A 41,962-nucleotide genomic window follows, 5' to 3' on the forward strand; every position below is an offset into this window, starting at 1 on the left:
AGGAAACGATATGAAATAGTGATGAAAAAGATGGAGGAAATATTACAAAATCCCCATCATCTCACTTTCCGCAGGTATCTGAAATTTTTTAATAATTTTTACTGATAGTGGTTTTACATATCTCTAAAATATTATATTTATATTGTAAACTTATAGAAGACATGTTTTGAATATAGGATTTGCCAATTTCGGCAGAAAAATACATGCATCTTTTCGAACCATTTTTTCAAAAATTTAGAAAACCAGAATCATCCGACATAATTCAATGTTTTTAAAAAAGATTTGTTTTCAAAATATACCTGCGGAATATAAGATCATTATAAGCCTCTAGCCCATGATATGAAACATTTACTACGAGTTCATATCGATAGTTCGTTTGTATTAGTCTTTTCTATTAATGAAAATGATGAGATGGTTTTATTCGTAGATATTGATTATCATGATAAGATTTATGGATATTTAAAGGATTGAGTAGAGTACTATTCATCTGTCTTGATCCCTAAATCATTAAAATGCGAAATTTAATTTTCTACAGAGAGCTGGTGCTCAGCCGCAATCGCCCGGGCTGTATCATAATCCCGGGAAAGTGGACTGGAATAGACGGCATCGACTGTCTTTTCAGAAGTATTGACTGCCAGTTCCTGCGCCTCAATAACACCAGTTGAATCAAGAGGAACATCAGCATTACCCTGCAAAATCCCTAATACATTCCAGGAAGTTTGGCCATGGCGGACAAGAATTATCTTTGTTGGGACTGAACATTGGGAATCATCCCAATTTTCATTGCCATCATCAGCAACATTGGAATTGCTTTTGATCAAACCTGGGGCGACAAAGATTGTAATGAATAGAACAAAAATTAATAGTAATGCTATTATTATTTTATTCATATATTTTCGGCACAGTTCCAAAATCCAGTTATTCCAACGAATATATCAGATGCAGATGCGATTACAAATCCGTGTAAATCCGCGAAATCCGTGTCTTTTTATTTTTTCAGACGCGGATTAACACTGATTTACACCAATTTCACCTAAAGTCGGTGTCTGAAAAATAACTGAAAAATGGGAAAGTGCCATATTTTCGCTCCCGTAATTTATTGGTCAAATCTTACATAAATATTTCATTCGATGTTTTTTTACACGTTTTGCCTTTGCTATCAGGAAAAACGTCATATATGCGCTAAACATTAGAACCAATTGCCGGTGGTGATATTATTAGCCGGGGTACACAAAATATTTAACCGCCTATAGCATCGGTGCCAGAATTAAAATCCATACCTGGCAGTTGATGGTTCAACAGGGAGTTTCACCCGTATGGTGAACCTGTATACTACCTTGCCGTCCTGCAATCTGAGATATTTTGTACTCTCTTTCTTGCTTCCTCCCAGTACTTTCATGATCTTGGAAGAAATATGCCTGCCACTGTTCATGCTTGAAATGTATAGGTCAATCCCTTTTTTTACATCCAGGAATTCACAATCAGCATGACCGCTGTAGCGCTCAATGATGTTATATATCGACCTTGTCTCACTGTCCGTGATCTCCCTATCGGCTCGTATCTGCAGGATGGCATCGTGTCCCATTGCCTTTTCAAATACAGGGAACGACCAAATCAGTTTCGCTTACCCTTCGTAATAGATCCTGTAGATCCTGCCTGCATTATCATCACTGACCAGCAGCGAACCGTCCCCTGCAATTATAATATCCACCGGCCTGCCCAGCACATTACCGTCCTGAAGCCATCCCGTTGCGAAATCATGTACTGAAAGGTCGTCCATATCTATCCTGACGATCTTGTAACCTGTAGGTACATTGCGGTTCCATGAACCGTGATATGCAACGAACAGATCGCCCCTGTATTCTTCCGGAAAATTGGAGCCATAATAGAATGCCAGTCCCAGCGGAGCAGAATGGGCCTGCAGATCCACCAAACTGGGAATCTCAAAAGGTTCCATGCATGGGTTTCTGATATACACATTCTTATCAAAATCCGTATCATGGATATTCCTGCCGTAGCAAATGGGCCAGCCGTAGTTCTTGCCCTCTTCCACCAGGTTGATCTCGTCCGGGGGCAGGTCATCTCCAAGCCAGTCGCGGCCGTTCTCAGTAGCATACATCTTACCAGTCAGGGGATGGAATACAAATCCCACCGCATTCCTGAGTCCCCTGGCAAAGACCTGACACTCTGTGCCGTCAAGATTGCATCGTGTAATGGCTGAGCGTCTTTCATCCTTTTCAATGCAGACATTACAGGACGAACCTGCACTCAAATACAGACTGTCATTATGGATCTTTACGGTCCTGGTAAAATGACCCCCTGCCGGCAGATCGTCAATAAGGATCTCCATAGTATCTCTATCAGCGACAAGATCACCATTTATGTCCAGTACCCTGACCACCCGTTGCTCCTCAGCAATATAGAACCAGCCTTCATGGAAATCCAATCCATGCGGGTTGTTAAGATCATCGATGAATACTGCGGTTTCATCAGCCCGTTTATCACCGTTAGTATCACGAAGGGCCAGAATCATGCCCTGCCTGGTAAGTGAAACAAAGAGCACGTCATCCTTGAGCATCATCATCCTTGTTGCAGCATTTGGCCCCGGATATGAGAGCAGACTGCTGCCAAGATCATCTGCATAAATTTCTATTTCGAAGCCAGGAGGTAAATCAATAACAGCGAGAGATGCGGAATCGATTGACGGCCTGATACCCACAACGAGATATAGTGCTGCCAGGATTATTAATACTACTCCAATCGCACTGATAACTATCCATAATTTTTTTCTCAATCCCACCTTTATCATTTCGATAAACTCCCCCTATGTATTATGAGTTGATATATTCAAGGTGTAATATCTATTGGTTTTTTCTTTCCCCACACTAATGCCACCAGTTCCTCCATCTCCCACTACAGATTGAAATTGTCAGCCTGATCAAATCCCTTTTCAAGATCCTCAAGCTTCATATAATGTGCAGCTCTCTGATCTACCCATGTATGGAACACCTGGAACTTTATTTTTTTCAGCAATGACTTCTGCTGCACCACATCCATTACCACGATATCGCCTCCCGGTTTAAGGGTCCTGAACATCTCGGCCAGCACGAACATGGCATCTGTTTTGTGCCTGGCACGGTTCAACATCTCAACGGTAATATCGGTGCAAACCACATCAGCAGGCTTTAATATCTCTGCCACATAACCGGTACCCGAAGCTATATCCAGTATACGCATTCCTTCCTTGATATCGATCTTTTCCCTCACCTGGCGTCTCATATGGTAATAGTATCCGAATAATACCATACGTGCACTGGCATCATAGGCCGGCGCCAGGTTCCTGAAAAACCTGCGCCTCATCTTTGCCCTTTTAATTCTATCCAATTCCACACTCTCCTTATCATCTTTATCGTCTATCTACCAAACGTTTCGGACGCCCCTTCAACTTATACATTTCCAGCCCTTTGGGACCTGTGAAATTGAATATGATCTTGAACGTCTCTTCGTCATGGATCTGAGCGAAGCCCGGTTTGAACCGGAAAAAGGCTTTCAGAAAATTCTCTTCTATTGCATTGTTATCACTTTGAACCGGGTCCAGACATTCCATACTTACCCGTAACGTAGTCTCACCTTCATCATCTCCCCCATAAAGGAAAGCCTCATATTCTCCGGTCAGGTACTCCATATTCTCCCTCTGGAAAACACCCCGTTCCACATCTACCTTATTGAATGGAAAACCTGAGACCCAGACTGTTTCTGCTTCCCTCTGCGGATTTTCGATCTTCATATGCGTTCTTCCGCAGGCACATTGTTTTCTGGATAATACCACAGTAGTATCCTCAGTGTCATAATTGAGGAGTAATGTCCCGCACTTTGCCCCTACAGGTAAAAGTGTGGTTAGCACTGCCCTGCCGCAGTCCCCATCTTGCACGAAACCACCCATCTGCGGATCATAAATATCCAGGTGCACCATATCTTCTGGCACGTGAAGACCGCTCAGGTCGGTACACTCACCGCACATCGTCCCTTCGGTGCTTCCATAGGTATTGTACACATCGCATCCCCAGATTTCTGCCAGGTACTGCCGCGACTCTTCTGCAAAGCTCTCTCCTCCAACAACAAGGCGTTCAATGCTGGATTCTTTTGGTGACATATGCTGTGCCTGCATCCTCCCTGCCAGTCTCAGCAGTTTGAACACACTCCCCACGATAGCAGTGGGATGGTATGAAGTAATAACACGCACCGGGAAGGTACACTTGCCTTCAGGTATGATGGTCATGCCCAGCTCATGGGCCGAAGTGGTCATGGTGTTGGCACCCACATTCATCCCATATGATGCGCAGACCACGACTCTATCACCCTTGCCAAAGCCCTGCGAAGTAAATATTCTGGCATATTTTTCTGCATATCGCTGCCAATCATCCCAGGTTAGAAAAAAAGACTTCGGGGTCCCGCTGGTGCCAGATGTTTCATGGATCGTGTAGATATCCATCCAATCAGTACTCTTGAACTCAAAGTCCCGTGTTTCAGGCGGCTGATGCTCTCGAATGGTCTTACCCGATATGATGGGCAGTTCCAATAGATCCTCATGTGTCCGAATATCGGCCGCATGTATTCCATGCCTGCGAAACCAGCCTCTGTAGAACTCAGAATGTTCGGCTGCATAATCAACAGTATAGTCTATCCGCTCATCGACGAGAACATCCAGGTCCCCACGTTCCATTGTTTCTAATTCTTCGTCCAGATACAATCTCATATTGTTCATTTCCCCACAATATAATTTGTTAACTTTATCTATAAATAGATGTATACTATAAACAATTGGAGGTGAAATTGGCTTCATTCAGAAATAGTTATTATTAATATAAATAAAAACAGAACAGATATTTGGAGTTGATTTTACAACCTAATACAATCCGAGGGTATATTATGGAAGATAAGAACATACGTAACATTAGTCTGGGTATAATCGTAATATCTTTATTGATTTTAATAGCATTGCTTGCCTCACCTCTTTTTGGTATTGGCCCATTTAACAAATCTCCTGCTTGTGACATTGGATTCCTGCATATAAAGATCATTGATGATAATGAAACTGATACCTTGAGTATGGTGGCCAGTGGAACCACGTCAAAGGTGGGTATGAAATTCTACGTAAACGATATTATGGTGGCAGAAAGAACTGTTGATCCAAAAGATGTGATAAAGATTCAGGGTGATTTCGGTGCTGTTGGTGAAACTGCTGATGTGGAAGTCATCACAAAATTTGATGTTTCTCTATATAAAGGGACAGTTACCATCCAATCATCGTGAATTAACAATGTACTATCTCATCCCACAACCTTAAGGCCTGACACCTTTATGGTCGGGATTATGATAGTACCCAGTACTTTCACATCCCTTCCCGCACCATTTATGTTTTGCAGCAACTGAAACACGTTTCCAGTCAGCATCGCTGACTTTATCGGACTTCCAACTTCCCCGTCCTTTATCAAAAATGAATTTCTGGCCTCCACACTAAAATCCCCTGAAATAGGATTTGCAGTATGAGCACCTATTACTGAACCCACAAGTAAACCCTTTGGAGTTTCAGCAATCACATCACTGGGCGGGAATTCCAGTTTCATGTTGCGAATATTAATGGATGTGGTCTGTGCATAACTGTTCCTTACGGCATTACCAGTTGATTCCACTCCACCTTTACCTGCAGTATATGTATCGTACAGGTACGTGCAAAGCTCACCATTGCGAATAATATGGTTCTTTCTTGACGGCGTTCCTTCATAATCGGATTTGGCTGAACCGATACCTCCTTCCAGCATTCCATCATCCACGATGTCCAGCCCCTCAACAGTCAATTGACCTCCCATTTTGCCTGTTAGTGCTGAACGCCCTTTTTGGACATTATCAGCACTCAGGGAGGGTAATAAAGTACTCTCAAGTATATCTGCTATAGCACTGGGTTTTAAGAGCACCTCGGTCTCGCAGGTTTCTATCCCCACACCATTAACTGAAGCTGCCGCCTGTCTGGCCGCTTCCTCCCCGATATGATAAAAATCAATATCCAGATTTCGTGAAATATCAAATTCGTAAGCGTTCGCCAGTCCATTACCCTCTCCGGACCTGCATTCCATATACCCGTCGATCCTGGTGGTCTTTTCTTTAACTTCCACACAACTGGTATTTAGTATGAGGTAATCAGAACTTGAACAGGTGAACTTTCCAGTGGTCGGAATGGCTTCTTCTGCAGAGACTGCCCCCTCTATCATACTGGTGGAAAGTTCGATACAGGTATCAATATCCACACTCTCGATCCTGGGATCAAATATCCTGGCAACCTTTTTGTATGTGGAACCCCTGGCCAGTCCGGTCCATTCAGGGTCACTTGCCCGCACCTTTGCCGAGCTTACTGCAGCCCGGGCAGCATTCTCGATATGTAGGGGCATATTAGTTGAGGAAAAACCAATGGCACCACCTACAATGGCCTTGATACCCAAACCTCTGCTGTGGGTTTCCCTGGCGAGGTCGATCTTATCAAGCTGGATATCCACATGGATGCTCCTGGCTGATAGTCCGAATACCTCAACCTCATCGGCACCTGCCTGCCGGGCCGCTTTCAGCGCTTTTTCGGCCATATTATAGATTAGATTAATATCGCTCATCCGCTGCCCCCTACCGTGGCTTCAGATATCAGAATGTGAGGCGATCCATCAGAAACGGATACTATCTGCCCGCCTTTTCCACATTGCCCTGAATTCATTTTCTTATCACCGGCAGCCAGCTTAACGTGCATCAGTATGTCAAGAATATGTCCTGACAATGAAACATCTCTGAGTGGCGCGGCCAGTTCACCGCTTTTTACCATAAATCCACGTTCCGCATTGAACTGGAACACACCCTCACCTGGATTTACCTGGCCCCCTCTGCTGCCAATCAGATAGATTCCGTCCTGCATTTCTTCAAGCATTTCCTCAAAATTCGAATCTCCGTTCTCGATATATGTATTACTCATCCTGATAATTGGCCTGGACAATCCCTGGGACCTGGCATGTCCCGGCAGTCCGGTCCCTGGTATTTGGGCTGCTGTTTCCCTGGAATGCAGATATGATGTCAATATCCCATCCCTGATCAATGTAGTAGGAACTGATTCCACCCCTTCGTCGTCCACAGGGTAATAACCGAAACCGTGCATTGAAGGATCGTCTATTACCGTCACACAGGGTGCTGCGATCTGGCTGCCAACCTTATCTGCCAGTATGGAATTGCCCTCGATCACGTGATCTGCTTCAACTGCATGACCCACAGCCTCGTGAATGAACACACCTGCCAGTTCCTGGTCGAGTATTACAGGCATTCTGCCCCCTTTTGGTACATTTGCTGACAACAGGTCCCTTGCTGTATTGCCTGCCTTCTCAGCCAGCATCAGGGCATCATATCTGTCAAATAGTTCATAGCCACACACACCAAACCTGCTCTCCCTTCCTATCTGAAAAATTCCGTTTTGCGATGCTACAGCATTTACTGCAAAACCGGTCCTGACCAGGTTGTATTCAGTTTCGATACCTTCAGAATTGATATATTCCACATTTGTAAAGCTTTCAGAATAGACCACACTGGTACTGGTAATATCTTGTAACTTGGCCCTTTTATGAATCTCAAGTAACAGGCCAACCTTTTCCTCAATGGAAATATCACCTGGATTTTTTTCCACTTTTGGAAGGTCATGTACTACCGAAGGCTCCACTGATGCCAGTTCAATATTTGCTCGTGGAGATTTCAGATGGGTGCGGCTGGCAAGCGTTACTGCTGATTCCAATATTTTACCGGCATCCTTCGGGTTATCTGAAGTAACAAGTGCCCATGATCCCCCAACCAGGGCCCTGGAGGCAGCACCCTGGTGAAAACTTTCTGAGATTTCATGGATCTCCCCGTTATCAATAAGTATTGAGAGTCCTGTGGTTCTTAGTATCCTGGTATCATAAAAATCAGTGTGCTGCGTCAATTCTATCCCGCCCGATTAAGGTACTGGTGTGGGCGTGCTCGAAATATTATCCGAAAGGTTCAGACTCAGTAAAGGCACCTGGGCTGTTTTTTTGATCCTTTCGATCAGTTTTTTCTTTTCATCTCCAACTAGACTATTATCCAGCACTTCGGTGATATTGGAAACCGGGATAATTCTGATCTTATCCTTATATTCATCCTCGATCAGCACATCGCCCATATTTGATTTCGGAATGATCACTGTCTGGATCCCTGCCTGTGCCGCAGCCTCGATCTTATAGGTCACACCACCTACAGGCAGTACATCGCCCCTCACAGATAACGAACCTGTCATAGCCACTGTCTGATCCACTGGAATATTCTCAAATGCGGATAATACGGCTGTGGCAATACTTATGGATGCACTGTCCCCTTCCACGCCCTCATATGTACCAATGAACTGGATATGAACATCCATGGTTGTGTTATCCTTACCGCTGACCTTTTTAATAAGGGCAGATACGTTATCCACTGCTTCCCTGGCAATCTTCTTTAGCATGCCGGTAGCAATTATCCTGCCTTCTGAACTGGACTGGGCTGGTGTAACCTCTGCCATGATCGGCAGCACGATTCCTGAATCATTGCCCATGACAGCAAGACCATTGACCCTGCCAACAGTAGCACCTGTGCGTTCGAACATCTTGTAATCTTTTCTGTGTTCAAGGTACTGGTCGGTAAGCTGCTGTTCAACTGATCTGGCAATTACTTTAGCCTTTAATACGTGCTCTGCAAGGGTCAGTTCTGCTCCCTCGGCCCTCGCGATATCGCCTGCAACTCTAATAAGACCGCCCAGGTCCCTCAATTTCAATGTAAGATGGCCTTTCCTTCCAGCCCGACGCCTGGCTTCCCTGAGAATCTCTTGAATAGCAGTCTTATCGAAATGGGGGATTTTGCCATCCTTCTTAATTTCCTGTGCAATAAAGCGCACAAGCTTTCGCCTGTGGTCTGCTGTATCAGGAATGGTGTCACTCATGTACACTTCATAACCGTAACCTTTAATCCTGGATCGCAATGCCGGATGCATACCTTTTAGAGCGTCCAGGTTTCCTGCCGTGACCATAATGAAATCGCATGGAACAGGATCTGTCTTTACCATAGCACCTGACGATCGTTCACTCTGCCCTGTGATTGGAAATTCCCTCTCCTGCAGCGCAGTTAGCAGATTCTGTTGTGATTCCAGGCCAAGGGTATTTATCTCGTCAATGAACAGCACACCCTTATGTGCTTTCTGTATAGCTCCACCCTCCACTCTATCGTGGGCAGGGGTCTCAAGACCACCGCTCTGGAAGGGGTCATGTCTTACATCTCCCAGCAAGGCTCCTGCATGTGCACCAGTGGCATCCACATATGGCGCAATCTCTTTACCGGCATTTGAAACTAACATTTTGGGAATATATGTCTCTTCCTTTGGCATGAACTGACGCAGGACCATAAAGATCAATACTGCAGCTATTATACCCCATATCAATGCCTGGGTTAAGAATGAGTAGATAATAATCCCGAACACGAAAATCATAATAAACATGTTGCGGGCCTGCATCCGCTTTTTTGCCTCAAGTTTGTGGGCGTCCACGATCTCTTTACCTTTGCCGGCAGGGACTACCCTGATCTTTGGCGTATTGTTTTCCTCGGGATTATAGTAAACAAGTACATCCTGGAGTTCTTCCTTAGGCAAAAGCTCTGCCATAGCTTTGGCCAGCATGGACTTACCAGTGCCAGGGGTACCCAGCATCATCACATGTCTGCGCTGAGTTGCCGCTTTTTTTACAACTTCTACAGCATGTTCCTGCCCGATAACCTGATCGATCAACTGTTCAGGTACTTCCATTTCGGTAGTGGAGGAAATATCAAGCCCGCCAAGCAGGTCTTCTATATTTTCATTATTAGTATTTTCAATGCTCTCTGTCACAATATTCCCCTTATTATATAATTCAAAATATATAAATTTAATAACCTATTAATATTATATATAGTTATCAGTTTATATGCTTATAAACTTATTTTGCCAGGAGTGCTATTTTCATTATTTTTTTACTCTATCCTTTTTCGCCAGAGTTAAATATGTTACTGTAGAAAAATCCATCTATGAACAGGGATTCGGGAATTACTAAAGAAGAAATTGTACAAAAAGTGATAAATGGTGAGATTAAATTCCACGAAATTGACAAGTATATGAACATTAAAGACGCCGTAACATTACGAAAGACTGCTTTGGCAACTTTAACAGGAACGGAACTGGATAATATTGGTAAATTTTCTATTGATGAGACAGAAGTATCAGGACATAATATTGAAAATATGGTTGGAGCGATCCAGATCCCTGTGGGTGTTGCAGGACCTGTTACCATCAATGGAGAATATGCCATGGGAGATTTCTATCTACCCCTGGCCACAACAGAAGGTGCCCTTGTGGCCAGTTCTAACCGTGGTTGTTCGGTAATATCGGCCTCTGGGGGGGCAAGTGTAAGAATATTCCAGGATGTGATGACCCGTGCACCAGTATTCAAGGCCAGGGATGTGGTACAGGCCAGAGAATTTGTGGACTGGGTCAATGATCCCAGGCAATTTGAAGCCATGAAAGCCAGGGCTTCTGAAACTACCAGGTTCGGGGAACTGCTGAATATTGCGCCCTTTGTGGTGGGAAACAACATATATCTCAGGTTTGGTTTCGATACCAAGGACGCTATGGGTATGAATATGGTAACAATTGCATCCCAGGCCATTTCCAGTTTTATCACAGACCAATTTGATGTTGAACTTATCTCCCTTTCAGGTAATATGTGCACTGATAAAAAACCCTCTGCCATTAACAATATTCTTGGCAGGGGGAAAACTGTAGTGTCCGAAGTGGTCATATCCAGAAACCTGGTAAGTACCAAACTCAAAACCACTCCTGATTCAATGGCAGAGGTCAATTACAAAAAGAACCTGTTAGGCTCAGCAAGGGCAGGGAGTACAGGTTTTAATGCTCACGTGGCAAATATTGTGGCAGCTATGTATCTAGCATGCGGTCAGGATGCAGCCCATGTGGTAGAGGCCAGCAGTGCCATAACCACCATGGAATTAACAAAGGAAGGGGACCTTCACTGTTGTGTCACTCTGCCCGCAATTCAGGTAGGAACCGTAGGAGGAGGCACAGGTATAGCTACCCAGCGTGAATGTCTTGAAATATTAGGGGTAGCCGGAGCAGGAGATCCGCCGGGGACCAATGCTAAGAAATTAGCCGAGATTATTGGAGCGGCTGTGCTGGCAGGCGAAATATCATTAATCGGGGCCCAGGCAGCCGGACATCTGGCACGGGCACATCAACAACTGGGAAGGAAATGAGGAATAAAAGGATGGAAATGATTTTTTCAAAGTTTCAGATCGCTGATATAATTATTCGATCAAATAATATTAGCAGTTTCAGGTTTAAAAGACCACATGATTTTCAATACCTTCCAGGCCAATATATCATTGTTCAACTGGACCTTAACCACCAGATAGTCCGGAAAGCATTCTCTTTATCCAGCAGTCCTACTGAACAGGAATTTATTGAATTTACCAAGAAATTCACCGGACACGAATTTTCAGAGGGGTTGAAAGCTCTGCAAGTGGGAGATTCTCTGAACCTGGAGGGGCCTTTCGGGTCTTTTACGCTAAAAGAAGATGAGAATAAGATTGTCATGTTAGCTGGCGGGATTGGAGTAACCCCTTTTAGAAGCATGATTCGATATTCTATGGATAAAGGCATTGACAATGATATTGTAATGATATGCAGTAACAGGACAGAAGATGATATCATTTTCAAGGATGACTTCCAGGAAATGATTAAACAACACCCCAATTTTTCCATTGTCCTTACATGTACCAGGCCAACTAATAATTGGACAGGTATTTGCGGTAGGATCGATCGAAACATGATTGAAAGAGAAGTCCCTGATTTTCACGAAAGGTTGTTCTATATCTGCGGCCCGCCTGTTATGGTTAAAAGTATGAGAGAATTATTGAGATCAATGAAAATTCCTGATAATATGATATTATTTGAGGATTTTTTCGGATATTGATTTATTTTTGATAGAAAAGGTAAATTTTCGAGAGAAAAGATAATCCCCTTTGGAGTATGATAATTATTCAGGTAATAATTATTCATGGGAGAAGGGATCTCAATGAAAGATAGCTATTTGATTTTGGTATGTATCATTACCACTGCAATCGTTTCCGGGTGTGTGTCAAATCTTGATGAGAGAGGTGATACCGTAGTTCCCGAATCTTCATCAACTATGACTTTAGCAGAAAATGGGAGTGAAAACAAGATTGATATTCCCTGGGTAGAATTGCCTGATGATTTTAGAAAAGAGACAGAAAGCACGGAGTACCAGAATATAGAACTCACTCCCATTTTCAGGCAGGGCAACAATGCTATAAAAGGGACCCAACATATTGATGTGGAAACATACAAATTACAGATTGATGGACTGGTGGATAGACCAGTTTATTTTACCTACAATCAATTAATTGCATATCCTCCAACTTCAAAAGTGGTTTCACTGAATTGCGTGGAAGGGTGGAGTTTTACTGCAAAATGGACAGGAGTCCCATTAGAGACCTTACTGAATGTAACCGGGATCAAGGATAATGCTACTGAGGTAATTTTCTATTCCTCAGATGGTTATTCCACATCCCACAGCCTGACTTACCTTCCGGATAACAATATTATCTTAGCGTATAAGCTAAACGATGTGACCCTGCCTGATGAAAGGGGATTTCCTCTTCAATTGATGGCTGAGGATAAATTCGGATATAAATGGGCCAAATGGATCATACGAATCGAACTGACAGATAAACCCTATGAAGGATACTGGGAGAGCAGAGGATATAGTAATAATGCTGAAGTTGGCGGGCCCGCTTTTGAATGATGAGTAGACTTTTTAAAATAACTTATTATATTTTTTGTATCTTTTCATTCTTCGATAACAGTGCCACACGGCTGAGTTCCACATCATCGAGAAGTTTGTAGTCCAGTTCCAGGGCCAGTTCGTTTGAGAACTGCAATATTTCCTGGTGTAGGGGCATAGCACTTCGATCCAGGCGTTTACGGGAATATCCAAGATGCATATAAGATTTGATTTCCACAAAGTCAGGATTTGCTAACTCTATCAAACGCGCATAACCTGTCGTGTTAACAAAATTCTTACCTTTTGCCAGTGTTATTCTTATGGCAGTCCTGGCAGGATGATCGTGCAGGACTGCCAATGAATGCAATATCTTCTCCCACTGTTTTGCGTGGTTGGGATTGCAGCACTTCATATAGGTCTCTCTATCGGGAGCGTCCAGGCTCATATAAAGCTGGGTGGGCTTGATGTTTTCAATCACTTCAGGATTGGTACCGTTGGTGACCACAAAAGTAGTAAGTCCATGGTCCCTGAATTCATCAACAAGGTCAGGAAGATAAGGATATAATGTGGGTTCTCCTGCAAGGGATATGGCAGCATGTTTGGGTGCGAGCGATTCCTTCCATTTTTCAGGATCTGCCTTGTCCAATCCTCCATAACCTGACATCAGTCTTCGCTGTGCATGGATGCAACCTTCCACAATTTCCTCAGGATTATCCCATACCCTGGGAACTTCCACAGGATGTTCCACGGGCCTCCAACAGTGTAGACAGGCCTGGTTGCATCCAAGAAATGGGGTCATCTGGATACAGCGGTGGGAATCGATACCATAAAATTTGGATTTATAGCAGCTGCCCTGCAGTTTTATGGATCTGCCTGACCAGAGGCAGGGCTTGACAGCGCTGTGACTGCCCACAATATGATACCCTTGTTTTTTGAATATATCAAAAGAGTTCATTTGTCCTAAAGATTCACTGAAATGAGATAATATTTGTGTCCATAGTTGCAAGATCAACAATTGTGGCTTTGGCCGGGTCAGGCTGCAGGTTCATACGCCGCTGGAATTCTGTCTGGGACTGCCAGGTGCCGCTATTAACCAGTGTAACTCCCCGATAGGTGTTACAGCCTACTGTATGAACATGACCGCAGTGTAGAATATCAGGAGGTTTATCAATGACCAGATGGTCGTGTTTTTCTGGTGCAATAGATACCCGGCTGCCGTACATAGGTGAAAGATGACGTCTCCGCAACATCTCTATCATGGGTTTTGTAGGATCATCATATTTCATACCAGGTATGTTTGCCACAATATCATCCATGCTGCGGCCGTGATAGATCAGAATGCGGACCCCCTCAATTGAGATTACTGCCGGGTTACCCACAAATACCACATCTCTTTTGAACATCTTTTGTATCTTATCGTCGAAAGTGGGCTGTGGTTCGGCCTGGCGCACTGCGTCATGGTTGCCAGGAGATATTATAACTTTGATATTTTTTGGGATCAGGCTAATATATCCAGCAGCTGCCCTGTATTGTTCGTACACGTCACTTATAAGGAGTTCCTTTTCCTGGTCCGGGTATTTTCCAATACCGTCCACTAGATCTCCAGCAACTACCAGGTATTTGATATCTGTTATGTAACCATTATTTCCCACAGGGAATTTCAACCATTCAATAAAATCCAGCCATTTATCTTCCAGAAATGTGTTACTGCCCACATGCACATCAGAGATTAGCACAGCTTTGCCATTGCTGTTCTTCTCTCCCAGTACTTTATCTGTCCTCATTGGAAGGTCAGGCCACATGATATTATTTACAAACAGCATGTCTCCATCATCGCTCAATGTACCTGTAACCCCTATCACTTCGTCCAGCATCACTTTCATGGCATCATCAAAGAGGTTCTTGTTCTTTTTCAATACTATTGTTCTAAGCGATCCGCTGGTGTCTTCAATCTCAATAAATCTGTGACCGTTCTTAGAGGTACGCAGATCAGATACCATTCCGATAACAGATACTTCCTCTCGACCTTCTACCAGGCCGGTTTTTCGTTTATTCAGGCTTTCTATGGGCCTGAAACCTACTCCGCGACCTCGCAACAGTTCGCTCAACCTGGAAAAACGGTCTCTGAAATAGTCCACAAATTCTTCATATTCACCGACACAGGTGGATTGGTCAGTAATATCAGAAAGAATGTCCATTTCACCGATCCACTCATCCTCATAATCGGGATCTTTATGAAATTGATTGATTTCAGATTCCGAAGGAGCCACACATTTATCTGTAAATCTTGAACCAATATGTTCCGGACCAACAACCAGTGTGGACTCATCCAATGATTCCAGGATCTTGTTGATAATAAGAGAATCGGGATCGTGCTCCATAATTAACGATACAGCATCTGGATGAATCTGGTAACCGGCTTCTGCAAACTGTTCTACAATAAATGAAGTGTGATTTATTCTATCCATAAAATTCGCACAAACTATTATCCCCTTACACGCAATAAATATTCGCACATATGGAACTTAAAGATAATGAAACGTTTTCCAAATTAAAACATTTATATAGAAGGTTCAAGACAAGTGAGAATTTTTTTGTTGAACTGACCCGGGATATGCTGTTCGTAGCAGCGGTCATATTAGCAGTAATGGTAGTTTCATATCTTACTCTTGGTGTTTTTGGAGTCCCTGCCGTTAGTGTTATATCTGGAAGTATGGACCCACATATGAAAAAAGGTGATCTGGTAATCTATCAAAATCCAGACAGGACTAATATAATAACTTATCAGGATGGTGCTACCAGTGAGTACAAATCCTTTAGAAATTACGGAGACGTAATCCTGTACAATAAGAACGGTGATACCACTCAGATTCCCATCATCCACAGGGCTATGTACTGGGTGGAGGTCGGAGAGCCTATGTGGAATGGAGGACCTGCAGCTCCTTATTCAGGCTATATAACAAAAGGGGATAATAACACAGTTAATGACCAGGCAATTCCAATAAGTGAGGGGCGTCCGATCAAAGAAGAATGGGTCATGGGTGTATCACGATGGAGAATACCATGGTTTGGATATCCTATAATGATAAAAGAAGAGATTATCAAATTGATACGATAATATATTCCTCAGAACGTATTGACTAATAAGGACTGTGCACCAAAAGAGAGTTTGAAATCCTCAAGTGGTTTTATTCTATAATCTTCAAGTAAAACATACCTGGTATTATTAGGAAGGACGCTTAAAGAAATCTCCTTGGTGCGGCCGTATCGACCCTTGCTTACAACAATGGCGTTGATTATACCCAGCATATCAAGTTCTGATATGAGATCTGTCACTCTGCGCTGGGTAAGGATATCTGCTCCAATTTCCTTACACATTTCCTTATAGATATTAAATACTTCACCGGTAGAGATATTATTATCCCGTTCTTTACTTAGCAATACCACACTTAACAGCACCAGTTTGGATTGAGTTGGAAGGGTTCGGACCACTTCGACAACCCTGTCAGACTCAATCTTTTCCTGAGCTTCTCTTACGTGTTTCTCCTCGACAACCGGAGACAAGGATCTCTCAGCTATCTCTCCTGATACTCTTAAGAAATCCAGGGCGCGTCTTGCATCTCCATGTTCCTGGGCTGCAAAAGCTGAACAAAGTCCGATTACAGATTGATCAAGGACATTTTCCTTAAACGCCATTTCAGCTCTTTTTTCTAAAATATCATAGATCTGTTCAGCATCATAAGGAGGAAAAATAACTTCTTCTTCCCCTAAAGAACTTTTTACCCTTGGGTCCAAAAATTCAGTGAATTTCAGGTCATTGGATATTCCAATAATGCTTACCCTTGCATTTTTCAGATCCGCATTGATCCTGGAGAGATTATACAATACATCATCTCCTTTTCTTACCAATTTGTCTATTTCATCCATAACTACGATGACTACCCTTTTTTCTGAATCAAGAGATTTTTTAAATTCTTCATATACCTGGTCAGTGGGCCAGCCTGTCATAGGAACTTCTTTGCCAAGGTGTCTTGCAAGGGTTGCCAACAATCGATATTGAGTGTCTACTACTTCGCAGTTCAAATAGAATAAAAAGCAGGGCATTTCATTATTCTCGCCTGTCTTTTCCAGTTCCTTACCCACGTATTTAACTACAGCAGTTTTTCCTGTTCCTGTTTTTCCATAAATCAAGATATTAGAAGGTGTGTCTCCTCTAAGGGCTGCCACTAATATACTGGCAAGGGTCTTTATCTGATGATCTCTGTGAGGTAACTGACTTGGAGTATATGTAGGCCTGAGAACCTCTTTGTTCTTGAAAATTACTACATTATTTAGATAATCTTCGAATAAAGATTTTTTATCAGTTTTTTCTGTTTCTTTTTCTAACATTAGCACACCCGTTATTATTAAAAAATTGCTGAAAATTATTGACCTTCCTCATAAATCATCACCCTGATATTTGAGTTAGAATCCTAATAGCTCCATTGGAAGTATACCTTTTAAACGTTCTGGTCACCACCCCCCAATTTCCTGTAGAACTCTATATAAGATAGGTAGAAAAACAAACAGTATTCGAAATGATATTCATTTTTTTTTTGATTGTATTTTTCTAAATGTTAATTTATTATCATGATGATTTCTTTCATCACCCCCCCATTTCCACTGGAAAATATAAATAGGACAGGGACCGTATGATTTCCACTGGAGATTTAAAATAAAAAATGACAGAAAGAATAACAAAAAATAAAAAATGAAAAATATATCATTTTTAGTTGGTAAATAAAATTATATAAACATTTCTATTTAGTGCTTAATAAATACAACTGCACAATTTCCCGATTTTTTTTTAATTTCCAATGGAAATCATGGGGATGGTGTAGTCCGAACTAATTAAACACGAAAAAATAAATCAAACCTTTTCAAGTACACTGATCCTTCTTGTCAGACTCCGATGCACCCTTTGGGTATACACTTCACTCACCACAAAACCAGAATCCTCTGCCCACTCCTCAATATTACATTCTGAAACCAACACAGCACGTCCGCCAAACCGCAGGATCCTGTATATTTCATTTAAAGAGTGCATCATCAATTGTTCAAGGGATTGCGCCTGTATGAGTGCGGAGCGTCCGTACGGCGGGTCGGTCAGTACAATATTAACACAATTATCTCTTATTGCCATGTCTCCTGCATCCTGTAGAAAGACAGAATAATTGACACCGTAAAAATCAAGGTTCAGCTTTGCACCATTAATGATCATCTTCTGTACATCGCACCCCACAGTCACTGCACCAATGAGTCCCGCCTCTATGATCAATCCACCTGTACCGCTATATGGGTCCAGAACAATATCATTTTGTCGTACACGAGCAATATTTACCACAGCCCTCGCCAGCCTGGGCATTAAGACACCAGGGTAAAAGAAAGGCTTGTTCTGGGGATTGCGGGTTTCAAATACACTTCTATCAATGCATTCCAATACCTTTCCGAAGATACATTTACTATCTGAAATTATCGCTCGATATCTAATATCAGGGGCTTTTAGATTGGCTTTAAATCCTTTATCATAAAGAATTTTCCCAATTCCACGCTCGATCTCTTCAGATGAAATATGACTCTTGTGCTTTATCTTCTTGGTCCTTATATTATATGTCCTGGAAATATGATCTTCAAACTCAATACCTTCAGCCATTTTTAGGATATCTGCAAATTCGGCACCTGAAATCCCAAGTACTTCGATAATATACCACGTCATGGCAAGTCGATTGGCCAGTGTATTCATTTGAGAAATAATAATTCCAGGGACTTCAATAACAAGAATCTGATCAAGTTGATAATATAAAGAAAAACCAACATTTTCGGCTTGTAAAACCCCGATTACCTCAGCAGCAGGGAGATCAGGATGTTCGCCAGACAGTTCAAAAGCTATTAAAGTCATCTTTTAGATTGTTATGATATTAGGATTGCATGTTCTTTATGAATTCATTGAATATTTTTGCATTTATTCCATACCAAATGTAATTTTCTAGCAGTCGTTTGGCAAAAATTTTTTTAGAATATGCATCATCTTCCCATGGTATATCAAAGCCATAGTTCACATTTTTAAGCAAAAGGCCGAATGCAGGTGCAGGTTCCAAACCCTCCTTGAACTCTTCAGGCTGCAGCATTTTCTCCAGCCATTCCATATCCCTTACCTCATCACCTATCATCTGAATTGCAGTGACGATTTTTCTCACCATATGCCATAGAAAACTATTTGCTTCAATATCCAGGGTGACAAAATCGTCGTCTAATCTGATGTCAATACGTTTAACCGTTCTTATAGTAGATTTATCCCCGTCCGAAGTGGCAAAATTGGAAAAGTCATGAGTGCCTTTAAGAAATCTTGATGCTTTTCGTATCAAAGGGATATTTATGCACCCACACATGATATACCTGTACTCCCTGCTCAGAGCATGTCTTCTCGGATTAAAGTCATTCGCAACTTCAGCCTTTGACCAAATCCATAGAGAGGGAGGCAATAAATTATTTATCACTCTTGGTATAGCCAATTTTGGATTGTCTGTATCAAAAGCTATCACTTGTCCCAGTGCATGAACACCTGTATCTGTTCGACCCGAAGCAATGTAGCGGGCACTTTTTGGATCTTTGATGATGTTAAGTTCTTCGAGAACCTTGAAAAGTTCATTCTCAACAGCATAGGCGTTTTTCTGGATATGGAATCCATGGTAATCAGTACCGATATACGCTACCTTCAAAGCAATTCTCATACGATCAATCGATGTGATTTAAGCTTATGTTATATTAAAATTAACTCAATAAATTCTTAATATCGTTTTTTTCTACTGCGAATATAATCAACAATTATTAGAGCACCGATTATGAATACGCAACCAAACAAAAACCACAGGCCATTATCGAAAACAAATCCTGAATCTGCGGCTTTCTGGGCTTCTTGTGCAACTTCGGAAATTACCGCCCCGGTAGTATCATTTACCATCATCTTATTGGCAGTTTCATTTACAGCACTGCCAACACCATCTCCGGCATAATAGAAAACATTGGATACCATCTCATCTGATGACATCCCTTCAAATTTTTTAGACATAATTGTATTATTTAATTTGAAATATGGACCTGTCAATAATTTAACAAGACCGGTAGCCAATATTGCAGCAAGGAAAACTCCGAGATATTTTTTCAGGATATCGACGATTGAACCATTATCTATTTTCTCGGGCACTACTACGATCAATTTACGAACAGGTGCATAAACCTTTACTTGCCTTCCTTTTTCGCTGTATTTTATACGTTCGATCTTTACAAGCCCTGCTTCTACGAGATTCTCCAGATTATATTTTATCGTGGTTAGTGGAGTATTTAATTTATTGGCAATTTCAGATGCGCTCATTGAGTGCTCAGCCAGTAATTCCAATACTTCCCTGGCTGTGTCGTTGGTAATGACCTGTGTTATTTTCTTGGAGTCATCACCTAATGGCAGAACAAGGAATTTTTCACTGTTATTTATTTCATATTTTTCCATGTTGCAAAGTAGGTCTCATTTTATACAAATAAATAGCGTTAACTGCAAAATAGTTCGCAGTTATTGGCTTTTTGTATATGGTTGTATCTTTAAAAAATGCCTGCTGAATTGACTTCGTCTATTAATATTTTGATGTTCAGCAGCCCGTTTAATTATTCCATTCCAGAAAATATCTTCCATATTTAATCACCTCGATTTGGAAAGCGATTGCTATAATTATTAACCAAAGCCAAGAGCAAGGTGAAAGTAATATATGAACTGTAACAAGCCTTTTATATCATAAACCAACTTTATATTTGAGGTTTTTTATATGGAAGAATTTAAAGCGAGGGATCGTTTTCTATATCACTGAATCGATACGTGGCAAACATGTAACTATTTTTGATACAACCTTGCGAGATGGTGAACAGACCCCTGGCGTATCTCTTACTTTTGAGCAGAAAAATGAAATTGCGAGACAGCTTGACAAGCTGGGTGTAGATATCATTGAAGCCGGGTTCCCCATGTCATCAGATGGTGAAAAACAGAATGTATCAGAGATCGCAAAGATGGGGCTGTCACTGGAAGTGTGTGGATTGTCAAGGGTAGTCCTGTCTGATATTGATGCATGTCTTGATTGCGAAGTGGATATGGTGCATACTTTTGTGCCAACATCAGATATACAGCGTATTCACACCATCAAGAAGAGCAGAGAAGAAGTGCTTGATATGGCAGTTAAAGCTGTTGAATATATTAAAGACCATGGTGCAAAGTGCATGTTCAGTGCTATGGACGCTACCCGTACAGATTTTGATTATCTTTTAGAGATTAACAAGGCAGTACAGGATGCAGGATGCGATGTTATTAATATACCTGATACAGTAGGTGTTATCGTACCATCTGGTATGAAGGACCTGATAAGTGAGATCCGAAAGGCCATTACCATAGATATAGACGTGCACTGCCATAACGACTTCGGACTGGCAGTAGCCAACAGTCTTGCTGCAGTTGAAGGAGGTGGAGATCAGGTGCAGGTCACCATAAACGGTCTGGGAGAAAGAGCAGGCAATGCAGATCTGGGTGAGACTGTTATGAGCCTTCATAGTATCTATGGAGCAAAAACAAATATCAATACCGAGTACCTGGTTGAAACGTCAAGGATGGTCGAGAGGTATACGGGAGTGAGAATCCCCCCCATCATGCCTATTGTGGGTGAAAATGCCTTTGCTCATGAAAGTGGTATCCATACTCATGGTGTTCTGACCCGGACTGATACTTTTGAGCCAGGTATCATGACACCGGAAATGGTAGGCCACAAACGAAGGATCGTATTAGGTAAACATGCAGGTAAGCATGCGGTTGGCCAATCCCTGAATGCTGCCGGTCTGGACCCTGACCCTGATCAATTGAATGAGATCATGTCAAGGATGAAAGATCTGAGCAATAAGGGTAAGAAGGTAACAGATGCAGATCTGATAGCCATAGCTGAGGCCATTATGGGTAAAGTCAAAAAATCAGAAAGACCTATAGATCTTTTGGAGGTCTCGGTTATGACAGGTAATTTAATAACCTCAACTGCTTCTGTAAAAGCCAGGGTCAGAGGGATTGAAAAGATAGAAGCATCAACCGGAGTAGGTCCTGTAGATGCAGCCTTGAATGCGGTACAGAAAATCATTGACGGGCATAAAACCATTAAACTCAGGGATTTCAAGATCGAAGCAATTTCGGGTGGTTCGGATGCTTTGGCTGAAGTTATCATCGGGGTTGAGGATGATAAGGGTCACATCATGACAGCCAGAGCCGCCAATGAAGATATTGTGATGGCATCAGTGGAAGCCCTTGTAACTGCAATGAATCATGTACTCATGATGCCACACGATGACTGATCCTGCGACATATATTCTTGACCTGGACGGTGTTGTATATCTCGGGAAAAATATTATTCCCAGAGCCGATGAGGCCATTGACCGTTTAAGGGATGCAGGCCACCGTGTGATCTTTCTGACAAACAACTCCACACGTTCGAGAGAATCAGTTGCCAATAAGCTGAAGAGTATGGGCATCATGTGCGCCGGCAGTGATGTGATAACTTCAGCTTATGCTGCTTCTGTTTACATCAAAGAACAATATGGTCCGAGTACTGTCTATTGTATCGGAGAGCCTGGTCTTATCGAGGAACTGGAACAGGAAGGGCATACCATATCCCAACAGAACGTTGACCTGGTTGTGGTGGGTCTGGATAAGGAATTCACCTATCACAAGTTGGAACTTGGTCTGGACAACCTTAGAGCAGGGGCTGGATTTATAGCTACCAATACCGATGCCCTGCTGCCTACTGAATCCGGTTTTTTGCCAGGCGCAGGCAGTATGGTTGCTGCTCTAAAGGCTGCTTCCGGCAAAGACCCTATTGTGATAGGAAAACCCAATAAACCCATAATCGATGTGCTGCTAAATGAATATGGCCTGAAAAATGGAGAATGCGTGATGATAGGTGACCGGCTTGAAACAGATATTCTGGCAGGGATCAATGCAGGTATGAGGACCGTACTGGTCCTGACAGGATCTTCCGGTATAGAGGACATTGAAATATCAGGGATACGACCTGATACTATCCTTGACAGTATCGTGGATCTTGGTCCCTAACGGCTCATGCGCTCTTTATAGTATTCTTCCTTTGGTACCATTTCAAGATTGCAGCATATCAATGGATCGTTACCAGGAAACAGTATTTCGATCTCATTACCGCATATCTCGCATAAGTAGATATCGCCCATTTCAGTCAATTAATTCGTCCCCATTTGATAATTTATTTGATAATAGTATTCTATCGTGCTATTATTAATATTTTATTGAGTCCGGGAATATCGTATTTAAGCTATGGGTAATGCTGAATTGTTATATCCTAAGGAGTTGCGCATAATTAAATTGAACAAATTTTATTATTTCGTGGACATATTTTGTAATTCCATTCACCATGGAAATCATCTTTTTCAATGTTCAATTCATCCATTTCTTTATCATAGATTTTAATTCCTGTTTGATATCCATTCCTATCTATCTCTGCACTTATTTTCAGACCTTTTTTTGTTGTAGTACTTCCTATTAAATTTACCATCACCTCATGACTCACTAATGGTTTTCCACGCCAGTTTTGTGTAATATGGCAGAACATTCTATGTTCAATTTTGTTCCATTTGCTCGTACCTGGTGGAAAATGGCACACTGAAATCTTTAATTGAGTTTCATCAGCAAATTTTTGAAGTGATACCTTCCATAGTCGTGAACGACGGCCATTACTGCCACCACCATCAGCAATAATTAATAGACTATTTGCATTTGCATAACGCTGTACTCCCATCTTCCGCCACCAACGTCTTATAGTCTCACATGCAAATTCAGCAGTATCGTGATCTTTTCCAACGCTAACCCATCCCACATTATCCGTTATGTCATACACACCATATGGGATGCCTTTCCCTAATGCTTTATCTTTAAAATCATAAACTTGAACCTCTTCAGGTTCGCCTTTTGGACGCCATTCCTGGCCAACATTCTTAAAGTCCCCAATAAGTTCCTTCTTTTTTGTATCTACTGAAATTACTGGTTGTCCTCGAGCCTGAAATTGCTTCGTCTTTGAATTTATGTATTCGAATTGTGCATCACGATCTGGATGTGAGGCACCTTCTTTTGTTTTTCTGTTAGATTGAAGACTATAATCCAAATCATGAAGCAGTTGAGCAACTTTTCTATCACCGATTATATGATTTTGTCTTTCAAGTTCTTCTGCCAATTTTCTTGTGCTTTTACAAGTCCATCGTAGTGGAGATTCTGGATCGCCACGAGTGGCAGGCTCAAGAAGCATTTCCAAATCTTGTATTAATGTAGTATCTTTTTCAATGAGGGATTTACGTCCCCCTCCAGAACGTCGAATCTTCACAACTTCTAATTCTTTTCCCTCGATTAGCTTATTTAACTCCTTCATAGCCCTGGTAATCGTAGTTCGCGATAATCCGGTAGCATTTGACACCTCTGATATACCACCCCACCCTATTGCTTTCGCCTCTATAGCAGCCCATATGCGGCATGTCCTCTCATCCAAGATATTTTTTAGCGGTTCGTATTTGCTTCTTATGATGTCTACGTTTGTCATATACTAACATAATAATACGGCATCATATATTACTATAATTGTTCATGTTATTTATGCGCAGTTACTAACTGCTCCCAGAACCCAGGTTCATCTTATCCAGATACCGTACAGCAACACAGACTTCAGTGCATTTACCGCATCTGTTACAATTGTCTGTCACTATAATAGATTTATCTTCAATTGTTATTGCATTTTCAGGACAGGCTTTCTCACAGATCGCACATCCTGTACATCTGGCTGACCTGACAAGCTGCCGGATTGCAGAATTAAAAAGCCTGCCGGCCGTCTCTTCATCATGAGCATTGATCTGCAATGTCCCGTCTGTGTATAGCTTGATGCTTCCTTCAGGAGTCTGGCTGATCACCACCCCCAGGTCTTCTGAATAATGAACCTCCCCCACAATTTTCAATGTCTGTATTGCATTTTCTATTCTAATTCCTTTAACATTTCCTTCGATACTATAACCTCCGGCCTTGCAGGGTGAAATGCCAGATACAATTTTTATATTGAAAGCTTCAGGTTCTGCGTCTTTTGGCATTATTGAAATACCCAGTTGTTGGGCCAGCTGTTTCATCTTTGGCGGGTGATCACGCCAGCGCCAGAAACCATGCCTGATATATTCTTTAGAAAAGCCTTTTGATTCTGCCCATTCATGCAGGTAACTGTCCCATGTGCGGTACAGTTTTGGGTGTAATATTTCCATTCGTTTATATTCCGCTGTGAGCGCTGCCGGACACAGCCAGCAGCCGATGCGTTCGAATCCCTGGTCATATAAAGGATTATATTCCAGGCCCCGCCAATAAATATACAGCCATACCTCAATAGCCCTCCAGTCCTTGATCGGATAGATATTGACCTGGCCCGGTACAAATGGATTTTCCTCTTTGGGTGGGATCCGGGCCCTGGAAAATGATTCAAATTTGCGCTTGCCGTCAATGGTCAGGAAATTCCCGCCTCCAGCAACCTGAGTGGCAGGGGACAGTTTACAGACTTTGCAGCACCACCGGTAATCCTTGGCAGGGGGCCCGAAATCTGGAAGGTTCTGTTCGAAGGCATCTCGCGCATCCAGTTCTTCCAGCTTGATATTATTTTCAATGCAGAATTTCCGTGCATATTCCACGGTTTCCGGGAATTCCAGACCCGTATTGATAAAGTACGCCCGGGGAGGTTTTTTCAGAGCGCTCATAGTCAGGTCAAGCACTGCAAGACTGTCCTTCCCGCCGCTGAATGAGACGTATACTGGTCTGCTGCGGAATTCTCTTTGGTTGGCCATGCCCCTGATGGTATTGATAGCATTCTTGCCCAGGTGTTTTATTGCAGGTTTGTTGGCCTTTATCACATCATCCATTGATGGTATTTTTTCGTGTAATCGGGATTTTGTACTGCCGATCTTCCTGATCCTGACCGCTGGAGTTTCGTCTTTTGCCATATCGTTAGAATTTAACAGAGCTGTTCCTACTCCTACCATGCTGCCCTTCCTGATTATGACATCATTACCCATCTTTATATCATCTGAACAGGACACCACCAGATCTGACTTCACCGTCTTACCGCTTAAATGCCCCCTGATGTCTGACAGCTCAACTGTCCTTTGGTTGGTATATCCTGTAAGTATGGCAGCACCATCCATTGATAAGTCCAACTGCCAGTCCAGAATTTTCAGATCATACCGCACTATGCCAAGGATAAAACCGTCCAGTACCACCTGGTCGGTCTTGTCTTCCCCACCGATCTTATTAAGTAGAATTATCCTGTTGTCCAGGGGGTCAGTCCCGTATCGACTGATAAGCAGGTCATGAAGAATACTGCGTTCATAGGGTGAGCAGAACCTGATATCTCCCGGCAGCCCCAGGTTTATCTGTTTTCCTTTAGCATTGCAGATAGCACACTCATGACTGATCAATGGAAGATTGCAATCTGAACACCAGAAGATGGATGCATTTTGGGTTGGTTTGATTTTTTTCTGTTTATAGGGTGTGGTCATGATTTATGATTGATTAGATTTTTTTGTAATAATTAGTTCAGATAAGTACATGGTGTTTAAGATAATCAATAAGTGCAGCATGGTTCTCCAGAATAATATCAGCCTGTTCCAATTTTTGGGGCAGGACATGAACAGGTATGGCAATACAATACAAACCCGCCCTTTTAGCTGACTCCACACCCATTGGTGCATTTTCGATAACAATACATTCTTCTTTTTCAATACCCAGCATCTTCACTGCTTTGAGATATGGTTCAGGGGAGGGTTTACCTTCCCTGACATCTTCCCCGGCTACAACTATTTCAAATACGCCAGGGAAAAATCGGTCCATCAAATCCAGTACTTCTGTCCGGTCTGACCCTGAAACTACTCCAAGACGGTACTTCTTCTTCAGCAAATCAAGACATTCAGTAATACTTTCGAATGGCTTTGACTGGTTTTTCCTCCTGAAAAGCTCCCTCTTTTTTTGTGCAAGTTCATCAAATTCACTGATGTCCACAACTTTACCTGCCTTCCCGAACATCAGCCTGATCACACCTTCGTGGTTAGACCCTTCAATATTGTAGATATCCTGCCTGGTAATATTAACACCTTTTTCAGCAAGAACTTTTTTCCAGGCCTCAGCGTGGCAGGGCATGGAATCGATGAGAACGCCGTCCATATCAAATATTATTGCTTTTAGCACGAGATAGTATCATTCGTGAAACCTAATAAAATTACTGCGTCCACTGTAGCCTAAAAAATATATATTTTGTTAGGATTTTTTGATTATTCGGTGCTGAATTATGTCAGAAAAAAAGAATGTTCCGGATGTCCTGAAGGTGAACGGACTGCCAGAAAGGTCATAAAGTTTAAAGGGGACGTAGAAAAACTTACTGAAAGTAGTAAGGAAAGCAGACGTAAGGAACTTGCAGACGATTTCCTGCGATCCGGAGGATACTGACAGTTGGGATGATCAATTCTAATATCCCGTCTCATTCCGGGCGATTTCTAAAATATCTCCTGCACAGCTCATAATATGTATGGCAAAATCTTCTTTATTATTATATGCATGTTCCAAGCCTTCGGAGACCTTATGGGAATATTCAAAATCCTTGATATAGTTCTCATCGATTATTTCAGCTGATACAAAAAATTTTTTAATCCCTGATATCAGGCATTGGTGACCAATAGCACGATACCCTTTACTAAATAATAAGGCATTGAAAGAGTGTTGCAGCGAATAATGTCCCTGGATCGTGGCCCATTTGAATATCTTTTCTGCTGCTGAGCGCTCAGAGGTTTCTAGATCATATTCTGCCTCCTTCAGTTCTCCTGAGATATTTTCAGGGTCAATTTCTATCTTGATAATAGTGCCATCTTCAATGCATTGTTCAAACTGGTCCATTATTTCTCCGCCGTTAGCCTTGAATTTTTTATTAATCATGCTGTACTGGTGGGTGCCCACCTGCCAGAACATAATAAGCAGTTCACAAATGTTCTTCAAATAGTACTCATCATATTCCCTTAAATATATTGTCTCCCATTGCTTAAGAGTAAAAGTCTTTTCAGGTGTTGTTGCCTCCACATCAGCCTGGATTGAAAACAATATCTATTCATGCTCTTTTTCAGGGAGGAGTGGCACAATATCAAGAAAATCGTTTGATGCGATAAATGCCAAAATAACTGGATTTTGAAACTGTGCTATAAGGGAGATGACATTACAGTTAGTGTAAGAACAACACTTTTTTAACAACCTACATCATCCATAAAATAATGTCAGAGGATTTAAGTGGTGAAGCATGGCAGCTTCTTGAAAAAGCAAATTCACAGATTGGGCGTGGTCTATACACAGACGCCCTTGCCACCCTCGCAAAAGCCGGGCAGCTTGCCCATAAGGCAAAAGCGCCGGATGTCCAGTCTGCTGTATTGGGGACAACTGTGAGACTCTGGGAGAATTAGAGATATAACCTATAACCTACCTCCATTGTTGATCGGTTTAAGCCCTCCACTGGTCCATTAACCTCTTCAGATTAAGATTCTGATCAAGTGCTTGACACTATCAACATTAATATCCCTACCAACAAAAGAGCTTCTACTATCTCTGGGTTTGAAGTTGGTAATGTGTCGATAGAGTATCTGCTTTTTAGTTCCTTGAAAATCAATTCAATAGAGATCCAGTTAACATTATTTATCATGAATATTTATTCTCTTGATAATATATATTCGAAAAGTATATAATTAAGTAGACCGGAATTATATATAATGAATTTAATTGAGGAGATTAGATTTATATATAAAGAATTGAAAGGAATTCAATATTTTAACAAAGTGTTGGGTCCGGTCGGAGAAAATCGCTTGCCTGAATATATTTTTTTCATTTTCAGGTTAGTCCCATTTTTCACAAATAAATCGAAATGTTTAAATTGAATCTTATTAAGCTAAACGTCAAAAAGATATGTGTAGGTGAGTAGTACGTCGTCAAATATGCAGCTTTGCTACCAATGTGGTAAGTGTACTGCCATTTGTCCAGTTAGAAGAGTCATAAAGACTTCCCCCAGAAATACCATATACCAATCTAATGTATATAGGACAGGTTCCGATGATATCTGGAACTGTCTTACATGCAATTTATGCTATGATGGATGTCCTCAGGGCGTGAACTATCCCGAATTCGTCAGGGAAGAACGTGAGGGTAAACAAAATGGTGATCTGGTCCATAAGGGAGTATTTACAGCTTTATCTGAACTAATGGTAGACCTGAATAAGAGTAGAACCAGCCTGGAAGAGGCAGGAAACCCCGATTCCAAGATCGGTTATTATCCTGGATGTCTTGATTTTCATAATATGTTCTATAACCTGGATGTGGATTTCAGATCTATCGCAGATTCATCCATGAAACTGCTTGATAAGATGGGGAAGGATCCAAAGCTCCTGCAGATGAAATGCTGCGGCCATGACCAATTGTGGCAGGGAGATAAAGAGACATTTGAAAAATTAAAGGAACAAAATATCAAACTTATCGAAGACAGCGGTATCGAGACCCTTGTCACTTCGTGTGCCGAATGCTACCGCACACTGAGCCAGGATTATGATCTGCCTATTGAAGTAGTCCATATCAGCCAGCTTTTGAATGATGCTGATCTGGGTATTGATTCCGGGATAAATGTTACATACCATGATGCATGCAGGCTGGGCCGGCACATGGGAGAATATGAGGCTCCACGAAATGCCCTGGCCTCTGCAGGGGCAAAGGTCAATGAAATGACACATAATAAAGAGAATGCCTGGTGCTGTGGTGTTTCGTCAGGTATGAACTGTAACGATAAGAGCAAGGCCCTGCGCAAGGCAAGACTGGACGAGGCTGCGGCCACCGGGGCAGAAGTGCTTATTACCTCGTGTCCCAAGTGCCTGGCACATCTGACCTGCATGAAGAATGAGCAGGAATCTGTTGAACATTACGATTTTGAGATCAAGGATATGGCAGTATTCCTTGCCGAGCAGCTGGAGGGTGAATAATATGAGTGAAGTTATTAAGGCAAGTAATCTGGATCCCACCTTCAGGCAGGAAGTCTTTGAAGAACCAGGGGCAGAGAAGATCACTCTGTGTTTCAACTGTACAGGCTGCACCTCCGGATGTCCCATGGCAGAGCAGGAACCTGAGTATAATATACGCAAATTCCTGAGAATGGCTAACCTGGGCATGAAGGACGAGCTGTTGAACAGCCCGTATATCTGGTACTGTACCACATGCTATAAATGTCAGGAACGGTGCCCTCAGGGTGTGCAGAATGTGGATGCCCTGCTCAAGATACGTACCATTGCGGTCCATGACGGCATCATACTGGGTCCCCATAAGAAGGTGGGCCAGATCGTGATAAAGCTGGGACATGCAGTACCCATTAATGACGATACAAAAGAGAAGAGGAAGAAACTGGGACTTGATGAGTTGCCTCCCACTGTACACAGGTTCCCTGACGCTTTAGACGAGGTCAAGAAGTTGATGCAAATTGTAGGATTTGATAAGATCGTGGCAGAGGAGGCTGAAAAATGACCAAATTATCATTTTTCCTGGGCTGCATAGCCCCCAATAGATATCCTGGTATCGAAGCCTCCACCAAGAAGACGTTGAATAAATTGGGCATTGAACTGGAGGACCTGGAAGGTGCTTCATGCTGTCCTGCTCCGGGAGTGTTCCGGTCCTTTGACAAGAACACCTGGCTCTCACTGGCATCCAGGAACATCACACTTTCGGAAGCCATGGGTGACGATATCCTGACAGTCTGCAACGGTTGTTTCGGCTCCCTGACAGATGCCAATAATGTACTGAAAGAAGATGCAGAGCTAAAAGCCGAGGTCAACAAGATACTGGCCCAGATCGGTAAGGAATTCAAAGGCACACAGGATGTGCGCCATATTGTTGAATACCTCTACCAGGAAGTGGGACCAGAAAAGATAAAGGAAGCAGTGACCAACCCGCTGGACCTTAGAGTGGCAGTGCATTACGGATGCCACCTTGTTAAACCAAGCAAGGAGCGGCATCTTGGATCTGTGGAGAAACCCACGTTCTTTGACGAACTGGTGGAAGCAACAGGGGCCACTTCAGTGGACTATGAGGATAAGATGGCTTGCTGCGGAGCCGGTGGTGGTGCCAGGACTGCGGTGATAGATACCACCCTGAAACTTGTTGACAAAAAACTTGATAATATGGAAGCAGCCAATGTGGACTGCGTAGTGGATGCATGTCCATTCTGCCATTTGCAGTTTGATGTGGGCCAGACAGAGATTAAGAAAAAATTTGAAAAGGAACACGGTATGCCTGTGCTGCACTATTCGCAGCTGCTGGGACTTGCCATGGGTTTTACCCCTGAGGAACTGGGTATCGACCAGAACTTTGTGGAAAATAGTAAATTTATTGAAAAAATCAGAGGTGGTGCGAAATGAGCAAACTAGTAGGTGCTGTGGCAGTGGCCGGCGGAGGTATAGCTGGTATCCAGAGCGCCATTGATCTGGCCAACAGCGGTCTGAAGGTGTATCTGATCGAGAAAGGTACCACCGTAGGCGGCAAGATGGCACAGCTGGACAAGACATTCCCCACGCTGGATTGTGCCATGTGTACGCTCTCCCCGAAACTGGCTGATGTGGCCCGGCACCCCAACATAGAATTACTAACCTACAGCGAGATCACCGGAATCGAAGGCGAAGCCGGAGATTTTACTGTCAGGGTGAAGAAGAAGGCAAGGTACGTGGACCCTGAGAAATGTACGGCATGCGAACTCTGTGTATCTAAATGCCCGGCCAAGGTACCTAATGAATATAATGAAGGCCAGGGTATGAGAAAAGCCATTTACCTGGCATTCCCCCAGGCTGTACCCAGGGTGTTCACAATTGATGCAGAACACTGTATATATCTGACAAAGGGTAAGTGCGGCAATTGCGCCAAGGTGTGCGAGAATGATGCCATCAATTATGAGGATAAGGACGAGGAGATCGAAATCAATGTGGGCAGTGTTATTCTCAATTCAGGGTTTGAGCCCTTTGACGCTTCCCAATTAGAACAATACAGGCTGGATCACCCCAATGTGGTCACTTCCCTGGAGTTCGAGAGGCAGTTGAGTTCATCCGGACCCTACGAGGGTCATGTGACCCTGGCAGACGGGACACACCCGAAGAAGATCGCATGGATACAGTGTATTGGCTCACGCAGTCCCGAGATCGGGCGCAAGAACTGCAGCAGTGTGTGCTGCATGTATGCCACCAAGGAAGCCATGGTTGCCATGGAGCATGATCCTGAGCTTGAGACAACCATATTCAATATCGATGTGCGAGCCTTTGGCAAAGGATTCGAGGAATTCTACCAAAAAGCAGATAAGGAGAAAGGCATACGCTATATCCGATCCCGACCTTCTGGCGTTGAAGTGGATCCACTGACCGATAAACTCTCATTGAAATATGAGGTGGAAGGGAACGGTATCAATCAGGAAGAGTTTGATATGGTAGTGCTGTCCATAGGCCTGACACCGTCTGAGAGCAGCAAAAAACTGGCAGAGATCGCAAAGATTGAAATGGATGATATGGGCTTTGTCAAGACCAAGATCGACAGTCCCCTGGAGACAAACAGGCCCGGTATCTTTGTGAGCGGTGCCATCCAGGGTCCCAAGGATATTCCTGATACCGTGGCAGACGCCAGCGGGGCAGCCAGCAAGGCATCCTCACTGTTGTCCAGTGAACGGGGTACTCTTGTTACCGAGAGGGAGTATCCGCCAGAGAAGAATATTGGCGATGAAGTGCGGACAGGTGTTTTGGTCTGCCGCTGCGGTATCAATATCGGCAGTATCGTTGACGTACCTGATGTGGTAGAGTATGTCAAGACACTGCCGGGTGTGGTGTTCGCTAAGGAAGAGGTGTATGCCTGCAGTACTGACAGTCTGGCTGGTATTGCTGATATGGTAAAGGAACATGACCTGAACCGCGTGGTTGTGGCATCGTGTACGCCCAGGACACATGAGCCCCTGTTCCAGGACACATTAATGGAAGCGGGGCTTAATCCGTATCTGTTCGAACTGGCAAATATCAGGGAACACTGCAGCTGGGTACATCAGAACGAAAAGGAAAAGGCCACCCAAAAGGCAAAGGATATTATCAGGATGAGCACGGCCAGGGCGAACCTGACCCAACCGTTGTACACGCAGAAGGTGGAATTCAATAAGGATGCGCTGGTACTGGGCGGCGGGATCGCCGGCATGACAGCGGCCCTGGACATTGCAGATAAGGGTTTCAATGTCACTCTGGTTGAGAAAGGACCAGAGCTTGGCGGGCTGCTTAAAACATATACCAGACTGCAGGACGGCCGTACTACAAAAGAGATATTAGATCCTATAATTGAGCGGGTGGAATCCCATCCAAATATCAATGTTTTAAAGGACGCCGAACTGGTGGAACTGGAAGGTTCCATGGGTAATTTCACAGGAAAGATCAAAGGTGTCAATGTGGAGGAAGAGATTCAGTCCGGTGTGGCTGTGATAGCTACCGGCACCACTGAACTGAAACCGGAAGGATACTTCTCATATGGGAAGTTCCCCAATATTATGACCGAGAGCGAACTTGAACAGAAGCTGGAAGAAGGTGTGGATGCCAGGAATATAGTGATCATCCAGTGTGCCGGCGGGCGCAATGATGATCGGCCCTATTGTTCCAGAGCATGCTGTACCGTGGCCATGAAGAATGCTATTCGACTCAAGGAAGAAGATCCTGATAGGAACGTGTACGTATTATACAGGGATATCAGGACATACGGCAAATGGGAAGAGCTATACACCAGAGCCAGGGAACTGGGCGTGGTGTTCATGCGCTATACCCAGGACCGGGAGCCCCAGGTCGAAGAAAAGACAATTACCGTATATGATCACCTGCTGGATATGGAATTCGAGATCGACTACGACCTTGCTGTACTTAGTGCGCCTATGGTGCCGCCAGAGACTAACGAGACCCTGGCGCCCCTGTTCAAGGTGCCGCTGGACGCTAACAGGTTCTTCCTGGAAGCGCATATCAAGTTGCGGCCCGTGGATTTTGCAACGGACGGCGTGTTCCTGTGCGGAACGGCCCAGGCACCAAAACTGGTGGATGAGGCTGTGTCCCAGGCATCAGCTGCCGCATCCCGGGCCACCACTATACTTTCAAGGGACTATCTTGAGACTATTGGCAATGTGTCTGTGGTTGACCCAGAACTATGCATCGGTTGCGGCCGCTGTACACTGGTATGCCCGTTCAATGCGCCTGAGCTTAAAGAGATCGTGGTTGAGACCGAGGAGATCATTTATACTACGAAGAAGAGTGAGATCAATCCTACCCTGTGCAAGGGCTGCGGGTCCTGTGCTGCCGAGTGTCCCACAGGGGCAATCACTCCCAAGCACTTCACCTCACCCCAGATCATGGCTGTGATCAAAGCATACGGGGAGGGGATACAATGAGCGAATTCGAACCAGATATACTTACCTTCTGCTGCAACTGGTGCAGCTATGCCGGGGCCGACCTGGCAGGCGTGTCCAGGCTGCAGTACCCTGCTAATAACAGGATTGTCAGGGTAATGTGCAGCAGCAGGATCGAACCATCCTTTATCCTGGAAGCGTTGAGAGAAGGCACAGACGGTATCCTGGTAACAGGATGCCATATTGGGGACTGCCACTATATTGAGGGCAATGTCCATACTGATGAGAGGATGAAGGAAATGGTAGATGCATTGGAACATCTGGGACTTGACGGTCGATTGCACCTGGAATGGGTGTCTGCCGCAGAGGGGAAGAAGTTCCAGGAAACACTAATCGGTTTTGTAGAAAAAATAAAGGCTTTAGGTCCCAGTCCATTAAAAAAAGGGGTGGATGATTAATATGACAGAACAAGAAGCAGTAACTGAAAATATAGAGGCAGAGGAACCCAGAATAGGGGCTTTCATCTGCGAATGCGGTGTGAACATAGGAGGTGCAGTGGACTGCCAGGCTGTGGCAGATTATATTAGCACCCTGCCTAATGTGACCACTGCGGTTGTTAATAAATACACATGCAGCGATGCCGGACAGGCAGAGATCAAGAATGCGATCAAGGAACTTGATCTGAACAGGGTGCTGGTAGCATCATGTACGCCCAAGACCCATGAGCCCATATTCAGGGCATGCGTGGAAGAGGCCGGATTGAACCCATACCTGTTCGAGTTTGTGAACATCAGGGAGCACTGCAGCTGGATACATATGTGGGAGAAGGAAGATGCAACCCACAAGGCCAAGGAACTGGTGCGCATGGGCGTGGCCAGGGCTGCAAAGCTTGAACCCTTGCAGTCCAGTGAAGTACCTGTGACAAATAAGGCGCTGGTCATCGGGGCCGGGGTTACAGGTATGCAGGCGGCACTGGATATCGGTGATATGGGATTCCAGGTGTATCTTGTGGAACAGGGACCTTCCATCGGCGGTAAGATGGCACAGCTGGATAAGACCTTCCCCACCAACGATTGCAGTATCTGTATCCTGGGTCCAAAGATGGTGGAAGTGGCCCGTAATCCTAATATCGAGATCATGAGCTACTCGGAAGTTGTAGAAGTAGACGGTTATGTGGGTAATTTCAAAGTGAAGGTGAAACACAAACCCAGGTACCTCAATATTGAAGATTGCAGTGGATGCGGATTGTGCACTGAAAAGTGCCCGATCGAGGTGCCCTATACCGAGTTCAATGAAGGTATCGGAACTCGAAAAGCCATCTACGTGCCTTTCCCCCAGGCAGTACCTTTGCGGGCTTTGGTGGACAAATCTGTGTGCATCGATTGTGGAGCTTGCATCAAGGCTTGTGAGCGCGGCGCCATTGATATGGAACAGGAAGAGACGTTCTCTGAACTGGATGTAGGCGTGATAATTGTAGCTGCGGGTTACGATGTATATGACCCCGAACCAAAGCACGAATACGGGTTCGGATTATACGATAATGTGATCACTACCATGGAGTTCGAGCGGCTCATCAATGCCAGCGGACCAACCATGGGTAAAGTGGTCAGGCCTTCTGATGTGCAGCCGCCCAAGCGCATCGGGTTTGTACAATGTGTGGGCAGCAGGGATAAGAACTCCAATATATATTGTTCCAGTTTCTGCTGCATGGCTTCCCTGAAGAATGCCCAGTTGATCAAGGAAAAATATCCTGACACTGAAGTATATATCATGTATATGGATATGAGAACGCCTTTCAGGATGTATGAGGAGTTCTATAACAGGGCTAGGGATTCTGGTATCAAGTTCATCAGGGGTAAACCGGCAGAGGTTACCGAGGATGAGAATAAAAATATCATTGCCAGGGTAGAGGATACCCTGACAGGTGAGATCGTGAACCTGGAACTGGACCTGATGGTATTGAGCGTAGGTGCGGTGTCTCCCGAGAGTACCGAGACCATACGGCAGATATTAAAAGTGAGCAGGGCCGCGGACGGGTTCATGATGGAAGCTCATCCAAAGTTGAAACCTGTGGACACTACACTGGATGGCATCTTTATCGGTGGCATGACCCAGGGACCAAAGGATATTCCGTATTCCATTTCACAGGGTAGTGCATGTGCAGCCAGAGCAACGCGGTTTTTGGCACAGGGCAAGGCGCTGACCGAGGGTATTACCGTAAAAGTGGACGAGGATATCTGTGTGGACTGCGGTGTGTGCGTACCCATGTGTCCATTCCAGGCTTTGTCTTTAGAGGACGGGAAGTTGAATATTCTCTCAGCCCTGTGCAAGGGCTGCGGTACGTGCGCCGTCGCCTGTCCGACAGGGGCATTGCAGCAAAGTCATTTCAAGAATGACCAGCTTCTGGCACAGGTTAAGAACGTATTCGCCTACGGGGAGGTATGATCATGCCTGAAACTGAATGGGAACCAAAGATCGTGGCCTTCTGTTGCAACTGGTGCAGTTATGGCGGTGCAGATACGGCCGGCATGGGCAGGTTCCAGCAGCCTGCATCCACCCGTGTTATACGGGTCATGTGTTCTGGACGTATTGATCCCCTGCATGTGTTCAATGCCTTTTTAGAGGGTGCGGATGCAGTGCTGGTTACAGGTTGCCACCTGGGCGACTGCCACTATGTGAATGGTAATGAAAAAGCCGAGTTAAAATACCAGTTCCTGGAAGAGATGGTGCATGAACTGGGACTGGAACCTGACAGGTTGCACCTGAACTGGATATCTGCCAGTGAGGGCGAGAGGTTCGCTAATTTCATCAATGATGTCACAGCTAAGGTGAAGGAACTGGGACCAAGTCCCTTAAAACCAGCAGGGGTGAGCTAAATGGTTGCAGTAGGTGATATGTTAGTGGGATATGCCACTGACGAAGATGTGCGAAAGCGCGGTGCTTCAGGCGGACTGGTTACTGCCGTACTGGCTGCAGCCCTGGAAAAAGGATTGGTTGAGGACGTGGTTGTCATGAAACATATCAATGAGTTTGAAGCAGTGCCTATTATTACTGATGATGTTGATGAGGTGCTGGCATCCACAGGCAGTCTTCATTCAGTACCTGTGAATCTGGCCAAGTATGCTAAGGGCCGCAAGGTGGCAATGCCTGCTAAACCTTGTGATGCACAGGCTGTTATTGAACAGAGCAAGCGCAATATGATCGATCTGGATACTACCTATATCGTGGGATTGAACTGCGGTGGCAGCATGCATCCGGTTGTTACCAAGAAGATGCTGGCCGAGATGTATGATATTGACCCTGATGATGTAGTCGGGGAAGAGATCGAAAAGGGAAAATTGATATTTAAGACAAAGGACGGCCAGGAGAAGGGTATTCCCATTGATGAACTGGAGGAAGCAGGTTTTGGACGGCGGGAAAGCTGCCGGTTTTGTACTATCAAAATACCGGTAAATGCTGATCTTGCCTGTGGAAACTGGGGCGTGATCGGGGATCTGGCTGGCAGTGCAACATTCTGTCAGGTGATGAACGATAAGGGTGTAAAACTTCTGGAGAACGCTATTGATGCGGGCCGTATCGAAGTGCAGCCTGCCAGTGATAAGGCAATTGCAATTCGCGAGAAGGTGAATAATGCAATGGTGAACCTGGGTAATACCCTGGAAGAGAAGATAATAACCGAGATACCTGATGAAGAACGACTGCAATATTATCTGGGCCAGATGGAGAACTGTATTGACTGCGGTGCTTGTAAGGAAGTGTGTCCTGTATGCTCCTGCGATGAGGATTCAAAATGTACTATGTTCCATTCCCTGGCAGATGATTACAAGATGAGCATGTACCACTTGGTGAGATTGCTGCACCTGACTGATAGCTGTATCGCATGCGGCCAGTGCAGTGATGTGTGTCCTTCTGATATTCCCATAACTATACTGCAGAGCAGGTTTGCTATTCCTGCGCAGCGTAAACGCAATTACCAGCCCGGGATGAATCTTGATCGTCCCCCCTTCTTCGAGGTGATGGTAAAATGAAAGGAATGATCTATCAGACCGTTTGTCCGGGCTGCAATATTGGCTGCGGGCTGTATATTAGAGAAGACGATGAAGGCACTGTTTCCGTGGATTTCATGAAGAGCAGTCCTGCTAACTTAGGTAAACTGTGCAGGTTCGGGATGCAGCTCCCCCACCACTACTCAAAAGCCATCAGCATGGTGGACAGTGTGGAAGCCAGTATCGAGGATGCAGTACAGGCAGCTTCCGGTAAGCTGAAGGGAGCCAAGGATGTTGCCATGCTCTCTGTGGGTGCCACTACCAGTGAGGAACACCTGGCATTTACCAGGGTTGCAGATGCGTTGGGTACAGTGGTGCATACAGGCATGGGAACTTATGCCGAACTGCCTCCTGAATGCCACGCTGCAGTAGGACAGGGTATTCCTCTGGAAGATGTAGAGCAGGCCGGCAAGATCGCATTGTTCATTGACCCATATACACAGTATCCGCTGATCATGAGGCGCCTTTTAGCTGCTAAACGAAATGGCGCCTCCATTATAGCTGTGGGACCAAAAAAGATCAAACTTGCAGATGAGACAAAGCACATCGGGCCTGACCAGTACGAGAGTGAACTGGGGCTTGACAGTGACTCCATGATCATCGCAGACGTGCATCCCCATTCAGACCCTGAGCATGTGAAACATCTGCTCAATCTGGCACTGATGACTGGTGCAAGGATAATGTTCATGAAGCCTTTTGTTGACTCGACAGGTGTACACCTGATAAGCAAGGGTACGGGCCAGAAGGGACTGCAGGAGATCATGGACGGTATCAATGAAGGCAGCATCAAGACACTTGTGACCCTGGATAGCGATCCTATTGAACTCATGCCCAATGGGGCAGAAGATATCTTGAAAAAGCTGGACAATCTGATCGTGATCAGTTCCAGGAACAGCCCTGTGACAAAATTGGCACATATTGTGATAGGCACAGAACCACTGTACGCAAAGGCAGGAAGTTTCATGAATACTGAAGGCCAGGTGCTCAAGAACAGCGGTGAGGGCACTGTTGGGGTCGATGCCCTTTCAACAATTGCCCAAAACCTGGGTGGGGAAGCATTTGACTGCCAGAGCCTGCACACCCATGTACTGGAGAACGTGGTAAAGGAGTACACAGGACCCAAGTACAAGAAGCTGTCATGCAAGATCATCGAGACTGCACCTGAGGAAGGCAAGGGTAACCTGATCAATGTGTACAATCCGTTCATGTGGTTCGACCAACCCGATGATAACGACTTTGTGATGGTGAATATGAACACAGTGAAAAGCCTTGGCCTGCGAAAAGGCGGCATGATCGCACTGACCTCCAACGGAGGTACTTTGAAGATGAGATATGCTGTTGCTGAGGTACCGGACGGATTGATGTTGACCAACAAAAAACTACCTATAGCCACTGGTACATGTACTGTGGTGACAGCGGAGGGATGTTAACATGGTTGAACTTGATAAAGAACAGGAAAAAGCGTTCGTGGATGAGCTGATGGAATCAAATGAGCTAAAAGGGGCCACAAAGAAGCGGCTGATCAAATTCCTGGGCAACAAGTACGACTGGGACAAGCAAAAGGTCCAGTTCAGGCTGACCAGGGCGCTGATTGCCGAGCGATACGCTGCCAGTCATTAGTAAATACATCTGGGGGAGTATACTCCCCCTAAAGCAAGAAAGATTAAGGAAAATGTTTAGTTACCAGCATTGATAACAATTAAATATGATTTGTTACTAATGTTGATAACAAAAACATTTAAGCTGTATTCAAAATTAGTTCTCAAAACCATTATATTCTAAGATTATTAATATTAAACCATGGAGGGATTATGAATGGAAGTAAATACTTCTACAGGAGTAATTCTAAAATTAGTAGAATTTCTAAAAGAAATACATTCGAAAGAATTACTTGAAATTACAAAAAAATTAAAGGAAACATTCGAGATTCAATTATATGCCTATAAAGTAGATTATACTGGAAAAATCAATTCTGCAGATTATTGGAATGATATTTCTTTATTGGCCTCAAGTGATTTAATTAAATTAACTGGAGATAATCCAAAATTATCTATAACCGATCGAGGTTTAAATACAATACAAGAACTAGAATTAGAATTACCTACTCAGATTAATGAAGTACTACCACAAATATCCCAGAGAGGCTAGGTTTGCAATTGTTTTTAAAGAAATGTATTCAAAGGAATTACTTGAAATTAACAATTAAGTGGTATAGATTTTCTAATAATTGGGCAGTATTTATTCCAATATCAGCTATAATCCTAACATTAATTTTAGCTATCTTAACTGTACCTATTCAAATAAAAATAGCCCTTTGGATAGTTGTCATGCTTTATTTATTAGTCATAGATCAAATATTTTATTTAACATTGTGTGATGTTGTTAAGGAAAATATAAATAAAGGAAATTATGATGAAATTATAACTAAAATAATATCATTTTTAATTGAAATTAATATTTCTGGTAAAATTAGCGTGAATAAAGATGAAATCTTTAAAAATGTTTGTAATAAAAATTTTGGTAATGTATCTAGATTGGAATCCAAAAAAATTAATTGTATCCTTCATTTACTGAAAAGACAACATTATTTACAATAATCTAAAACATGGGGTGGATGTATATGACTGAATATAATTTTGATAAGAAACTCACAGAATTGGCTTCAAAAGCAAAGGATGAATATATATTATCAAAAATAAATAAGGAAACAAGAGTACCCACTAGAGATTTTTCAAAAGAGGATTTGGAGGCTCTCCTAGATTCTTTTATAAGTAGATACGATATATCTCTAGATAAATTCGACTCAACTAAAAAAACCAAAATAATACTACCGATTTATTCACAAATTGAATTAGAACCAAAATTATCTTACATGTTTTATACACCTTATATTCAAAGAATGGCTTTTATAAAACAGCTTTCATTTTCTTACATGACATATCCTGGTGCGTTACATTCTCGTATTGAACATTCATTGGGAGTATCGCATTTAATTGGTGTATTTTGTAATTTTTTACAAAAACATGATTCAAATTTAAATCAGGAAATTATTATATCTGCTAAAATAGCAGGTCTGCTTCATGATGCAGGCCATGGTCCTTGTGGACACTCTCTAGAACTATTAAAATCTTGTATTTCTCCAAAAAAGGGACAAGGAGATTTTCGAAAGCTAGATAAGCTTTTGATATGTGATGAATTAAATAATAATAATTCAAATATAAGAAGAGCATTAGATAATATAGAAGTAGATTACAAGTTTATTGAACAATTATTGGGTTGTAATGAAGGAATTAATAATCAATTAATATACCTAACAGACCTTTTTGATTCTGCAATTGATGCAGATAGATTAGATTATTTGGCAAGGGATGCTAATCATACATGGAAGGTGTCAATACATCGTGAACAAAAAAAGCTCGAAAAAGCTCAATACATC

At 43.4% G+C, this 41,962-nt stretch carries 41 protein-coding genes; 22 read left to right on the forward strand and 19 right to left on the reverse strand.

The features are described 5' to 3' along the window. Positions 1-521: 521 nt before the first annotated feature. The 5 genes from IBX40_00735 to ftsA all read right to left on the reverse strand — a co-directional run bounded on the left by IBX40_00735 (position 522) and on the right by ftsA (position 4,765). Positions 522-890, reverse strand: coding sequence for a histidine phosphatase family protein (locus tag IBX40_00735; GenBank protein ID MBE0522855.1), 369 nt, complete (start codon positions 888-890; stop codon positions 522-524). A 377-nt stretch (positions 891-1,267) separates the two neighbouring features. Beyond that, positions 1,268-1,585, reverse strand: coding sequence for a hypothetical protein (locus IBX40_00740; protein ID MBE0522856.1), 318 nt, complete (start codon positions 1,583-1,585; stop codon positions 1,268-1,270). Positions 1,586-1,624: 39 nt separating this feature from the next. After that, the gene (locus IBX40_00745; protein ID MBE0522857.1) at positions 1,625-2,809 is read right to left on the reverse strand and encodes a sorbosone dehydrogenase family protein; all 1,185 of its coding nucleotides are present in this window, start codon (positions 2,807-2,809) and stop codon (positions 1,625-1,627) included. Between the two features lie 104 nt (positions 2,810-2,913). After that, positions 2,914-3,384, reverse strand: coding sequence for a class I SAM-dependent methyltransferase (locus tag IBX40_00750; protein MBE0522858.1), 471 nt, complete (start codon positions 3,382-3,384; stop codon positions 2,914-2,916). A 22-nt stretch (positions 3,385-3,406) separates the two neighbouring features. Then, positions 3,407-4,765, reverse strand: coding sequence for a coenzyme F390 synthetase (gene ftsA, locus IBX40_00755; protein MBE0522859.1), 1,359 nt, complete (start codon positions 4,763-4,765; stop codon positions 3,407-3,409). 164 nt (positions 4,766-4,929) lie between these two features. On the opposite strand from ftsA, the gene IBX40_00760 reads away from it, so the two are divergent. After that, a complete protein-coding gene (locus IBX40_00760) occupies positions 4,930-5,313 on the forward strand; it encodes a hypothetical protein (protein ID MBE0522860.1) in 384 nt (127 codons plus the stop codon). A 17-nt stretch (positions 5,314-5,330) separates the two neighbouring features. On the opposite strand, the gene IBX40_00765 is transcribed toward IBX40_00760, so the two are convergent. From IBX40_00765 to lonB, 3 genes are read right to left on the reverse strand one after another with little or no spacing between them, the layout of a single operon-like run. After that, positions 5,331-6,662 carry a TldD/PmbA family protein gene (locus tag IBX40_00765; GenBank protein MBE0522861.1) on the reverse strand — a complete coding sequence of 444 codons (1,332 nt, stop codon included), beginning with the start codon at positions 6,660-6,662 and terminating at the stop codon, positions 5,331-5,333. Next, a complete protein-coding gene (locus IBX40_00770; GenBank protein MBE0522862.1) occupies positions 6,659-8,008 on the reverse strand; it encodes a TldD/PmbA family protein in 1,350 nt (449 codons plus the stop codon). Before IBX40_00770 ends, IBX40_00765 begins: the two co-directional genes overlap by 4 nt. Positions 8,009-8,017: 9 nt before the next feature. Then, on the reverse strand, positions 8,018-9,937 hold the full coding sequence (gene lonB / locus IBX40_00775; protein MBE0522863.1) for an ATP-dependent protease LonB: 1,920 nt from the start codon (positions 9,935-9,937) through the stop codon (positions 8,018-8,020). Positions 9,938-10,125: 188 nt separating this feature from the next. Between lonB and hmgA the strand changes: the two genes are divergently transcribed. The 3 genes from hmgA to IBX40_00790 all read left to right on the forward strand — a co-directional run bounded on the left by hmgA (position 10,126) and on the right by IBX40_00790 (position 12,938). Continuing rightward, positions 10,126-11,367 carry a hydroxymethylglutaryl-CoA reductase (NADPH) gene (gene hmgA, locus IBX40_00780; protein ID MBE0522864.1) on the forward strand — a complete coding sequence of 414 codons (1,242 nt, stop codon included), beginning with the start codon at positions 10,126-10,128 and terminating at the stop codon, positions 11,365-11,367. Positions 11,368-11,384: 17 nt separating this feature from the next. Then, a complete protein-coding gene (locus IBX40_00785; GenBank protein MBE0522865.1) occupies positions 11,385-12,086 on the forward strand; it encodes an FAD-dependent oxidoreductase in 702 nt (233 codons plus the stop codon). A gap of 216 nt (positions 12,087-12,302) precedes the next feature. Further along, complete coding sequence (locus tag IBX40_00790) at positions 12,303-12,938, forward strand: molybdopterin-dependent oxidoreductase (protein MBE0522866.1); 636 nt, start codon at positions 12,303-12,305, stop codon at positions 12,936-12,938. 25 nt (positions 12,939-12,963) lie between these two features. Here the strand turns inward: IBX40_00790 and IBX40_00795 are convergent, their stop codons facing one another. Both IBX40_00795 and IBX40_00800 read right to left on the reverse strand, forming a co-directional pair. Beyond that, a complete protein-coding gene (locus IBX40_00795) occupies positions 12,964-13,872 on the reverse strand; it encodes a 4-demethylwyosine synthase TYW1 (protein MBE0522867.1) in 909 nt (302 codons plus the stop codon). A gap of 13 nt (positions 13,873-13,885) precedes the next feature. Further along, a complete protein-coding gene (locus IBX40_00800; GenBank protein MBE0522868.1) occupies positions 13,886-15,385 on the reverse strand; it encodes a DNA-directed DNA polymerase II small subunit in 1,500 nt (499 codons plus the stop codon). 50 nt (positions 15,386-15,435) lie between these two features. Here IBX40_00800 and IBX40_00805 point away from each other — a divergent pair, with 50 nt between their 5' ends. Next, the gene (locus IBX40_00805; protein ID MBE0522869.1) at positions 15,436-16,035 is read left to right on the forward strand and encodes a signal peptidase I; all 600 of its coding nucleotides are present in this window, start codon (positions 15,436-15,438) and stop codon (positions 16,033-16,035) included. 8 nt (positions 16,036-16,043) lie between these two features. Here the strand turns inward: IBX40_00805 and IBX40_00810 are convergent, their stop codons facing one another. From IBX40_00810 to IBX40_00825, 4 genes are all read right to left on the reverse strand, one after another. After that, positions 16,044-17,306, reverse strand: coding sequence for an ORC1-type DNA replication protein (locus tag IBX40_00810; protein ID MBE0522870.1), 1,263 nt, complete (start codon positions 17,304-17,306; stop codon positions 16,044-16,046). A gap of 520 nt (positions 17,307-17,826) precedes the next feature. Next, positions 17,827-18,855 carry an RsmD family RNA methyltransferase gene (locus IBX40_00815; protein ID MBE0522871.1) on the reverse strand — a complete coding sequence of 343 codons (1,029 nt, stop codon included), beginning with the start codon at positions 18,853-18,855 and terminating at the stop codon, positions 17,827-17,829. 19 nt (positions 18,856-18,874) lie between these two features. Continuing rightward, on the reverse strand, positions 18,875-19,687 hold the full coding sequence (gene truA, locus IBX40_00820) for a tRNA pseudouridine(38-40) synthase TruA (GenBank protein MBE0522872.1): 813 nt from the start codon (positions 19,685-19,687) through the stop codon (positions 18,875-18,877). Between the two features lie 56 nt (positions 19,688-19,743). Beyond that, on the reverse strand, positions 19,744-20,460 hold the full coding sequence (locus IBX40_00825) for a helix-turn-helix transcriptional regulator (GenBank protein MBE0522873.1): 717 nt from the start codon (positions 20,458-20,460) through the stop codon (positions 19,744-19,746). Positions 20,461-20,816: 356 nt separating this feature from the next. Here IBX40_00825 and IBX40_00830 point away from each other — a divergent pair, with 356 nt between their 5' ends. Together IBX40_00830 and IBX40_00835 are read left to right on the forward strand one after the other, a co-directional pair. Then, on the forward strand, positions 20,817-22,325 hold the full coding sequence (locus IBX40_00830; protein MBE0522874.1) for a 2-isopropylmalate synthase: 1,509 nt from the start codon (positions 20,817-20,819) through the stop codon (positions 22,323-22,325). After that, on the forward strand, positions 22,318-23,082 hold the full coding sequence (locus tag IBX40_00835) for an HAD family hydrolase (protein MBE0522875.1): 765 nt from the start codon (positions 22,318-22,320) through the stop codon (positions 23,080-23,082). Before IBX40_00830 ends, IBX40_00835 begins: the two co-directional genes overlap by 8 nt. On the opposite strand, the gene IBX40_00840 is transcribed toward IBX40_00835, so the two are convergent. From IBX40_00840 to IBX40_00855, 4 genes are all read right to left on the reverse strand, one after another. Next, on the reverse strand, positions 23,079-23,222 hold the full coding sequence (locus IBX40_00840) for a desulfoferrodoxin FeS4 iron-binding domain-containing protein (GenBank protein MBE0522876.1): 144 nt from the start codon (positions 23,220-23,222) through the stop codon (positions 23,079-23,081). The two genes, IBX40_00835 and IBX40_00840, sit on opposite strands and share 4 nt — an antisense overlap. A gap of 137 nt (positions 23,223-23,359) precedes the next feature. Beyond that, on the reverse strand, positions 23,360-24,589 hold the full coding sequence (locus IBX40_00845; GenBank protein MBE0522877.1) for an ISAzo13 family transposase: 1,230 nt from the start codon (positions 24,587-24,589) through the stop codon (positions 23,360-23,362). Positions 24,590-24,653: 64 nt separating this feature from the next. Next, entirely contained in the window at positions 24,654-26,573 is a 1,920-nt protein-coding gene (locus IBX40_00850) for a phosphoadenosine phosphosulfate reductase family protein (protein ID MBE0522878.1), read from the reverse strand. A gap of 37 nt (positions 26,574-26,610) precedes the next feature. Next, complete coding sequence (locus IBX40_00855; GenBank protein ID MBE0522879.1) at positions 26,611-27,258, reverse strand: HAD family phosphatase; 648 nt, start codon at positions 27,256-27,258, stop codon at positions 26,611-26,613. 90 nt (positions 27,259-27,348) lie between these two features. On the opposite strand from IBX40_00855, the gene IBX40_00860 reads away from it, so the two are divergent. Then, positions 27,349-27,516 (forward strand): hypothetical protein, encoded by a 168-nt coding sequence (locus IBX40_00860; protein MBE0522880.1) that lies wholly within the window; start codon positions 27,349-27,351, stop codon positions 27,514-27,516. A gap of 18 nt (positions 27,517-27,534) precedes the next feature. Here IBX40_00860 and IBX40_00865 read toward each other — a convergent pair whose 3' ends face one another. Then, positions 27,535-28,161 (reverse strand): HEPN domain-containing protein, encoded by a 627-nt coding sequence (locus tag IBX40_00865; protein MBE0522881.1) that lies wholly within the window; start codon positions 28,159-28,161, stop codon positions 27,535-27,537. A gap of 167 nt (positions 28,162-28,328) precedes the next feature. Between IBX40_00865 and IBX40_00870 the strand changes: the two genes are divergently transcribed. The 14 genes from IBX40_00870 to IBX40_00935 all read left to right on the forward strand — a co-directional run. Beyond that, positions 28,329-28,514 (forward strand): hypothetical protein, encoded by a 186-nt coding sequence (locus tag IBX40_00870; GenBank protein MBE0522882.1) that lies wholly within the window; start codon positions 28,329-28,331, stop codon positions 28,512-28,514. 525 nt (positions 28,515-29,039) lie between these two features. After that, the gene (locus IBX40_00875) at positions 29,040-30,071 is read left to right on the forward strand and encodes a (Fe-S)-binding protein (protein MBE0522883.1); all 1,032 of its coding nucleotides are present in this window, start codon (positions 29,040-29,042) and stop codon (positions 30,069-30,071) included. Position 30,072: 1 nt separating this feature from the next. Beyond that, a complete protein-coding gene (gene hdrC, locus IBX40_00880) occupies positions 30,073-30,606 on the forward strand; it encodes a CoB--CoM heterodisulfide reductase subunit C (GenBank protein MBE0522884.1) in 534 nt (177 codons plus the stop codon). Continuing rightward, on the forward strand, positions 30,603-31,496 hold the full coding sequence (hdrB, locus tag IBX40_00885) for a CoB--CoM heterodisulfide reductase subunit B (protein ID MBE0522885.1): 894 nt from the start codon (positions 30,603-30,605) through the stop codon (positions 31,494-31,496). The genes hdrC and hdrB overlap by 4 nt, the downstream gene beginning before the upstream one ends. Then, the gene (locus tag IBX40_00890) at positions 31,493-34,522 is read left to right on the forward strand and encodes a CoB--CoM heterodisulfide reductase iron-sulfur subunit A family protein (protein MBE0522886.1); all 3,030 of its coding nucleotides are present in this window, start codon (positions 31,493-31,495) and stop codon (positions 34,520-34,522) included. The genes hdrB and IBX40_00890 overlap by 4 nt, the downstream gene beginning before the upstream one ends. Continuing rightward, positions 34,519-34,938: a hydrogenase iron-sulfur subunit gene (locus IBX40_00895; GenBank protein MBE0522887.1), complete on the forward strand. Its 420-nt coding sequence runs from the start codon at positions 34,519-34,521 to the stop codon at positions 34,936-34,938. Before IBX40_00890 ends, IBX40_00895 begins: the two co-directional genes overlap by 4 nt. A gap of 1 nt (position 34,939) precedes the next feature. Further along, entirely contained in the window at positions 34,940-36,925 is a 1,986-nt protein-coding gene (locus tag IBX40_00900; protein ID MBE0522888.1) for a CoB--CoM heterodisulfide reductase iron-sulfur subunit A family protein, read from the forward strand. 2 nt (positions 36,926-36,927) lie between these two features. Then, positions 36,928-37,356, forward strand: coding sequence for a hydrogenase iron-sulfur subunit (locus IBX40_00905; GenBank protein MBE0522889.1), 429 nt, complete (start codon positions 36,928-36,930; stop codon positions 37,354-37,356). Next, entirely contained in the window at positions 37,357-38,508 is a 1,152-nt protein-coding gene (locus tag IBX40_00910; protein ID MBE0522890.1) for a Coenzyme F420 hydrogenase/dehydrogenase, beta subunit C-terminal domain, read from the forward strand. It begins immediately after the preceding gene. Next, positions 38,505-39,956: a hypothetical protein gene (locus IBX40_00915; protein MBE0522891.1), complete on the forward strand. Its 1,452-nt coding sequence runs from the start codon at positions 38,505-38,507 to the stop codon at positions 39,954-39,956. The genes IBX40_00910 and IBX40_00915 overlap by 4 nt, the downstream gene beginning before the upstream one ends. 1 nt (position 39,957) lies before the next feature. After that, positions 39,958-40,146 (forward strand): hypothetical protein, encoded by a 189-nt coding sequence (locus IBX40_00920; GenBank protein MBE0522892.1) that lies wholly within the window; start codon positions 39,958-39,960, stop codon positions 40,144-40,146. Between the two features lie 195 nt (positions 40,147-40,341). After that, positions 40,342-40,674, forward strand: coding sequence for a hypothetical protein (locus tag IBX40_00925; GenBank protein MBE0522893.1), 333 nt, complete (start codon positions 40,342-40,344; stop codon positions 40,672-40,674). A gap of 41 nt (positions 40,675-40,715) precedes the next feature. Next, the gene (locus IBX40_00930) at positions 40,716-41,123 is read left to right on the forward strand and encodes a hypothetical protein (protein ID MBE0522894.1); all 408 of its coding nucleotides are present in this window, start codon (positions 40,716-40,718) and stop codon (positions 41,121-41,123) included. 23 nt (positions 41,124-41,146) lie between these two features. Next, positions 41,147-41,962: HD domain-containing protein (locus tag IBX40_00935; protein ID MBE0522895.1), on the forward strand; the 816-nt coding region annotated here is incomplete at its 3' end.

The organism is Methanosarcinales archaeon (genome assembly GCA_014859725.1).
In the GTDB taxonomy this organism is placed as follows: Archaea; Halobacteriota; Methanosarcinia; order Methanosarcinales; family Methanocomedenaceae; genus Kmv04.

Coding starts and splice junctions, on each gene's coding strand:
- IBX40_00785 (MBE0522865.1), top strand. CDS start 11,385: ATGATTTTTTCAAAGTTTCAGATCGCTGATATAATTATTCGATCAAAT.
- IBX40_00790 (MBE0522866.1), top strand. CDS start 12,303: ATGACTTTAGCAGAAAATGGGAGTGAAAACAAGATTGATATTCCCTGG.
- truA (MBE0522872.1), bottom strand. CDS start 19,687: ATGAGAATTGCTTTGAAGGTAGCGTATATCGGTACTGATTACCATGGA.
- IBX40_00870 (MBE0522882.1), top strand. CDS start 28,329: ATGTCAGAGGATTTAAGTGGTGAAGCATGGCAGCTTCTTGAAAAAGCA.
- IBX40_00740 (MBE0522856.1), bottom strand. CDS start 1,585: ATGGGACACGATGCCATCCTGCAGATACGAGCCGATAGGGAGATCACG.
- IBX40_00850 (MBE0522878.1), bottom strand. CDS start 26,573: ATGACCACACCCTATAAACAGAAAAAAATCAAACCAACCCAAAATGCA.
- IBX40_00745 (MBE0522857.1), bottom strand. CDS start 2,809: ATGATAAAGGTGGGATTGAGAAAAAAATTATGGATAGTTATCAGTGCG.
- IBX40_00900 (MBE0522888.1), top strand. CDS start 34,940: ATGACAGAACAAGAAGCAGTAACTGAAAATATAGAGGCAGAGGAACCC.
- IBX40_00895 (MBE0522887.1), top strand. CDS start 34,519: ATGAGCGAATTCGAACCAGATATACTTACCTTCTGCTGCAACTGGTGC.
- IBX40_00805 (MBE0522869.1), top strand. CDS start 15,436: ATGGAACTTAAAGATAATGAAACGTTTTCCAAATTAAAACATTTATAT.
- IBX40_00825 (MBE0522873.1), bottom strand. CDS start 20,460: ATGGAAAAATATGAAATAAATAACAGTGAAAAATTCCTTGTTCTGCCA.
- IBX40_00795 (MBE0522867.1), bottom strand. CDS start 13,872: ATGAACTCTTTTGATATATTCAAAAAACAAGGGTATCATATTGTGGGC.
- IBX40_00915 (MBE0522891.1), top strand. CDS start 38,505: ATGAAAGGAATGATCTATCAGACCGTTTGTCCGGGCTGCAATATTGGC.
- IBX40_00875 (MBE0522883.1), top strand. CDS start 29,040: ATGCAGCTTTGCTACCAATGTGGTAAGTGTACTGCCATTTGTCCAGTT.
- IBX40_00905 (MBE0522889.1), top strand. CDS start 36,928: ATGCCTGAAACTGAATGGGAACCAAAGATCGTGGCCTTCTGTTGCAAC.
- IBX40_00760 (MBE0522860.1), top strand. CDS start 4,930: ATGGAAGATAAGAACATACGTAACATTAGTCTGGGTATAATCGTAATA.
- IBX40_00845 (MBE0522877.1), bottom strand. CDS start 24,589: ATGACAAACGTAGACATCATAAGAAGCAAATACGAACCGCTAAAAAAT.
- ftsA (MBE0522859.1), bottom strand. CDS start 4,765: ATGAACAATATGAGATTGTATCTGGACGAAGAATTAGAAACAATGGAA.
- hmgA (MBE0522864.1), top strand. CDS start 10,126: ATGAACAGGGATTCGGGAATTACTAAAGAAGAAATTGTACAAAAAGTG.
- hdrC (MBE0522884.1), top strand. CDS start 30,073: ATGAGTGAAGTTATTAAGGCAAGTAATCTGGATCCCACCTTCAGGCAG.
- IBX40_00920 (MBE0522892.1), top strand. CDS start 39,958: ATGGTTGAACTTGATAAAGAACAGGAAAAAGCGTTCGTGGATGAGCTG.
- IBX40_00890 (MBE0522886.1), top strand. CDS start 31,493: ATGAGCAAACTAGTAGGTGCTGTGGCAGTGGCCGGCGGAGGTATAGCT.
- IBX40_00765 (MBE0522861.1), bottom strand. CDS start 6,662: ATGAGCGATATTAATCTAATCTATAATATGGCCGAAAAAGCGCTGAAA.
- IBX40_00810 (MBE0522870.1), bottom strand. CDS start 17,306: ATGTTAGAAAAAGAAACAGAAAAAACTGATAAAAAATCTTTATTCGAA.
- IBX40_00925 (MBE0522893.1), top strand. CDS start 40,342: ATGGAAGTAAATACTTCTACAGGAGTAATTCTAAAATTAGTAGAATTT.
- IBX40_00800 (MBE0522868.1), bottom strand. CDS start 15,385: ATGGATAGAATAAATCACACTTCATTTATTGTAGAACAGTTTGCAGAA.
- IBX40_00815 (MBE0522871.1), bottom strand. CDS start 18,855: ATGACTTTAATAGCTTTTGAACTGTCTGGCGAACATCCTGATCTCCCT.
- IBX40_00910 (MBE0522890.1), top strand. CDS start 37,357: ATGGTTGCAGTAGGTGATATGTTAGTGGGATATGCCACTGACGAAGAT.
- IBX40_00735 (MBE0522855.1), bottom strand. CDS start 890: ATGAATAAAATAATAATAGCATTACTATTAATTTTTGTTCTATTCATT.
- hdrB (MBE0522885.1), top strand. CDS start 30,603: ATGACCAAATTATCATTTTTCCTGGGCTGCATAGCCCCCAATAGATAT.
- IBX40_00835 (MBE0522875.1), top strand. CDS start 22,318: ATGACTGATCCTGCGACATATATTCTTGACCTGGACGGTGTTGTATAT.